This is a genomic window from Variovorax guangxiensis, assembly GCF_003952165.1.
Lineage (GTDB): Bacteria > Pseudomonadota > Gammaproteobacteria > Burkholderiales > Burkholderiaceae_C > Variovorax > Variovorax guangxiensis.
In genome coordinates, this window is sequence record NZ_RXFT01000017.1 from 56627 (window position 1) to 111729 (window position 55103).

The 55103-nt window shown below is 64.1% G+C and carries 60 protein-coding genes (2 of these 60 running past the window's edge); 30 read left to right on the forward strand and 30 right to left on the reverse strand.

The features are described from left to right. On the reverse strand, positions 1 to 447 hold the 5' portion of the coding sequence (locus EJP67_RS28620) for a hypothetical protein (RefSeq protein ID WP_126025114.1). It extends 306 nt beyond the left edge of the window; the window shows 447 of its 753 coding nt (coding positions 1-447); its start codon is at positions 445 to 447; its stop codon lies off the left edge, out of view. A 46-nt stretch (positions 448 to 493) separates the two neighbouring features. On the opposite strand from EJP67_RS28620, the gene EJP67_RS28625 reads away from it, so the two are divergent. The 3 genes from EJP67_RS28625 (at position 494) to EJP67_RS28635 (ending at position 2632) form a co-directional block, all read left to right on the forward strand. Continuing rightward, a complete protein-coding gene (locus EJP67_RS28625) occupies positions 494 to 1093 on the forward strand; it encodes a LemA family protein (protein ID WP_206169567.1) in 600 nt (199 codons plus the stop codon). Positions 1094 to 1235: 142 nt separating this feature from the next. Next, on the forward strand, positions 1236 to 2081 hold the full coding sequence (locus EJP67_RS28630) for a TPM domain-containing protein (protein ID WP_126025115.1): 846 nt from the start codon (positions 1236 to 1238) through the stop codon (positions 2079 to 2081). Positions 2082 to 2086: 5 nt separating this feature from the next. Continuing rightward, positions 2087 to 2632, forward strand: a complete 546-nt coding sequence (locus tag EJP67_RS28635; RefSeq protein ID WP_126025116.1) for a TPM domain-containing protein — start codon at positions 2087 to 2089, stop codon at positions 2630 to 2632. 113 nt (positions 2633 to 2745) lie between these two features. On the opposite strand, the gene pdeM is transcribed toward EJP67_RS28635, so the two are convergent. Then, positions 2746 to 3387 (reverse strand): ligase-associated DNA damage response endonuclease PdeM, encoded by a 642-nt coding sequence (gene pdeM, locus EJP67_RS28645; RefSeq protein WP_420824286.1) that lies wholly within the window; start codon positions 3385 to 3387, stop codon positions 2746 to 2748. Positions 3388 to 3488: 101 nt separating this feature from the next. On the opposite strand from pdeM, the gene trxC reads away from it, so the two are divergent. Next, the gene (gene trxC / locus EJP67_RS28650) at positions 3489 to 3938 is read left to right on the forward strand and encodes a thioredoxin TrxC (RefSeq protein ID WP_126025119.1); all 450 of its coding nucleotides are present in this window, start codon (positions 3489 to 3491) and stop codon (positions 3936 to 3938) included. 2 nt (positions 3939 to 3940) lie between these two features. Here the strand turns inward: trxC and EJP67_RS28655 are convergent, their stop codons facing one another. From EJP67_RS28655 to EJP67_RS28750, 20 genes are all read right to left on the reverse strand, one after another. Continuing rightward, the gene (locus EJP67_RS28655) at positions 3941 to 6715 is read right to left on the reverse strand and encodes a ligase-associated DNA damage response DEXH box helicase (protein ID WP_126025120.1); all 2775 of its coding nucleotides are present in this window, start codon (positions 6713 to 6715) and stop codon (positions 3941 to 3943) included. After that, on the reverse strand, positions 6712 to 8367 hold the full coding sequence (locus EJP67_RS28660; RefSeq protein ID WP_126025121.1) for an ATP-dependent DNA ligase: 1656 nt from the start codon (positions 8365 to 8367) through the stop codon (positions 6712 to 6714). The genes EJP67_RS28655 and EJP67_RS28660 overlap by 4 nt, the downstream gene beginning before the upstream one ends. Beyond that, entirely contained in the window at positions 8364 to 9494 is a 1131-nt protein-coding gene (locus EJP67_RS28665; protein ID WP_126025122.1) for a ligase-associated DNA damage response exonuclease, read from the reverse strand. The genes EJP67_RS28660 and EJP67_RS28665 overlap by 4 nt, the downstream gene beginning before the upstream one ends. A gap of 77 nt (positions 9495 to 9571) precedes the next feature. Beyond that, a complete protein-coding gene (locus EJP67_RS28670) occupies positions 9572 to 10102 on the reverse strand; it encodes a DUF3617 domain-containing protein (protein WP_126025123.1) in 531 nt (176 codons plus the stop codon). A 77-nt stretch (positions 10103 to 10179) separates the two neighbouring features. Next, a complete protein-coding gene (locus EJP67_RS28675) occupies positions 10180 to 10887 on the reverse strand; it encodes a phosphatase PAP2 family protein (RefSeq protein WP_240650813.1) in 708 nt (235 codons plus the stop codon). Between the two features lie 25 nt (positions 10888 to 10912). After that, on the reverse strand, positions 10913 to 12079 hold the full coding sequence (locus tag EJP67_RS28680) for a Gfo/Idh/MocA family protein (protein WP_126025124.1): 1167 nt from the start codon (positions 12077 to 12079) through the stop codon (positions 10913 to 10915). A gap of 166 nt (positions 12080 to 12245) precedes the next feature. Continuing rightward, positions 12246 to 13208: a substrate-binding domain-containing protein gene (locus EJP67_RS28685; RefSeq protein WP_126025125.1), complete on the reverse strand. Its 963-nt coding sequence runs from the start codon at positions 13206 to 13208 to the stop codon at positions 12246 to 12248. A gap of 43 nt (positions 13209 to 13251) precedes the next feature. Continuing rightward, positions 13252 to 14277 (reverse strand): ABC transporter permease, encoded by a 1026-nt coding sequence (locus EJP67_RS28690; RefSeq protein ID WP_126025126.1) that lies wholly within the window; start codon positions 14275 to 14277, stop codon positions 13252 to 13254. Continuing rightward, the gene (locus EJP67_RS28695; RefSeq protein WP_126025127.1) at positions 14240 to 15769 is read right to left on the reverse strand and encodes a sugar ABC transporter ATP-binding protein; all 1530 of its coding nucleotides are present in this window, start codon (positions 15767 to 15769) and stop codon (positions 14240 to 14242) included. The genes EJP67_RS28690 and EJP67_RS28695 overlap by 38 nt, the downstream gene beginning before the upstream one ends. An 11-nt stretch (positions 15770 to 15780) precedes the next feature. Next, a complete protein-coding gene (locus EJP67_RS28700; protein WP_126025128.1) occupies positions 15781 to 16950 on the reverse strand; it encodes an ROK family protein in 1170 nt (389 codons plus the stop codon). 230 nt (positions 16951 to 17180) lie between these two features. Continuing rightward, positions 17181 to 17600 (reverse strand): F0F1 ATP synthase subunit epsilon, encoded by a 420-nt coding sequence (locus EJP67_RS28705; RefSeq protein WP_019657634.1) that lies wholly within the window; start codon positions 17598 to 17600, stop codon positions 17181 to 17183. A 12-nt stretch (positions 17601 to 17612) separates the two neighbouring features. Further along, on the reverse strand, positions 17613 to 19013 hold the full coding sequence (gene atpD / locus EJP67_RS28710; protein ID WP_126025129.1) for a F0F1 ATP synthase subunit beta: 1401 nt from the start codon (positions 19011 to 19013) through the stop codon (positions 17613 to 17615). A 146-nt stretch (positions 19014 to 19159) separates the two neighbouring features. Next, positions 19160 to 19555: a hypothetical protein gene (locus EJP67_RS28715; protein ID WP_126025130.1), complete on the reverse strand. Its 396-nt coding sequence runs from the start codon at positions 19553 to 19555 to the stop codon at positions 19160 to 19162. 88 nt (positions 19556 to 19643) lie between these two features. Continuing rightward, positions 19644 to 20519, reverse strand: a complete 876-nt coding sequence (gene atpG, locus EJP67_RS28720; RefSeq protein ID WP_126025131.1) for a F0F1 ATP synthase subunit gamma — start codon at positions 20517 to 20519, stop codon at positions 19644 to 19646. Between the two features lie 33 nt (positions 20520 to 20552). Continuing rightward, a complete protein-coding gene (gene atpA / locus EJP67_RS28725) occupies positions 20553 to 22106 on the reverse strand; it encodes a F0F1 ATP synthase subunit alpha (protein WP_126025132.1) in 1554 nt (517 codons plus the stop codon). 38 nt (positions 22107 to 22144) lie between these two features. After that, a complete protein-coding gene (locus tag EJP67_RS28730; protein WP_126025133.1) occupies positions 22145 to 22675 on the reverse strand; it encodes a F0F1 ATP synthase subunit delta in 531 nt (176 codons plus the stop codon). 8 nt (positions 22676 to 22683) lie between these two features. After that, entirely contained in the window at positions 22684 to 23154 is a 471-nt protein-coding gene (locus tag EJP67_RS28735; RefSeq protein WP_019657640.1) for a F0F1 ATP synthase subunit B, read from the reverse strand. Between the two features lie 81 nt (positions 23155 to 23235). Beyond that, positions 23236 to 23499: a F0F1 ATP synthase subunit C gene (gene atpE / locus EJP67_RS28740; protein WP_019657641.1), complete on the reverse strand. Its 264-nt coding sequence runs from the start codon at positions 23497 to 23499 to the stop codon at positions 23236 to 23238. Between the two features lie 60 nt (positions 23500 to 23559). Then, complete coding sequence (atpB, locus tag EJP67_RS28745) at positions 23560 to 24429, reverse strand: F0F1 ATP synthase subunit A (protein ID WP_019657642.1); 870 nt, start codon at positions 24427 to 24429, stop codon at positions 23560 to 23562. Positions 24430 to 24433: 4 nt separating this feature from the next. Continuing rightward, positions 24434 to 24919 carry an ATP synthase subunit I gene (locus EJP67_RS28750; protein WP_126025134.1) on the reverse strand — a complete coding sequence of 162 codons (486 nt, stop codon included), beginning with the start codon at positions 24917 to 24919 and terminating at the stop codon, positions 24434 to 24436. A 157-nt stretch (positions 24920 to 25076) separates the two neighbouring features. Here EJP67_RS28750 and EJP67_RS28755 point away from each other — a divergent pair, with 157 nt between their 5' ends. The 5 genes from EJP67_RS28755 (at position 25077) to EJP67_RS28775 (ending at position 29883) form a co-directional block, all read left to right on the forward strand. After that, positions 25077 to 25985 (forward strand): D-amino acid aminotransferase, encoded by a 909-nt coding sequence (locus tag EJP67_RS28755; RefSeq protein WP_126025135.1) that lies wholly within the window; start codon positions 25077 to 25079, stop codon positions 25983 to 25985. Next, on the forward strand, positions 25982 to 26293 hold the full coding sequence (locus EJP67_RS28760) for a YbeD family protein (RefSeq protein ID WP_126025136.1): 312 nt from the start codon (positions 25982 to 25984) through the stop codon (positions 26291 to 26293). Before EJP67_RS28755 ends, EJP67_RS28760 begins: the two co-directional genes overlap by 4 nt. A 31-nt stretch (positions 26294 to 26324) precedes the next feature. Then, entirely contained in the window at positions 26325 to 27026 is a 702-nt protein-coding gene (gene lipB / locus EJP67_RS28765; protein WP_126025137.1) for a lipoyl(octanoyl) transferase LipB, read from the forward strand. A 7-nt stretch (positions 27027 to 27033) separates the two neighbouring features. Next, positions 27034 to 28032 (forward strand): lipoyl synthase, encoded by a 999-nt coding sequence (gene lipA / locus EJP67_RS28770; protein ID WP_126025138.1) that lies wholly within the window; start codon positions 27034 to 27036, stop codon positions 28030 to 28032. An 84-nt stretch (positions 28033 to 28116) separates the two neighbouring features. Then, a complete protein-coding gene (locus EJP67_RS28775; protein WP_126025139.1) occupies positions 28117 to 29883 on the forward strand; it encodes a hypothetical protein in 1767 nt (588 codons plus the stop codon). A 21-nt stretch (positions 29884 to 29904) separates the two neighbouring features. On the opposite strand, the gene EJP67_RS28780 is transcribed toward EJP67_RS28775, so the two are convergent. After that, entirely contained in the window at positions 29905 to 30669 is a 765-nt protein-coding gene (locus EJP67_RS28780; RefSeq protein WP_126025140.1) for a sce7726 family protein, read from the reverse strand. Between the two features lie 26 nt (positions 30670 to 30695). Between EJP67_RS28780 and EJP67_RS28785 the strand changes: the two genes are divergently transcribed. From EJP67_RS28785 to EJP67_RS28815, 7 genes are all read left to right on the forward strand, one after another. Beyond that, a complete protein-coding gene (locus EJP67_RS28785) occupies positions 30696 to 31031 on the forward strand; it encodes a helix-turn-helix domain-containing protein (protein ID WP_165909725.1) in 336 nt (111 codons plus the stop codon). Beyond that, on the forward strand, positions 31028 to 31900 hold the full coding sequence (locus EJP67_RS28790) for an 8-oxoguanine DNA glycosylase (RefSeq protein ID WP_126025142.1): 873 nt from the start codon (positions 31028 to 31030) through the stop codon (positions 31898 to 31900). The genes EJP67_RS28785 and EJP67_RS28790 overlap by 4 nt, the downstream gene beginning before the upstream one ends. 309 nt (positions 31901 to 32209) lie before the next feature. Next, complete coding sequence (locus EJP67_RS28795; RefSeq protein ID WP_338067726.1) at positions 32210 to 32308, forward strand: transposase domain-containing protein; 99 nt, start codon at positions 32210 to 32212, stop codon at positions 32306 to 32308. Between the two features lie 190 nt (positions 32309 to 32498). Further along, positions 32499 to 33641 (forward strand): endonuclease/exonuclease/phosphatase family protein, encoded by a 1143-nt coding sequence (locus EJP67_RS28800; protein WP_165909726.1) that lies wholly within the window; start codon positions 32499 to 32501, stop codon positions 33639 to 33641. Positions 33642 to 33707: 66 nt separating this feature from the next. Continuing rightward, on the forward strand, positions 33708 to 34889 hold the full coding sequence (locus EJP67_RS28805; protein ID WP_126025144.1) for an LOG family protein: 1182 nt from the start codon (positions 33708 to 33710) through the stop codon (positions 34887 to 34889). Positions 34890 to 35073: 184 nt separating this feature from the next. Further along, a complete protein-coding gene (locus EJP67_RS28810) occupies positions 35074 to 35355 on the forward strand; it encodes a hypothetical protein (RefSeq protein ID WP_126025145.1) in 282 nt (93 codons plus the stop codon). A gap of 82 nt (positions 35356 to 35437) precedes the next feature. After that, the gene (locus tag EJP67_RS28815) at positions 35438 to 36073 is read left to right on the forward strand and encodes a YkgJ family cysteine cluster protein (protein WP_126025146.1); all 636 of its coding nucleotides are present in this window, start codon (positions 35438 to 35440) and stop codon (positions 36071 to 36073) included. Between the two features lie 244 nt (positions 36074 to 36317). On the opposite strand, the gene EJP67_RS28820 is transcribed toward EJP67_RS28815, so the two are convergent. Genes EJP67_RS28820 through EJP67_RS28840 form a run of 5 tightly spaced genes read right to left on the reverse strand, consistent with a single transcriptional unit; the run spans position 36318 to position 40343 of the window. Beyond that, the gene (locus EJP67_RS28820) at positions 36318 to 37430 is read right to left on the reverse strand and encodes a chymotrypsin family serine protease (RefSeq protein WP_126025147.1); all 1113 of its coding nucleotides are present in this window, start codon (positions 37428 to 37430) and stop codon (positions 36318 to 36320) included. A gap of 52 nt (positions 37431 to 37482) precedes the next feature. Further along, positions 37483 to 38172 carry a nitroreductase family protein gene (locus EJP67_RS28825; protein WP_126025148.1) on the reverse strand — a complete coding sequence of 230 codons (690 nt, stop codon included), beginning with the start codon at positions 38170 to 38172 and terminating at the stop codon, positions 37483 to 37485. After that, positions 38159 to 38755 carry a 7-cyano-7-deazaguanine synthase gene (locus EJP67_RS28830; protein WP_126025149.1) on the reverse strand — a complete coding sequence of 199 codons (597 nt, stop codon included), beginning with the start codon at positions 38753 to 38755 and terminating at the stop codon, positions 38159 to 38161. Before EJP67_RS28830 ends, EJP67_RS28825 begins: the two co-directional genes overlap by 14 nt. Continuing rightward, a complete protein-coding gene (locus tag EJP67_RS28835; protein WP_126025150.1) occupies positions 38752 to 39996 on the reverse strand; it encodes a PfkB family carbohydrate kinase in 1245 nt (414 codons plus the stop codon). Before EJP67_RS28835 ends, EJP67_RS28830 begins: the two co-directional genes overlap by 4 nt. An 11-nt stretch (positions 39997 to 40007) precedes the next feature. Further along, entirely contained in the window at positions 40008 to 40343 is a 336-nt protein-coding gene (locus tag EJP67_RS28840; RefSeq protein WP_126025151.1) for a hypothetical protein, read from the reverse strand. 70 nt (positions 40344 to 40413) lie between these two features. Between EJP67_RS28840 and EJP67_RS28845 the strand changes: the two genes are divergently transcribed. From EJP67_RS28845 to EJP67_RS28860, 4 genes are read left to right on the forward strand one after another with little or no spacing between them, the layout of a single operon-like run. Beyond that, the gene (locus EJP67_RS28845; protein ID WP_126025152.1) at positions 40414 to 41628 is read left to right on the forward strand and encodes a hypothetical protein; all 1215 of its coding nucleotides are present in this window, start codon (positions 40414 to 40416) and stop codon (positions 41626 to 41628) included. A gap of 58 nt (positions 41629 to 41686) precedes the next feature. Beyond that, positions 41687 to 42346, forward strand: coding sequence for a vWA domain-containing protein (locus EJP67_RS28850; protein ID WP_126025153.1), 660 nt, complete (start codon positions 41687 to 41689; stop codon positions 42344 to 42346). Between the two features lie 22 nt (positions 42347 to 42368). After that, positions 42369 to 43193 carry a PP2C family serine/threonine-protein phosphatase gene (locus tag EJP67_RS28855; protein WP_126025154.1) on the forward strand — a complete coding sequence of 275 codons (825 nt, stop codon included), beginning with the start codon at positions 42369 to 42371 and terminating at the stop codon, positions 43191 to 43193. Positions 43194 to 43253: 60 nt separating this feature from the next. Next, a complete protein-coding gene (locus EJP67_RS28860) occupies positions 43254 to 45191 on the forward strand; it encodes a helix-hairpin-helix domain-containing protein (RefSeq protein WP_126025155.1) in 1938 nt (645 codons plus the stop codon). On the opposite strand, the gene EJP67_RS28865 is transcribed toward EJP67_RS28860, so the two are convergent. Beyond that, on the reverse strand, positions 45188 to 46273 hold the full coding sequence (locus tag EJP67_RS28865) for a GIY-YIG nuclease family protein (protein ID WP_126025156.1): 1086 nt from the start codon (positions 46271 to 46273) through the stop codon (positions 45188 to 45190). The genes EJP67_RS28860 and EJP67_RS28865 overlap by 4 nt on opposite strands. Positions 46274 to 46395: 122 nt before the next feature. Between EJP67_RS28865 and EJP67_RS28870 the strand changes: the two genes are divergently transcribed. The 5 genes from EJP67_RS28870 to EJP67_RS28885 all read left to right on the forward strand — a co-directional run bounded on the left by EJP67_RS28870 (position 46396) and on the right by EJP67_RS28885 (position 51673). Further along, a complete protein-coding gene (locus EJP67_RS28870; RefSeq protein ID WP_126025157.1) occupies positions 46396 to 47592 on the forward strand; it encodes a hypothetical protein in 1197 nt (398 codons plus the stop codon). 124 nt (positions 47593 to 47716) lie between these two features. Continuing rightward, a complete protein-coding gene (locus tag EJP67_RS28875) occupies positions 47717 to 48394 on the forward strand; it encodes a hypothetical protein (RefSeq protein ID WP_126025158.1) in 678 nt (225 codons plus the stop codon). Positions 48395 to 48500: 106 nt separating this feature from the next. Beyond that, complete coding sequence (locus EJP67_RS33725) at positions 48501 to 48656, forward strand: hypothetical protein (RefSeq protein WP_165909727.1); 156 nt, start codon at positions 48501 to 48503, stop codon at positions 48654 to 48656. Positions 48657 to 49263: 607 nt separating this feature from the next. After that, positions 49264 to 50220 carry a hypothetical protein gene (locus EJP67_RS28880; RefSeq protein WP_126025159.1) on the forward strand — a complete coding sequence of 319 codons (957 nt, stop codon included), beginning with the start codon at positions 49264 to 49266 and terminating at the stop codon, positions 50218 to 50220. A gap of 739 nt (positions 50221 to 50959) precedes the next feature. Continuing rightward, positions 50960 to 51673, forward strand: a complete 714-nt coding sequence (locus EJP67_RS28885) for an NYN domain-containing protein (RefSeq protein ID WP_240650814.1) — start codon at positions 50960 to 50962, stop codon at positions 51671 to 51673. Between the two features lie 109 nt (positions 51674 to 51782). Here EJP67_RS28885 and EJP67_RS28890 read toward each other — a convergent pair whose 3' ends face one another. Next, positions 51783 to 52040 (reverse strand): helix-turn-helix domain-containing protein, encoded by a 258-nt coding sequence (locus tag EJP67_RS28890; RefSeq protein WP_126025161.1) that lies wholly within the window; start codon positions 52038 to 52040, stop codon positions 51783 to 51785. A gap of 174 nt (positions 52041 to 52214) precedes the next feature. Here EJP67_RS28890 and EJP67_RS28895 point away from each other — a divergent pair, with 174 nt between their 5' ends. The 5 genes in view from EJP67_RS28895 to EJP67_RS28915 are tightly spaced (at most 28 nt apart) and all read left to right on the forward strand, a layout consistent with a single transcriptional unit that may run on beyond the window. Next, entirely contained in the window at positions 52215 to 52658 is a 444-nt protein-coding gene (locus EJP67_RS28895; RefSeq protein WP_240650815.1) for a hypothetical protein, read from the forward strand. A 28-nt stretch (positions 52659 to 52686) separates the two neighbouring features. Further along, a complete protein-coding gene (locus EJP67_RS28900) occupies positions 52687 to 53517 on the forward strand; it encodes a metallophosphoesterase (RefSeq protein WP_126025162.1) in 831 nt (276 codons plus the stop codon). Beyond that, positions 53514 to 53729, forward strand: coding sequence for an antitoxin Xre/MbcA/ParS toxin-binding domain-containing protein (locus tag EJP67_RS28905; RefSeq protein WP_126025163.1), 216 nt, complete (start codon positions 53514 to 53516; stop codon positions 53727 to 53729). Before EJP67_RS28900 ends, EJP67_RS28905 begins: the two co-directional genes overlap by 4 nt. Next, positions 53726 to 54235 (forward strand): HAD domain-containing protein, encoded by a 510-nt coding sequence (locus tag EJP67_RS28910; RefSeq protein ID WP_126025164.1) that lies wholly within the window; start codon positions 53726 to 53728, stop codon positions 54233 to 54235. The genes EJP67_RS28905 and EJP67_RS28910 overlap by 4 nt, the downstream gene beginning before the upstream one ends. Before the next feature lies 1 nt (position 54236). Then, on the forward strand, positions 54237 to 55103 hold the 5' portion of the coding sequence (locus tag EJP67_RS28915) for a metallophosphoesterase (protein WP_126025165.1). The gene runs 78 nt beyond the window's last position; 867 of the gene's 945 nt are visible here — the first part of the coding sequence; it begins with the start codon at positions 54237 to 54239; its stop codon lies beyond the right edge, outside the window.

Below are 55103 nucleotides of genomic sequence, written 5' to 3' on the forward strand. Positions count from 1 at the left end.
CGCGAGACCGCGCTTGAGCGCCTCGGGCAGCCGGCCCTGGTCGTGCGGCAGCACGATGGCCAGCGTCTGCACGCCGCACGAACGCAGCCAGCGGGCCAGCTCGGGCAGGCCGGAGGGCTCGGGCACCCACAGCGCGCGCTCGCGGTCGTGGTACAGGCGCGGCGGATCGAAGGCGATGATGGCCGTGTGGGCCGAGGTAGGCGGCCACTGCGCAATGGGCAGGCCGGGGCTCAGGTAGGTCTCGACGCCGCGCAGCCCGTCGCGCATAGGCTCCTTCGCCAGCACGCGGGTGTGCGCATGGCGGTGGCTGCCCGCCAGCCGGCGCAGCAGCTCCGCGCCCAGCGCGCCGGTCGCTCCCGCGATCAAAAGCGTGCCGAACGCGGAGGAGGCGACGGGCAATACCGCACGGTTGGCGGCCTGCAGCGCTTGCAGTGGATCAAGGACCATGGAGCCGCCTATGCTACCTTCCGCATCTTCTGCGGAGGTAATGCAAATGATGATGAAGCGCTGGTTCCTGATCCTTGCGGCGGTCGTTTCCCTGAGCGGGTGCGGCTACAACCAGTTCCAGTCCCTCGACGAGGCCAGCAAGTCGGCCTGGAGCGAGGTCCTCAACCAGTACCAGCGGCGCGCCGACCTCGTGCCGAACATCGTGGCCACCGTGAAAGGCGAGGCCAGCTTCGAGCAGGACACGCTCACCAAGGTGATCGAGGCGCGCGCCAAGGCCACCTCGATCCAGGTGACGCCCGAGACACTCAACAACCCCGAGGCCTTCAACAAGTTCCAGCAGGCGCAGGGTGAACTGTCCTCGGCGCTGTCGCGGCTGATGGTGGTGTCGGAACGCTACCCCGACCTGAAGGCCAACCAGGCCTTCCGCGACCTGCGCGTGACGCTGGAAGGCACCGAGAACCGCATCACCGTGGCGCGCAACCGGTACATCGAAAGCGTGCAGGAGTACAACGTGCTCGCGCGCAGCTTCCCGACCAACCTCACGGCGAAGATCTTCGGCTATGCGCCGAAGCCGAACTTCTCGGTGCAGAACGAGGCGCAGATTTCCACGCCGCCTACCGTCGACTTCAGCGCTCCGAAGAAGTAGTTCTCCCCCAGGCTTCGTGCACTTCGTGTCACTGCGCCACCTCCCTCGCCGGGGGCAACACCTGCGGCCCGGCCAAGCCGGTTCCGCGGTGTTCCCGGATTGGTGCGCGCCATTTCTGCTATGGGCATTCGCGGCCTTCTGGATGCTGCTGGCAACGGGCAGCGCCTTTGCCCAGGGCCTGCTGCCGATCCCCACGCTCACCGCGCGGGTGATCGACCAGACCGGCACGCTCGACAGCGCGCAGCGCAACGGCCTCGAAACCAAGCTCGCGGCCTTCGAGCAGCGCAAGGGTTCGCAGATCGTGGTGCTGATGGTGCCGACCACCGCGCCCGAGGACATCGCCAGCTACACGCAGCGCCTGGGCGATGCCTGGAAGATCGGCCGCAAGGGTGTCGGAGACGGCCTGCTGGTGGTGGTGGCCAAGGACGATCGCAAGATGCGCATCGCCACGGCCAAGGCGCTGGAAGGCGCGGTGCCCGACCTCGCGGCCAGCCGCATCATCGACGAGGAAATGAAGCCGCGCTTTCGCAACGGCGACTTCGCGGGCGGGCTGAACGCGGCGGTGGACCGGCTCATCGGGCTGGTCGACGGCGAGCCGCTGCCCGAGCCCTCGCGCAACTCCGGCGGCAGTGGCAACGAGGGCTTCGACTGGGAGAACCTCGCGATCTTCCTGTTCGTGGGCGTCTTCGTCGGCGCGCCGATCGCGCGCGCCGTCCTCGGCAAGAAGCTGGGCACGATGGTCGTGGGCGGCGGCGTCGGGGTGGTCGTGTTCTTCTTCACCACCAGCATCGTCATCGCGGTGATCGCGGGCTTCGTGGCGCTCATCGTGTCGCTGGTCGCGGGCACGGGAAGGCCTGGCGGCGGTGGAGGTGGCGGCTGGAGTTCCGGCGGGGGTGGCTGGAGCAGTGGCCGTGGCGGCGGAGGCGGTGGTTTCAGCTCCGGCGGCGGCGGCAATTTCGGCGGCGGCGGCGCGTCGGGGGACTGGTGAACACGATGCGGACCACGAACACCGAACCGAACGACGCGGGCCTCTTCGCGAAGCTGGGCCGCATCTGGCGCCACCGCTGGATCGACGAATCGGAAGTCAGGCGCGCGCTTCCTCCGGCTGCGCTGGAGCGCCTTGCGCACCGCGTGACGGCGAGCGAGCGGCGCCACAGCGGCGAGATCCGCATCTGCGTCGAAGCCGGCCTGCCGATGTCCTACCTGTGGCGCCATGCGCCGCCGCGCGAACGCGCCGTGACGCTGTTCGGCAAGCTGCGCGTATGGGACACAGCACACAACAACGGCGTGCTCATCTACCTGCTGCTGGCCGAGCACGCCATCGAGATCGTGGCAGACCGGGGCATCGACGCGCATGTCGACGATGCCGAATGGGCCGCCATGGCACAGCGCATGAGCGCGGCCTTCCGCGAAGGCCGCTTCGAGGACGGGCTCACGCAGGCGCTGGAAGAGATTTCCGCGCTGCTGGTCGAGCACTTTCCGCTGGCCGAGGGCGAGCTCGACGTGAACGAGCTGCCCGACGAGCCCGTGGTGCTCTGATTCTTTCTCCCTCCCCCTCTGGGGGAGGGCGGGGGTGGGGGCACGCGGCGTCCGCACTGGGCGCCCTGCCTGCCCCCATCCCAGCCTTCCCCCAGAGGGGGAAGGAGCAAAAGTCACTCTTGGACAGGCAGCGCCCAGACGGCATCGCCGCCCACCGCATGAAAGCGCCGCCCCGGCGCAGATTCCATCAGCCACCCGCCCGTGAACTCGCCGAAGGCCGGCAGCACGGCCTGCTGCCCGTCGCTCGCGAAGCACGGCAGCCGCACGCTGTCGCGCCCTCGCCCCTGAAGCCTGCAGACCGGATGCAGATGCCCCGCGAGCACGAAGTGCGTGGCATGCACCTGCGGATGGTGGCAGCAGGCGAAAGGGCCCAGCAGGAAAGGCTCGTCGACCACCTCGATGCCGAGTTCCGGCGGCGGATCGCCCGCGCGGCTGTCGTGGTTGCCGCGCACCAGGGTCATGGCAATGGCGGCGTGGAGCGAACGCCAGGCCTCGACGGCGGCCAGCACCGTGCGCGCCTGCGCCGCATGCAGGAAGTCGCCGAGGAAAACGATGCGCTGCGGCTCATGCTTCTGGATCAGCACATCGAGCCGCGCGAGGTTCTGCTGCGTGGTCCCGCCCGGCACCGGCTGGCCGAGCGCGCGATAGGTCGCGGCCTTGCCCAGGTGCAGGTCGGCCACGAACAGCACGCGCCGGCCGGGCCACCACAGGGCACGCTCGGGCAGCAGGTGCAGCAGCTCGCCCGCCCAGTGCACGGCGAGCGGCGAGTTGGATGTATCGGGGGATGTCACCCGGCCAGTGTCGCAAAACCTGCGCTTGCCTTGCAAAGGCCCTCCAGAGCCCCCATTTGCCTGCCATGACCGAATCGCCCCCGCTGCACATCGTCTGCCCGCACTGCCACACGACCAACCGCGTGCGCGCGGCGCAGCTGGGCAGCGCCCCCGACTGCGGCAGCTGCCACCGCCCGCTGTTCACCGGCCATTCGACGGCGCTGGCGGATGCCGCCACCTTCGACCGCCACATCGCCCGCAACGAGATTCCGGTGCTGGTCGATTTCTGGGCGCCCTGGTGCGGCCCCTGCCGCCAGATGGCGCCGGCCTACGAGCAGGCCGCAGCCCAGCTGGAGCCCTACGTGCGGCTCGCCAAGGTCGACACCGAGGCGGTGCCCGCGCTGGGCGCGCGCTTCAACATCCGCAGCATCCCGACGCTGGCGCTGTTCCGCGGCGGCCGCGAAGTGGCGCGGCAGGCCGGCGCGATGGGCACGGCCGACATCGTGCGTTGGGTGAAGGCGCACGGCGCGGGCTGAGACTAGAGCGGCGGCAGCGGCCTTGACGGCCGCGGCGGCCGCCGACGGTCGCGCCGCTGGCTCACCGGCTTCGGCGGCCTGCCCGGCCCTTCCTGCCCGAAGGCGAGCGTCCCTTTCACGCGCTCCACGCCGCCGGCCGTGACCGCGCCGCCTGCGGCCTTCTCGAGCTGCTCGACCATGCGCGCGATGCGGTCCGCCACGTTCTCGTTCGACAGCTTCTCGCGGAACAGCTCCACCATCAGCGGAAACGAGAACGGCGTGGGCCGTGCGAGCGGCTTCAGCACCAGCCGCTGCGTGGCGATGCGCTCGAGGCTCGCGCGCAGGCGGCCGATCTCGAGCTCCTGCGCGAGCAGCTCCTGCTCGGCCTGCAGCAGCAGCCTGTTGCCTGGGTCGTACTTGCGGAACACCTCCCAGAAGAGCGACGACGAGGCCTGCAGCTGCTTGCTGCTGCGCTTCTCGCCCGGATAGCCCTGGTAGATGAGGCCCGAGACGCGCGCGATCTCGCGAAAGCGCCGCTGCGCCAGCTCGCCCGCGTTGATCGATGCCAGCACCTCGTGCAGCAGCGCCGCGCGCTGGTCTTCGCCCTCGCCCTGGGGCAGCGTCAGCACCCGCGGCAGCAGCGCCGGCCAGTCGACCTCGGTCGCGCTCAGCAGCTCGAAGCCGTAGTCGTTGACCGCGATCGAGAAGGTGCGCGCCTCGTGCTGCGCGACGCGCCAGGCCAGGAGGCTCGCGAGCCCGAGGTGCACATGCCGGCCCGCGAAGGGGTAGAGGAACAGGTGCGAGCCCTCGCGCGTGCTCAGGGTTTCGGCCAAGAGCGTCTGCGGCGTGGGCAGCGCCGACCACTGCTGCTGTATCTCCAGCAGCGGGCGCACGCACTGCAGTTCGGGCGAGTCGTAGCGACCTTCGCCGGCCTGCGCGAGCTGCTGCACCACCGCGTCGGCCAGGGTGTTCGACAGCGGCATGCGTCCACCGCCCCAGCGCGGCACCGCGGCACGCTTGCCGCTGGCGCGCCGCACCCAGGCCGTCATGTCGTGGATGCGCACGAGTTCCAGCATGCGGCCGCCGAACAGGAAGCAGTCGCCGGCCTTCATGCGGGCGACGAAGCTCTCTTCCACGCTGCCGATCTTCGAGCCGCCGAGGTACTGCACCGAGATGCTCGCATCGCTCACGATGGTGCCGATGTTCATGCGGTGCCGCCGCGCGAGCCGCGCATCGGGCACGCGCCAGACGCCCTCGGCATCGGGCACCACGCGCTTGTAGTCCGGATAGGCCGCGAGAGACGGGCCGCCCTGCGCCACGAACTCCAGGCACCACTGCCAGTTCTCGCGCGCGAGGCTTTCGTAGGCCGCCGTGCCGCGCACTTCCTCGTAGAGGTCGTCGGGCACGAAGCCGCCGCCCAGCGCGACCGTCACCAGGTGCTGCACCAGCACGTCGAGCGGCTGCTCGGGCGAATGGCGCGCCTCGATGTGCCCGGCCGCGATGGCGACGCGCGCGGCCGAGCCTTCCACCATCTCCACGCTGTGCGTTGGCACGAGCGTGATGCGCGAAGGCCGCCCCGGCGCATGGCCCGAGCGGCCCGCGCGCTGCAGCAGCCGCGCCACGCCCTTGGGCGAGCCGATCTGCAGCACGCGCTCCACCGGCAGGAAGTCCACGCCGAGGTCGAGGCTGGAGGTGCAGACCACCGCCTTGAGCTCGCCGCTCTTCAGGCCCAGCTCGACCCATTCGCGAACCTCGCGGTCGAGCGAGCCGTGATGCAGCGCGATGAGGCCCGCCCATTCCGGCTTTGCTTCGAGCATCGCCTGGTACCAGATCTCAGCCTGCGAGCGCGTGTTGGTGAAGACCAGCGTGGTGCTGCTCGCGGCGATCTCCTCGATCACCTGCGGCAGCATCGTGAGGCCCAGGTGGCCGCCCCACGGAAAGCGCTCGGCGACGCCGGGCAGCAGCGAATCGATGACCAGCTTCTTCGGCACCTGCCCCTGCACCAGCACGCCCTCTTCATGGCCCAGCAGCGCATGCATCGCCTCGTGCAGGTTGCCCAGCGTGGCCGACATGCCCCAGATCGCGAGGCCCGGGTTCCAGCGCTTCAGCCGCGCGAGCGCGAGCTGCACCTGCACGCCGCGCTTGTTGCCCAGCAGCTCGTGCCATTCGTCGACCACCGCCATGCGAACGTGGCCGAGTACCTCGTGCGCATCGGCCCGCGCGAGCAGCAGCGAAAGGCTTTCGGGCGTGGTGACGAGCACCGTGGGCAGGCGCTGGTTCTGCGCGCTGCGCTCGGCGGAGGTGGTGTCGCCGCTGCGCGCGCCGGCGCTCCATGGATGCACCTCGGCGCCGAGGGCTTCCAGCGGCTGCTGCAGTGCGCGCAACGTGTCGGCCGCCAGCGCGCGCATCGGCGTGAGCCACAGCACGGTGAGCGGCTCGGCAACAGGCCGTGCGTTCGTCGATGCGGCCGCCTTGCGCGCCCGCACGAAGGCCTGCAGCGCACCCAGCCACACGGCGTAGGTCTTGCCAGCGCCGGTGGTGGCATGCAGCATGCCCGAGCGGCCATCGGCGATCGCCTTCCAGACCTCGCGCTGGAACTTGAAAGGCTTCCATCCGCGCTCGGCGAACCATGCATCGAGCTCGGCTTTGACTGCCTTGCTCCTTCCCCCGCTGGGGGAAGGCTGGGATGGGGGCACGCGGCCTTCAACAGACCGCTCCCCCGAGATACGCCGCGTGCCCCCACCCCTGCCCTCCCCCAGAGGGGGAGGGAGCGAAGCGGGATCCTTCGGGCTGGTCATGCGGGCAACAACGCAGCGAGCGTCTGCAAGGTATCGGCCTCCTCGACCGGCTTGTCCTCGCGCCATCGCAGCATGCGCGGAAAGCGCACCGCGATGCCGCTCTTGTGCCGCGTGCTGCGCGCGATGCCCTCGAAGCCGAGCTCGAACACCAGCGTGGGCTTCACGCTCTTCACCGGTCCGAAGCTCTCCACGGTGGTCTTGCGGATGATCGCGTCCACGCGCGCCATCTCGGCATCGGTGAGGCCCGAGTAGGCCTTGGCGAAGGGCATGAGCCTGCGGTCCTCCTGTCCGGGCGGGCCGTCCCACACGGCGAAGGTGTAGTCGCTGAAGAGGCTGGCGCGCCGGCCGTGGCCGCGCTGCGCGTAGATCAGCACCGCATCGACGCTCAGCGGATCGATCTTCCACTTCCACCACACGCCCACGTCCTTGGTGCGGCCAACGCCGTACTGCGCGTCGCGGCGCTTGAGCATCATCCCTTCCACGCCCATGGCGCGCGCCGCTTCGCGCTGGCGCGCGAGATCGGGCCAGTCGGCCCCGGCGAGCACCGGGCTCGGCAGCAGCGAGGGATGGTCCATGCGCGCCACCAGCTCGTCGAGCAGCACTCGGCGCTGCGACTGCGGCAGCGCGCGCAGGTCGCGCCCCTCCCATTCGAGGATGTCGTAGGCCAGCAGCACCACCGGGATGTCGCGCAGCAGCTTCGCGCCCAGCGTCTTGCGGCCGATGCGCTTCTGCAGCTCGGCGAAGGGCTGCACGCGGCCCTCGCGCCAGACGACGATCTCGCCGTCGAGCACCGTGCCGTCGGGCAGCGCCTCGCCGAGCGTGGCGAGTTCGGGGAAGCGCTCGGTCACCAGCTCCTCGCCGCGCGACCACACCCACGCCGCGCCCGCGCGCTTGACCAGCTGCGCGCGGATGCCGTCCCATTTCCATTCGACGATCCAGTCCGAGGGCGGCCCCAGCACCGCGTCGAACTGCTCCAGCGGCAGGTTGAAGGGATGCGCAAGGAAGAAGGGGTACGGCTGGCCGCTGGTCTTCTGCTCCTGCTCGGAGCCCGACTCGGGAGCGATGAGCGCCTGGTAGTCGTCGGCCCGCGGCCTTCCTCCGATGTGCGTGTAGCCCATGAGCCGCTGCGCCACGCGCTTGGCGTCGATGCCGCCCACGGCCGCGAGCGCCTGCGTGACCTGAAGCTTCGACACGCCGACGCGGAACGCGCCGGTGATGAGCTTGAAGTACACCAGCCGCTCCTCGGGCGCGAGCTGCCGCCACTGCGCGCGCAGGCGGTCGGGCAGCTCGTCGGGCGTGTTCTTCGCGGCGTCGCGCAGCGGCAGCAGGTGCTGCTCGACCCATGCGGCAAGGCCCAGGTCGTGCGCGTCGGTGGGCGGCGGCAGCAGCAGCGCGATGGTCTCGGCCAGGTCGCCCACCGCGTCGTAACTCTCGTCGAACAGCCACTCGGGCAGGCCCGCCGCCTCCTGCGCGAGCAGCCGCAGCAGCTTGACCGGCACCAGCTGGCGCGGCTTGCCGCCCGCGAGGAAGTAGACGGCCCAGGCCGCATCCGCCGCATCGGCCTCGCGCAGGTAGCGCTGCAGGGCGGCCTGCTTGGCGAGGTTCGACGTGCTGGCGTCGAGCTCGTGATAGAGCGCGGCGAAGGCCTTCATGGTGCCTCTCCTTCCCCCGCCGGGGGAAGGTCGGGATGGGGGCTCTCGGCCTCCCCATCGAGCGCAGTCTGCCCTCTCCCCTGCCCTCCCCCGGAGGGGGAGGGAGTCTCTTGATCATCTTCATCGCCGTACTCGGTCTTGAAGCCTCGCGCATCGAGCCCGTTCTCGGTGAGCCACCGCACCATCACCTGCACGCTGCCATGCGTGACGAACACGCGCTCGGCCCCGGTGCCGGCGATGGCCTGCTGCAGGCCGGGCCAGTCGGCATGGTCGGACATCACGAAGCCTCGGTCCACGCCGCGCCGCCTGCGCGTGCCGCGCAGCTGCATCCAGCCGCTCGCGAAGGCGTCGGCGTAGTTGCCGAAGCGCTTCATCCACGGCGAACCCTGTGCCGAGGGCGGCGCGAGCACCAGCGAACGCTTCAGCAGCGCGGCATCGACGCCCTCGCCGTCGGCACGCAGGGTGGGCGGCGGCGCGACGCCGGCCGCGCGGTACACGGCATTGAGCGGCTCCACCGCGCCGTGCACGACGATGGGACCGATGCTCGCGTCCACGCCGTGCAGGATGCGCTGCGCCTTGCCGAAGGCATAGCAGAACAGCACCGATGCGCGGCCGGCTTCGGCGTTGGCGCGCCACCATGCGTCGATCTGCGCGAACAGCACCGGCTGCGTCGGCCAGCGGTAGACCGGCAGGCCGAAGGTCGACTCGGTGATGAAGGTGTCGCAGGGCACCGGCTCGAACGGCGGGCAGGTGCCGTCGGGCTCCGTCTTGTAGTCGCCCGAGGCCACCCACACGCGCCCGCCGTGCGCGAGCCGCACCTGCGCCGAGCCCAGCACATGGCCCGCAGGGTGCAGCGAGACGCGCACGCCGTGGTGCTCGATGGCTTCGCCGTAAGGCAGCGTCCGCAGCGCGATGTCGCGTCCCAGGCGCGCGCGCAGCGTGCCGGCGCTGTCGGTGTGGGCGAGGTAGTGCCCGTGCCCGGCGCGCGCGTGGTCGGAATGCGCATGGGTGATGACGGCGCGCGCCACCGGCCGCCACGGGTCGATGTAGAAATCGCCGGGCGGGCAGTACAGGCCCTCGGGCCGGGCGACGACGAGGAGGTCTTCTTCCTGCTTTGCGGGACGCATGGCATGCCATCGTAGGCGCTGCCGGGGTTTGGCGCCGCCGAACGACGGGCGCAAAGCGTTGTGGGCGGGCTCCTACCCTAGGGTCGCTTCGGACGGTTCTTCGCCATGTCGAGCACATTCATCTTCATGCCGTTGGGCATGACCATGTCGCCCGGCTTCTGGTCGGCCTTGCAGGGGCCGATCCATTTGGCCTCCATCACGCTGTGGCCCTCGGCGCGGCCCATCAGCGGCGGGCTGTAGCTCGACTTGCTCTCCATGCGATAGGCGGTGCCGAAATCGCCGCTCATCACCGCGTGCGATGTGGCGACGGTGTTGCCGATCTTGCAGACCGAGTCCATGACCAGCTTGCCGCCGTCCGAGCTCAGCTCCTGCTTGGAGCACAGGTCCTTGCCCATGCCCTGGCCCATGTCGCGCAGCGCCTTGTCGCTGGCCGCGTCGATGCATTGCTGCATGGTGTGGCCTGCTGCGGCGTCCTTGCCGCCGCTGCCGTCCCCCGTCCGGATCTCCCAGAGGCCTGGCTTGCGCGCGGGAAAGTCGAGCGCGAGCGCCGGCACCGCGAGGGCACCGGCCGCCAGGCAGGCCACGGCGGCGGAAAGACGGAAGTTCATGGCGGGCTCCCCCGGCGGTGTACGGCGATGCCCGGTTTTTACCGCGCGCGCCGCCGCGGCGGTATATCGCGATCGGCCTACGCCGGAACAGCCGCCGTGCCGCGCCGCCTCGTGGCGGCGCCGAACGCCACGCCCAGGGCGAAGCCGCCGAGCACGTCGATCAGCACGTGCTGTCGCACCGCCATCGTCGAATAGACGATGCCCGCGGCCCAGGCCACGTTGACGGCGCGCAGCCAGAGCGGCGCCCCCACCGCCCGCAGTTGCCGCGCCAGCACCACGCAGCTGAACACCGAGAACGACACATGCAGCGAGGGAAAGGCGTTGCCGGCCGAGTCGACCATCTTGAGGAACTGCAGCGAGGTGCCCGGCGTGGTCTCGACCACGAAGTTGGGAATCGCCGTGGGCATGAACCAGAACACGAGCAGCGCCAGCAGCGTCATGGCCGCGCAGCCCAGCGAGAAGCCGGTCAGTTCGCGCATGTCCCCGGCCAGCAGCACCGGCAGCGCGATGTAGCCCCACAGCGATAGATACACCGGCAGCAGCCACGGCCAGAAGGCGATGAGCCGGTCGACGGGCGTGAGGGGCAACACCCAGGCCTGGCCCGCGTTCTTCATGATCCAGAAGTACAGCGGGAAGAAACCGAGCGTGGCGACGGTGTTGCCGACCAGCTTCAGGGGGAACAGCGTGATGCTGCGCTTCCACAATGCCGCGAGCCATGGCGGCACCATCGAGGAAGACGATGCGGAAGAAGACGAGGATGTTGCGTCGGACGCGGGAGGTGTCATGGAGGCCTGGGCAGCGCGCCGCGCGCTACCAGGGCGTCCACTTTAATTCGCTTTTCGCCGAAGCCACCGTGCGTTCGATGAAGCGCACGCCGCGCGCGCCGTCCTCCACGCGCGGATAGTCGGCCGCCAGCGGGTCGGCAGTACGCCCTTCGAGCCTTGCGCGGATGTCCGCCGCCACGCCCGCGTACACGTTCGCGAAGGCCTCGATGAAGCCTTCCGGGTGTCCGGCCGGCAGCCGGCTCGCGCGTTTCGCGGACTCGCACAGCCACGGCGCGCCGCGCGTGAGTACCTGCAGCGGCCCGTCGTGCGGCAGGTGCACCAGCCGGCTCGGTTGCTCCTGGTGCCATTCGAGCGTGCCAAGCGTGCCCGACACGCGCAGGCGCAGGTCGTTCTCCAGGCCGGTGTTGATCTGCGAAGCGATGAGCACGCCGCGCGCGCCGCCCTCGAAGCGCAGCAGCAGGCTGCCGTCGTCGTCGAGCATGCGGCCCGGCACCAGCGCGCCGAGGTCGGCGCACAGGCTCTCGATGCGCAGGCCGGTGACGGTGGCCACGAGGTTCTCGGCATGCGAGCCGATGTCGCCGATGGCGCCGGCCGCGCCGCTGCGCGCGGGGTCGGTGCGCCAGTCGGCCTGCTTGTTGGCGCCGCTGCCCTCGACGTGGCTCGCAAGCCAGCCCTGGTTGTATTCGACGACGACCTTGCGCACCTCGCCGATGAGGCCCGAGCGCACCATCTCGCGCGCCTGCCGGACCATCGGGTAGCCGGTGTAGTTGTAGGTGACGCCGAACACCGTGCCCTTCTTCGCGACCGTAGCGACTAGCGCGTCGGCCTGCTCGCGCGTGTGCACCAGCGGCTTGTCGCACACCACGTGGAAGCCCGCCTCGGCGAAGGCCTGCGCCACCGGGAAGTGCACATGGTTGGGCGTGACGATCGACACGAAGTCGATGCGCTCGCCCTCGGGGCGCTTGAGCTCGTCGGCCAGGAGCGCCTGCCAGTCGCCGTGGTTGCGATCGGCGGCCAGGCCGAGGTCGCGGCCCGAGGCGCGCGCCTTCCCGGGGCTGGACGAGAGCGCGCCCGCGACGAGCTCGATCTGCCCGTCGAGCGCCATGGCCTTGCGGTGCACGGCGCCGATGAAGGCATCGCGGCCGCCGCCGACCATGGCGTAGCGCAGTTTGCGAGGAGGTGTGTCGCTCATCAATCGTCTCGGTGTTCGTGGTAACTGTCCCCTCTCCCTCTGGGAGAGGGCTGGGGTGAGGGCATCGGCGGTTGCACGCGCACAGCCTTTGCCATCGCCGTCGACCCTCACCCCAACCCTCTCCCCGAGGGGAGAGGGAGCAAGACGGGCCCGCCGCTTCAGGACATCAGAAAGGCGAATTGGGGTGGTAGAAGTCCTTGGCGTTTTCCTTGGTGATGAGCACCGAAGGAATGATCGTGGTCGCCGGCAGCTTCTCGCCCTTCAGGCGCGCCTCGGCCGTGAGCTTGATCGCGTCGTAGATGAACTTCGGCGAGTAGCTCACGTCGGCGGTGATGCGCTTGTCCTTGCCGTCCATGATGGTCTTGACCATGCCCTTGGCGCCCGCGCCGCCGAAGATGATCTTGATATCGTCGCGCTTGGCCTGCTCGATGGCCTTGAGCACGCCCACGGCCATGTCGTCGTCGGCGGCCCAGATGGCGTCGATGCTCTTGAAGCGCGTGAGGTAGTCCTGCGTGACCTTGAAGGCGTCGTCGCGGTTCCAGTTGGCGTACTTGGCGTCGAGCAGCTTGATGTCGGGGCTGTTCTTGAGCACCGCGTTGAAGGCATCCATGCGCTCGTTGTCCAGCGTGGTCGCGATGCCGCGCAGCGCCACCACGTTGCCCTTGCCGTTCAGCTGCTTCACGATGTATTCGGCCGGAATCTTGCCGAAGGCCGTGTTGTCGCCGGCCACGTACGCATCCTGCGCGCTGGTGTCGGTGAGGCCGCGATCCACCACGGTCACGTAGGCGCCCTTGGCCTTGACCTGTGCCACGGGCTTGGTCAGCGCTGCGGATTCGAAGGGGAACACGACCAGCGCGTTGATCTTGGTGACCGTCGAAAGGTCCTGCAGCTGGTTGGCCTGCTCGGGCGCGTTGGCGGCCGTCTTGATGGTGATCTTCAGGTCCTTGTGTTCCTTCTCCAGGTCCTTCTTCGCCTGGTTGGCCCAGTAGTTGATGCCGCCCATGAAGCTGTGCGTGGCCGCGGGAATCGAAACGCCGAGGTTGACCTTCTCCGCGGCGAGCGCGGGCAGGCTGGCGAACGCGGCGGCGGCAACCGCCGTGAGTGCGAGGCGTCGGGTGAAAGTCGTCATGCTGGATGTCTCCTCTTGGTTGATGGAACGGAACGGGAAAGAACTAGCGCCGGCCGCGCTGCAGGAACGCGACGATGATGATCACGAAGCCCTGCACCGCTGCGTTGAGGTACACGCTGATGATGCTGGTGAGGTTCAGGATGTTGCTGATGACCGAGAGCAGCACCGCGCCCACCACCGTGCCGGTGATGCTGCCCGCGCCGCCCTTGAGCGCCGTGCCGCCCACGATCACCGCGGCGATGGCTTCGAGCTCCCACAGCAGGCCGGTGGTCGGCGAGGCCGAGCCCAGTCGCGGCACGTACAGCAGCGTCGCGATGCCCACGCACACGCCGAGCAGCACATAGGTGAGGATCTTCACGCGGTCGACGTCCACCGCCGCGTAGCGCGCCACCTGCTCGTTCGAGCCGATGGCCTGCACGTAGCGTCCGTAGGCCGTGCGGTTGAGGATGATGCCGCCCACGATGGCGACGATCACGAACACCCACACCGGCACCGGGATGCCCGCGAGGCTCGCGTAGTACACGGGCGCGTAGAGGTCCGACAGCTCGTTGTCGAGCGTGAGCGCGCCGCCATCGGCGAAGTACGTGAGGTAGGCGCGGAAGATGCCCAGGGTGCCCAGCGTCACGATGAAAGGCTCGATGCGCCCCTTGGTGATAAGCAGGCCGTGCGCGAGGCCGAACACCGCGCCGAGCACCACGGCCAGCACCGCGCCCATCACCACCGCCAGCAGCGGCGAGCCCGAGGCCGGGCCGGCCCAGTTGATGAACATGATCACGCTGCCCGCGATGAGCGCGGCCATCGAGCCCACCGACAGGTCGATGCCGCCCGAGATGATCACGAAGCACATCCCCACCGCGATGATGCCGATGAAGGCCGTGCGCGTGAGCACGTTCATCGCGTTGTCGACGGTCGCGAAGTCGCCGTTCAGCAGCGTGCCCGCGATGCACAGCAGCACCAGGCCGATGACGGGGCCCAGGCCATGCAGGCGCTCGGTCCAGCGCGGCGCGGTCTCGCTGCGGTGCGCGGCGACTTCAGGCTGCGGCTGTGGTGTCTGCTGTTCCGGTGGCATGAGCGATGAGCTCCTCTTCTGTCAAATGCTCCGCGTCAAGCGTGGCGACCAGCTTGCCTGCCCGCATCACCGCGACGCGGTGGCACAGGCCGATCAGCTCCATCAGCTCCGACGAGACGACGATCACCGCGAGCCCTTCGCGGGCGAGTCGCTGGATCAGGAAATAGATGTCGCGCTTGGCGCCCACGTCGACGCCGCGCGTGGGCTCGTCGAGCACCACCACCTTCGGCCTGGGCTGCAGCACCTTCGCGAGCGCGAGCTTCTGCTGGTTGCCGCCCGACAGCGACGAGGCCTTCACGTCGAGCGAGCCGGTGCGGATGCCGTAGTCCTTCACCGCCTCGGCCAGCGCGCCGCGCTCGGCCTCGGGCTTGAGCCAGGGTTGCGCGTAGCGCTCGAGCGCCATGAGCGTGAGGTTCTGGCGCAGGCCGAAGTTGACATGCAGGCCCTTGCCCTTGCGGTCTTCGCTCAGGTAGGTGAGGCCGTGCCGCGCCGCGTCGCGCGGATTGCGCCAGCCCTTGCCGTGGGGCACGGGCTTGCCGAGCATCTCGACGCTGCCGCCGCTCGCGGGCCGCAGGCCGAGCAGGCCTTCGAAGAGTTCGGTACGGCCGGCGCCGACGAGGCCCGCGAAGCCGAGGATCTCGCCGGGGCGCACCTCGAAACTCGTGTCCTGCGCCCAGCCGGGCACGCTGAAGCCTTGCACGCGCATGGCGGGCTCGCCGGACGTCGTCACCGCATCGCGCGGCGGGTACAGGTCGGCCAGTTCGCGGCCCACCATCAGGTTGGCCATCTGCTGGCGCGTGACATCGGCCGTGGGCGCGCGCGCCACGAAGCGGCCGTCGCGCATGACGATGACTTCGTCGGTCACCTGCTCCACCTCGTCGAGCTTGTGCGAGATGTAGACGATGGTCACGCCGTCGGCGCGCAACTGGGCGATCAGCTTGAAGAGGCGCTCGGTCTCGCCGGGCGTGAGCGTGGCGGTGGGCTCGTCCATGACGAGCAGGCGCGCGCGGCGGGCGATGGCCTTCGCGATTTCCACGAGTTGCTTCTCGGCGACGATGAGCTTGCGCACCTTGGTGCGCGGGTCGATGTTCAGGCCTACGGCCGCGAGCGCGGAGGCGGCGTCGCGCTCCATGGCGGCATCGTCGAGCAGCCAGCCTTTCTTCTTTTCATGGCCGAGAAAGATGTTCTGCGCCACGTTCAGGTCTTCGGCGAGGTTGAACTCCTGGTGGATCAGCACGATGCCCAGCGCCTCGGCGTCGCGCGAGCTCGCGAACTGCCGCGGCTGTCCGTTGATCTTCAGGGCGCCGCCGGTGGCCGACTCGTAGCCCGACAGGATCTTCATCAGCGTGGACTTGCCCGCGCCGTTCTCGCCGAGCAGGCCGTACACGTGCCCGGGCGCGAGCGCGAAGCTCACGCCGTGCAGCACCTGCACCGGGCCGAAAGCCTTCACGATGCCGTCGAACTCGACGGCGACGCTGCCTTTGCCGCTCATGCCCGCATCGGTCACGGCGCCACCCCGCGTGCCTTCAGCGTTTCCTGCATCGCGAGCACGCCCGCGCCGATCAGGCCGCCCTGCATGCCCAGCGGCGTGTACTGGATCTCCAGGTGCCGCGTGGAAAGCGCCAGCGAGCGCTGGTACACGCTCTGCCGCACGGCAGCGAGGAACAGCGGCCCGATGCGCGTGATGCCGCCGCCGATGAACACGTGCGACGGATTGAAGAAGTTGACGACCGAAGCGAGCATCTGCCCGATCAGGCTGCCCGCGCGCTGGATGATGGCGTTGGCGGCCGTGTCGCCGCCGCGGCTGGCCTGGCCCACGTCGATCGCGTCGATGCGGCCGTGCTGGCGCAGGACTTCGGCCAGCGCGGCGCTCTCGCCGGCCTCGGCGGCCTGCACCGCCATGCGAGTGATCGCCGGGCCGGCGGCCATCGCCTCGACACAGCCGAGGTTGCCGCAATGGCAGCGCGGCCCCTCCTGGTCGACGCAGATGTGGCCCACGTCGCCGGCCGAACCGGCGGCGCCGCGGTACACCTCGCCATGGCAGACGATGCCGCAGCCGATGCCGGTGCCGATCTTGATGACGAGGAAGTTCTGCAGCGAGCGCCTCAGACGCCACAGCTCGCCCAGCGCCATGAGGTTCACGTCGTTGTCGACGAAGACGGGGGCGGCATAGTCCTCGCGCAGGTAGTCGCGGATCGAGAAGCTGTCCCATGCCGGCATCAGCGGCGGGTTCACGAGCTGGCCGATCTCGAAGTTGACCGGGCCGGGCACGCCGATACCGATGCCGAGCACGTCCTTGGGGCCGTGGCCACAGCGGGCCAGCAGCTCGCGCATCAGCACGCGCACACGGGCCAGCACGACCGCAGGGCCCTCTCGCACGTCGGCGGGTTCGTCGTGCTGGGCGAGCACGCTCAGGTCGGGCCGCAGCACGGCCACGTCGAGGCTGGTGGCGCCGATGTCGACGCCGACGAGCACGCCGAGTGCGGCATGCAGCTGGAGGTTTTCGGGGCGGCGTCCGCCCGACGAGCGCTGCAGGCCGGCTTCCGCCAGAAGGCCCTGGTCGACGAGGCCGGCGATCAGCCCGTTGGCCTTGCTCTTGGAAAAGCCCAGCTGCTCCGCCATGGCATGGCGCGAACCGCCGGCCGACCAGAAGGTCGTTTCCAGCAAACGCATTTCGTCCGCAGTGATGCCACTCCAAGGTGCCACGCGCCTTGTCTCCGGTGTTCTTTGTCTTGCGCCAGCGGTCATTGCCGCTGGACGAAGGCGAATACTAGGTGGCGGGCTTCAGCCGGACAAGGCCGAACTTCGACCTAATTCAGGCCAAATTACAACGATGCCAGGCGCACGGTGGACGAAAAAAAGCCGCCTCTAAGGGCGGCTTCTTGGGCTCCCGCGAAGGAAGCTTATTTCTTCTGACGGTACTTGCGCAGCGCCGCGATCTGGGCGGCCATCACGGCCAGCTCGGATTGGGCCATCGCGATGTCGATGTCGCTCTTCGCGTTCTTCAGCGCTTCTTCTGCTGCGGCCTTGGCCTGATTGGCCTTCTCGTCGTCGAGGTCCTTGCCGCGGATCGCGGTGTCGGACAGCACGGTGACTGCGTTGGGCTGCACTTCGAGAATGCCGCCGGCCACGAAGACGAACTCTTCCTTGCCGTCGGCGGTTTCGATGCGCACGGCGCCGGGGCGGATGCGCGTGATCAGCGGGGTGTGGCGCGGGAAGATGCCGAGCTCACCGGCTTCACCGGGCAGCGCGACGAACTTGGCTTCGCCCGAGAAGATCGACTCTTCCGCGCTGACCACGTCCACATGGATGGTGCCTGCCATGGTGATTCCTTCTTAAGCGACCTTCTTGGCCTTCTCGAACGCTTCGTCGATGGTGCCGACCATGTAGAACGCCTGCTCGGGCAGGTGGTCGGCTTCGCCGTTCACGATCATCTTGAAGCCGCGGATGGTTTCGGCCAGCGGCACGTACTTGCCGGGCGAGCCCGTGAACACTTCGGCCACGTGGAACGGCTGCGACAGGAAACGCTGGATCTTGCGGGCGCGGGCCACGGCCAGCTTGTCTTCCGGAGCCAGTTCGTCCATGCCCAGAATCGCGATGATGTCGCGCAGTTCCTTGTAGCGCTGCAGCGTGCCCTGCACGGCACGGGCCACGTTGTAGTGCTCTTCGCCGACCACGTTCGGGTCGAGCTGGCGCGAGGTCGAGTCCAGCGGGTCCACGGCGGGGTAGATGCCCAGCGAGGCGATGTCACGCGACAGCACCACGGTGGAGTCCAGGTGGGCGAAGGTGGTGGCGGGCGACGGGTCGGTCAAGTCGTCGGCGGGAACGTACACGGCCTGGATCGAGGTGATCGAGCCGACCTTGGTCGACGTGATCCGCTCCTGCAGGCGGCCCATTTCCTCGGCCAGCGTCGGCTGGTAGCCCACGGCGGAAGGCATGCGGCCCAGCAGCGCCGACACTTCGGTACCGGCCAGCGTGTAGCGGTAGATGTTGTCCACGAAGAACAGAACGTCACGGCCTTCGTCGCGGAACGACTCGGCGATGGTCAGGCCGGTCAGCGCCACGCGCAGGCGGTTGCCCGGGGGTTCGTTCATCTGGCCGTAGACCATCGACACCTTCGAGTCCTCGAGCTTCTCGAGGTTCACGACGCCGGAGTCGGCCATCTCGTGATAGAAGTCGTTGCCTTCGCGGGTGCGTTCGCCCACGCCTGCGAACACCGACAGACCCGAGTGAGCCTTGGCGATGTTGTTGATGAGTTCCATCATGTTCACGGTCTTGCCCACGCCGGCGCCACCGAACAGGCCCACCTTGCCGCCCTTGGCGAACGGGCAGACAAGGTCAATCACCTTGATGCCGGTTTCCAGCAGGTCCTGCGAAGGCGACAGTTCGTCGTACGCGGGAGCCTTGCGGTGGATGGAAGCGGTGAGCTCCTGGCCCACGTCGCCGCGCTCGTCGATCGGGCGGCCCAGCACGTCCATGATGCGGCCGAGGGTGGCCTTGCCGACCGGCACGGTGATGGGAGCGCCGGTGTTGGTCACGACCAGGCCGCGACGCAGGCCGTCGGACGAGCCCAGTGCAATGGTGCGCACCACGCCGTCGCCGAGCTGCTGCTGAACTTCGAGGGTCAGCCCGCCGCCTTCGAACTTCAAGGCGTCGTAGACCTTGGGCATCTGGTCACGCGGGAACTCCACGTCGACCACGGCGCCGATACATTGGACAATTTTTCCTTCAGCCATGGCGTTTCCTTCTGGATGGATCTCAATAAATTTGCGACAGGTTCTTGCAGAAGCGTCCTGCTGCCAAAACGGGCCGCTTTTGCAAGAAAGCCGGACAGGCCGGCATCCTTGAATTTCTCTTTGCAGTCTTCGCTGTCAGTACTTCATCAGCACTTCATGGCCGTCGCCTGTGCGGCGAAAGCGTCCGAAGCAGCCTTGCAGGCCTGACCCAGCGCAGCCTTGTCGGCGCCCATCGAAGCCCAGGTGGCCTTCGTCTGGTCGAGGCTTGCCTTCATGGCGTCGGCAGCAGCACCGCTTTGCGAAGCGACGCAGGTCTGGACCTTGGCCAGGTAGTCGTTGCATTCCTGCGGCAGATCGGCGGCGGATGCCGTCGGAGCTGCGGCGGGAGCAGCCGCCGGCGCTGCTGCAGGAGCGGGCGCGGGTGCCGGAGCGGGCGCTGCAGGTGCAGCGGCGGGAGCCGGTGCAGGCGCGGGCGCCTCTTCCTTCTTGGAGCAGGCGGTCAGAGCGGCAGCAACAGCCACCAGAGCAAGCATCTTCTTCATTTTGCGCAGAGTCCCCTAAAAAAGGCCTTGGGTTATCAGGAGCGCGGAACGCCCCTGATCAGCAACGCGGCCTGTTGCATTGCCTCGATCAAACGCCCGCGGCGGCGGCCGCGCCGGACACGATTTCCGACAGTTCCTTCGTGATGCCGGCCTGGCGGGTCTTGTTGTAGACCAGCTTCAGCTCGTTGATCACGTTGCCTGCGTTGTCGGTCGCGGCCTTCATGGCCACCATGCGCGCCGAATGCTCGGACGCCATGTTCTCTGCCACGGCCTGGTACACCAGCGATTCCACGTAGCGCACCAGCAGCTCGTCGATCACGCTCTGCGCATCGGGCTCGTAGATGTAGTCCCACGAGTGATGCGCCGGATCGGCCTGCAGCGTCTCGGCCTTCAGCGGCAGGAGCTGTTCCACCATCGGCTCTTGCTTGATGGTGTTGATGAACTTCGTGTAGCACAGGTACACCGCCGACAGCTTGCCTTCGGCGTAGGCGTCCAGCAGCGTCTTGACCGGCCCGATGAGCTTGTCCAGATGCGGCGTGTCGCCCAGCTGCGTCACATGGGCCACCACGCGGGCGCCGATGCGGTTCAGGAAACCCAGACCCTTGTTGCCGATGGCGACCGACTCCACCACGTTGCCTGCGGACTGCGCTTCGCGCAGCTTGCTGGTGACAGCACGCAGCAGGTTGGTGTTCAGGCCGCCGCACAGGCCCTTGTCGCTGGTCACGATGATGAAGCCGACGCCCTTGGCGTCGTTCGTCTTCATGAAAGCGTGGGTGTACTCCGGGTTCGCCTTGCCGAGGTTGGCTGCGATGTTGCGGATCTTTTCGCTGTAGGGGCGAGCGGCGCGCATGCGATCCTGCGCCTTGCGCATCTTGGAAACCGAGACCATTTCCATGGCCTTGGTGATCTTCTTGGTGTTCTCCACCGATTTGATCTTGCCGCGGATTTCCTTACCAGCTGCCATGAGAGCTCCTTCTTGCGTCGGTCAAGGCGTCGATCAGGCGAACGACTTCTTGAACGAGGTGACGGCGGCCAGCAGTTCGGCTTCCGATTCCTTGTCCAGAGCCTTGGCCTTCTCGATCTTGTCGAGCAGCGCGGCGTGGCTGGACTTCAGGAACTGGTGCAGGCCGTGCTCGAAAGGCAGCACCTGCTTGATTTCGAGGTCGTCCATGAAGCCCTTGTTCACGGCGAACAGCGACGCGCCCATCAGCGAGATCGACAGCGGGCTGTATTGCGGCTGCTTCAGCAGTTCGGTCACGCGGGCACCGCGGTCGAGCTGCTTGCGGGTGGCTTCGTCGAGGTCGGAAGCGAACTGCGCGAACGCAGCCAGCTCACGGTACTGCGCCAGGTCGGTACGGATACCGCCGGACAGGCCCTTGATGATCTTCGTCTGGGCCGACGAACCCACGCGCGACACCGAGATACCGGCGTTGATGGCGGGGCGGATACCTGCGTTGAACAGGTTGGTTTCCAGGAAGATCTGGCCGTCGGTGATCGAGATCACGTTGGTCGGAACGAAGGCGGACACGTCGCCGGCTTGCGTTTCGATGATCGGCAGCGCGGTCAGCGAACCGGTCTTGCCCTTGACTTCACCCTTGGTGAAGGCTTCGACGTAGTCGGCGTTCACGCGGGCTGCGCGCTCGAGCAGACGGCTGTGGAGGTAGAACACGTCGCCGGGGTAGGCTTCGCGGCCCGGGGGACGACGCAGCAGCAGCGACACCTGACGATAGGCGACGGCCTGCTTCGACAGGTCGTCATAGACGATCAGCGCGTCTTCGCCGCGGTCGCGGAAGTACTCGCCCATCGTGCAGCCCGAGTAGGCCGCAACGTACTGCATTGCAGCCGATTCCGAAGCCGAAGCCGCGACCACGATCGTGTAGTCCATGGCACCGGCTTGTTCCAGGGCGCGCACCACGTTCTTGATCGACGAAGCCTTCTGGCCGATCGCGACGTAGACGCAGGTCATGTTCTGACCCTTCTGGTTGATGATCGCGTCGATCGCCACGGCGGTCTTGCCGGTCTGGCGGTCGCCGATGATCAGCTCGCGCTGGCCGCGACCCACGGGCACCATCGAGTCGATGGACTTCAGGCCGGTCTGCATCGGCTGGTCGACCGACTTGCGGGCGATCACGCCCGGTGCGACCTTCTCGATCACGTCCGTCATCTTGGCGTTCACCGGACCCTTGCCGTCGATCGGCTGGCCCAGGGCGTTCACCACGCGGCCGATGAGCTCGGGGCCCACCGGCACCTCCAGGATGCGGCCCGTGCACTTGACGGTGTCGCCTTCGGAGATGTGCTCGTACTCGCCCAGAATCACAGCGCCGACCGAGTCGCGCTCGAGGTTCAGGGCCAGGCCGAACGACGGAACGCCGTCGGCAGTGGCCGGGAACTCCAGCATTTCGCCCTGCATCGCGTCGGACAGGCCGTGGATGCGCACGATGCCGTCGGTCACCGACACCACGGTGCCTTCGTTGCGGATGTTGGCACTGACCCCAAGGCCCTCGATGCGGCTCTTGATCAGCTCGGAAATTTCTGCGGGATTGAGTTGCATGACTCTTTCCTTCTTTCTTTGTAAGGGGCCGGGAGCCGTCAGGCCACCAGCGCAACTTTCATTTGTTCAAGGCGCGCTTTGACGGAGGTGTCGAGCACCTCGTCGCCGACCACCACACGGATGCCGCCGATCAGTTCAGGCTCTTGGCGAACCGTGACCTGGAGCTTGCGACCGAAGCGCTTCTCGAGCGCGGCCGACACGTTGGCCAGTGCCGCGGCGTCGATCGGGAAGGCGCTGTAGACCACGGCGTCGGACGAACCGCTCTTCGCGTTGGCGAGTGCCCGGAACTGCTTCGCAATTTCCGGCAGCACCGAAAAGCGCCCGTTCTCGAGGAGCGCGGACAGGAAGTTCTGGGCAGGAGCGGCCAGCGGTGCACCGAATGCACCGGCGACCACGCCGATCACCTGTTCGGCCGTGGCCTTCGGGTTCTCGGCGAACTGCTGGAGCTCCGGATTGGCCGCGATGGCGGCAATCTTTTCGAGCCAGGCGCTGGTTCCGGCAACGTCGGACGACGAAGCCTTGAAGAGCGCCTCGGCGTAGGGGCGTGCAATGGTGGCGAGTTCTGCCATGGCTTCTATCAGAGTTCGGTCTGCAGACGGGCGAGCAAATCGGCGTGAACGCCCGCATTCACTTCCTTGCGCAGAATCTGCTCCGCGCCCTTGACTGCCAGTGCCGCGACCTGCTCGCGCAGGGCTTCACGGGCCTTCAGTGCCTGCTGTTCGGCTTCGGCGCGTGCGGCTGCAACGATCTTGTTGCCTTCCTCGGTCGCGCGGGCCTTGGCCTCTTCAACGATGGCCTGGGCGCGACGTTCGGCGTCGGCAAGACGTTGTGCGGACTCGTTGCGGGCCTGGCCCAGTTCGGCTTCCACGCGCTTGTTGGCGGCGGAAAGCTCGGACTTGGCCTTGTCGGCTGCAGCGAGGCCTTCGGCGATCTTGGCAGCGCGTTCGTCCAGCGCCTTCGCGATCGGCGGCCACACGTACTTCATCGTGAACCCGACCAGGATCAGGAACACGATCATCTGAACGATCAGGGTACCGGTAATGCTCACTTTTCACCCTCTCTATGGGATTGAATCGAAGCCATTCGCTAGCAGGCTAGAGAACGACGACGCAGGTCCGACGAGAAAGACTTACTTCGGCAGGTTGGCGATTTGCGACAGGAACGGGTTGGCCGTTGCGAACCACAGGGCGATACCGGTGCCGATAATGAACGCGGCGTCGATCAGACCGGCCAGCAGGAACATCTTGGTCTGGAGTTCACCCATGAGTTCGGGCTGACGTGCGGCCGACTCGAGGTACTTGCTGCCCATGATGCCGATGCCGATACATGCGCCCACAGCGCCCAGACCGATGATCAGGCCGGCGGCCAGTGCAACAAAGCTAATAACTTCCATGATGACTCCTAGAGGACTTTGGTTGAAGAGAAAAACAAAAACAAGAACGAAAGCGGCTGATCAGTGGTGATCGTGGGCCTGGCCGATGTAGACCAGCGCCAGCATCATGAACACGAAGGCCTGCAACGTGATGATCAGGATGTGGAAGATGGCCCAGGCCGTGCCCGCGATGATGTGGCCGATGGCCAGGCCGATGCCGGTGGCCGAGAGCGACCAGGCACCGCCCATCAGGGCGATCAGCAGGAAGATCAGTTCGCCGGCGTACATGTTGCCGAACAGACGCATGCCGTGCGAGACCGTCTTGGCAACGAACTCGATCAGCTGCATGGCGAAGTTGAAGGGGTACAGCGCCCAGTGGTTGCCGAAGGGTGCGGTGAACAGCTCGTGCACCCAGCCGCCCAGACCCTTGATCTTGACGTTGTAGTAGAGGCAGACCAGCAGCACGGCGACCGACATGCCCATCGTCACCGAGAGGTCGGCGGTGGGCACGACGCGCAGGTAGGCGTGATGCGGATCTTCACCGGCGAGGTGGAAGATCTTGGCCCAGATCGCCGGGAACAAATCGACCGGGAACAGGTCCATTGCGTTCAGCAGGAAGATCCACACGAAGATCGTGAGCGCCAGCGGGGCCACGAACTTGCGGCTGGTGGCGTTGTGAACGATGCCCTTGGCCTGCTGGTCGACCATTTCGACGAGCAGTTCGACAGCCGCTTGAAAACGGCCGGGAACACCCGAAGTGGCCTTGCGGGCAGCCAGCCAGAGCAGCCAGCAACCCAGGATACCGAGCGTGATCGAGAAGAAGAGAGAGTCGAAGTTGAAAACCGAGAAGTCGGCCACACCTCCGGGCTTGGAGCTTTGCAGGTGCGTCAAGTGGTGAATGATGTATTCACCAGCGGTCTGACCATGTTCCGCAGCGTTTTCAGCAGCCATTCGGTTACTCGTCTCTCAGTTTCCGGCGCCGGGGCGAGAACATCACCGCCAACCAGGCCGCCTTCATTGTCACCACCAGGCCGACCAGCATTGCTGGCCAGCTCAGCGCCGTAATCAGCCTTGGCGCAGCAATCAGCATTGCCACGGACAAGGCCATCTTGACCATTTCCCACAGGAAGAACCCGAACACCGCAGTGCCCGGATTCAGGGAGGAAAACCGGCCGGTCAGCCCGCGCGCGAAGACCGCCGATGGAACAACCACCGCGATCGCGCCATATGCGGCGGACCAGCCCAGATTTTGCCTCCCCGTCAGCCCCCAGGCGGCCAGAGCCACCACCAGACCGACAACCAACTGACCCGCGATCACCCGCCACGGGGAAATCGATGGGTTCTTTGCACGCAGTTCACGCGCCTCATCGGCGGTCAACGGCTTGAATTCTGTATCAAGGCCTTCAGTGGCCTCCGAGTCACGACGGGCGATTGTTTTCATTTCGAATGAAGCCCGGATGACGACCCAGAATTTCTACAAAGCCATTGATTATAAGTAAAAACCCAGCCTGTCCCGCCACCCGCGCTGTCGCGCACGCAAAACGGCGCCGCATTCCCTGACGGGAGCCCGACGTGGCGCGCGCAACCATAATTCCGGCATGCACCCTATCACCGACGCCCTGCCCGCCACGCTTTGTTACCTCGATGGCGAATACACCGCGCTGCGCGACGCGAAGATCAGCGTCCTCGATCGCGGCTTCATTTTCGGCGACGGTGTGTACGAATACGTCCCCGTCTACTTCGGCCAGCCCTTTTGCTTCGAGGAGCACATGGCCCGCCTCGACCGCTCGCTTGCCGAGCTGCAGATCGAGAACCCGCTCTCCCTCGCGCAGTGGCGCGAGATCGTGATGCACCTCGTAGCGCCCGCAGGCGACGCACCGCAGTCGGTGTACTTCCAGGTGACACGTGGCGTAGCCCCGCGCGACCACGCAATGGTGCGCGGCCTGCGCCCTACCGTGTTCGTGATGGTGAACCCGCTGCCACCCATTTCCGACGCGATCCGCGCCAAGGGCGTGGCCTGCGTCACCGCGGCCGACTTCCGCTGGCAGAAGGCGCACATCAAGAGCACCAGCCTGCTGGGTGCCGTGCTCGCTCGGCAGATCAGCGTGGAGGCCGGCGCGGCCGAGACCATCATGTTCCGCGACGGCTGGCTCAGCGAGGCCTCCTCGAGCAACGTGTGGATCGTGAAGGACGGCCAGCTGATGGGCCCGCCCAAGAACAACCTCGTGCTCACCGGCATCCGCTACGGCCTCTTCGAGCGCATGAGCAAGACGCTCGGCATCCCCTTCGAACTGCGCCCCATCTCGCGCGAAGAAGTGTTCGCCGCCGACGAAGTGATCATCTCCTCGGCCAGCAAGGAACTGCTGCCGGTCGTCACGCTCGATGGCAAGCCTATTGGCAATGGCCGCCCCGGCCCCATCTACGAAAGCTTGTACAAGGCCTACCAGGAGGCCAAGGTACACAACGCTCGGAAGCAGCAAGAGCAGAAACACGGAGCCCCGGCATGACCGACAGCAACACCCCCACCACCGAAACCACCTCGATCCCCGATCCACGCAAGGAATCGCTGATCGAGTACCCCTCGCAGTTTCCGATCAAGGTGATGGGCGCCAAGGTCGATGGCTTCGTGCACGCCGTCACGCAGATCGCCGAGCGCTTCGACCCGACCTTCGACGCCACCACCGTCGAGTTGCGCGACAGCAAGGCCGGCAATTACCTTGGCGTGACCATCACCGTCACGGCCACCAGCCGCGAGCAGCTCGACGACCTGTATCGCGCGCTGTCCTCGCACCCGATGGTCAAGGTCGTGCTCTGATGCCCGGACTCTGGGCGCGGCAGGCCCTGCGATGACCGACACCGCCGCCGCAATCGCCGCCGCCATCGAGCTGCGCCCGCTGGGCCGCGTCGACTACGCCGACACCTTCGCGGCAATGAAGCAGTTCACGCTCGAGCGCACGCCCGAGACGCCCGATGCGCTATGGATTTGCGAGCACACGCCGGTCTTCACGCAGGGCATCGCGGGCAGGCAGGACCACATCCTCAACCCCGGCGCCATCCCTGTCGTGCAGACCGACCGCGGCGGCCAGGTCACCTTCCACGGCCCCGGCCAGGTGGTGGCCTATCCGCTGATCGACCTGCGCCGCGCGGGCTACTTCGTCAAGGAGTACGTCTACCGCATCGAGGAATCGGTGCTGCGCACGCTGGCGCACTTCGGCGTCACGGGCCACCGCGTGGCGGGCGCTCCGGGCATCTACGTGCGCCTGGACGACCCGTTCTCCCACGCCGCGCTGACCGGCCCCATGCCCGCGGCCGACCCGTTCCGAGGGCTCGGAAAGATCGCCGCGCTGGGCATCAAGGTGAGCCGCCACGCCACCTATCACGGCGTGGCGCTCAACGTGCGGATGGACCTCGAACCCTTCTCGTGCATCAACCCTTGCGGCTACGCGGGGCTGCAGACGGTCGATCTTTCTACAATCGGCATCCAAACCACATGGGAAGAAGCCGCCACGGTGCTGGGCCAGAAGCTCTGCACCTTCCTGGCGCCTTGACACACCAATGAGCACCACAGAAGTCGTCCCCGCACCCGTAGTGAGAGAGGCCCAGAGCGCCGAAACTTACAACCCCCTGGCCAAGCAGAAGGCGGCAGCCAAGCTGTCGCGCATTCCCGTCAAGGTGGTGCAAAGCGGCGAAGTGCTCAAGAAGCCCGACTGGATCCGCGTCAAAGCCGGCAGCCCCACCACGCGCTTCTACGAGATCAAGCAGATCCTGCGCGAGAGCAACCTGCACACCGTCTGCGAAGAGGCCTCCTGCCCCAACATCGGCGAATGCTTCGGCAAGGGCACGGCCACCTTCATGATCATGGGCGACAAGTGCACGCGCCGCTGCCCCTTCTGCGACGTGGGCCACGGCCGCCCCGATCCGCTCGACAAGGACGAGCCGATCAACCTCGCGAAGACCATCGCCAAGCTGCGCCTGAAGTACGTGGTCATCACCAGCGTGGACCGCGACGACCTGCGCGACGGCGGCAGCCAGCACTTCGTCGACTGCATCAGGAACATCCGCGAACTCTCGCCCACCACGCAGATCGAGATCCTCGTGCCCGACTTCCGCGGCCGCGACGACCGCGCCCTCGAGATCCTCAAGGCCGCGCCGCCGGACGTGATGAACCACAACCTGGAAACCGCGCCGCGCCTCTATAAGGAAGCGCGCCCCGGCAGCGACTACCAGTTCAGCCTGAACCTGCTGAAGAAGTTCAAGGCGCTGCATCCCAACGTGCCGACCAAGAGCGGCATCATGGTCGGCCTCGGCGAGACCGACGAAGAGATCCTGCAGGTCATGCGCGACATGCGCGCCCACGACATCGACATGCTGACCATCGGCCAGTACCTGTCCCCGTCGGGCTCGCACCTGCCGGTGCGCCGCTACGTGCATCCCGACACTTTCAGGATGTTCGAGGAAGAGGCCTACAGGATGGGCTTCAGCCACGCGGCGGTGGGTGCGATGGTGCGGTCGAGCTATCACGCCGACCAGCAGGCGCACGCCGCGGGCGTCTGATGACAGCGACCAGAAGTGAGTGAGAAAAACCAGAAGTCGGTGAGAATTTTCAGAAGTATTTGAGAATCTCCAGAGGGAAACGCGTTGGGAACAGGCCTCTCTTTTCCCAAGCCACTGAAGCTGGAGCCCATCGACTCCGCCCTCACCGTTCGAGCCTTTCCCAAAGATTCCAACCTCTGGCGCATCGACTGGTTCGGCCCGATCGCCTTCCCGAACCGCTACGAACGCAATAGTCAGCCTTCGGTCCTGATCTTCATTTCGCAGGTTGAGCCGCAGACGCAGACATACGAAGGCCTCGGGCACTACAACCAACAACGCAAGCTCTGGGTGTCCGTCGGCACCGCGATGTTGCTGAGGATCGGCGACATATGGAAGAACCAGCGGCCGTACTTTGAGCCGCCGCATACGAACCATACTTTCTCCGGCCTCGTCGTCGACCGATCCACGCTTTCCATCGTCAAGGCAGGCTCAGGCAGAGCGGATGGCAGCTTCCTGCTGCCGCTACCCGATCACCCATGGCACATGAACAACACGCACTCCTACTGCGCTCAGGTGGAGCTGCCCTCGGGCAATCTGCTGTTGATCCCGTGCATGGAGCTCGTTCGCTTCTACTTCGGCTCTTCCAGCACGCTCCTGTCCAGGATCTTCACCCCGCCACTCACCGCCGACATGCTGTACACCGACTACGGCTACGACGAGCGCGGCAAGCTCGTGGTGATGCTGGCGGACTTTCTTCCAGCCGACAGCGCTGAGGACATTGCCCGGATAGCGACAAGCAAAGTGGCTCTCCATGCCGCGCAGTTGATCGGCAACTCGTGTCAGCAGGCGAGCGCCCTTGGCCAGGAGGCCTACCCGATGGCGAGATTCCCCTTCGAGGGCAAGACCGATCTGAAAGTCGCCGGCAGGTGGATAGGCAAACCAGGCTCAGGTACCTTTTTGGTCTACCGGATCGAATCCTGCAGCCATCCCTTTCCATTCAAGGCACTCAAGTACCAGCTCAGCTCGCTACAAAAACCCAGGTACAAGCCAGGCCCCGAACATCGGGCTGCACAAGCAGCCACGGGCGCGGATGGCAAAAGCGGCGGGGGAACAAGGCCCCCCAAAGATCCGGGCTTGGTCGAAACGGATGCGTCGAAGTCAATCACGCCGCAAGTATTTCGGCGGCGCGCCACTCGCAAATTCACCGACCTGGAGAACAAGCGCGTCTGGGGAACTTCGATCACCAAACAACTGGCCGCCCAGCAGGCCGCGGGAAAGCCTCATCCCTCGATAGAGGATCATGCAGTCGGAGAGCCGAGCTCCGAGGAGCGAGTGCGCGCCGTGACGCTGAGCGAGGCAGCGGAAAGCCACGTGCGACAGGTGGCACCGCAACCCTTTGTCCGGGTGACATTGGAGGCCTTGGCCCTGCAGAACGCCGTCAACGTGGAATTGCTGACGACCACACGCGACGGCTCGAACGCTGTGCCACTCGAGCTGCTGGCCGACGAGGACGGCGTCATCGACGATGCGCTGCTGGTCCGGTCCGGGTTCAGGCATCGCGCCCGGCTCGCCCTGGCCTTCGCCCTCAGAGCGCCCGAAAGCGATCGCGGAGCGCTGTGCATCGTCATCGAGGCGTCGACCATCTTCCCGCTGGTGTATCCACTGGCCGATGAAGCGGCGGATGTTGCCGACTCCGATGTTGCGCTCGAAGTGGCGCTGCGCCGCTGCGCGGCGGACTTCCTTGAAGTGGAAAACTCGGCAGCTCAGCCAGGCGACATGAAGGCCCACGGCTTTCGGGTGAAAGCCGATGATCCTGAGGCGGCCCAGATCATCAGCGCCTGGGCTGCAAATCTTTTTGCCGCCCCCGACTGAAGTCGCCCATCCCGATCCGGGTCACATCGTCGCTAGCCGGGCAGCAGTCCGCGAAAGAGCTTTGACAACTGGCACGTCGTTGATGAATGGTGGCCGCAAGCCCTGCGGCTCCAACCAGCTGCGAGGACGCATTTCGTACTTCGGCACCACGATAACCCGAGGCTTGACCCCCACGAGGGGCTGCCTCTGTGGGCGTTGCCGCAGGCAGGTCTGCACATGGATGTCGATCTCGTCAATGCTCAAGGCCTGCGCCAGCTTCTGCGCCAAGGCTGCACGGCTCTTGCTGGCCGTCCCTTTGCCCAGCCCAAGCTCGGCCAGCTTGGCGATTGCTTCGTCCCGCCAAAGCATCTCCGCAAGCCGCACAGGATCACGTGAGGGGTTCGGGCGAGCCGCCCGCACGCAACGCATGGCCAGCTCACCACCCAACCCACAAGCGATCCATACACCCCACCACTCAGGCACCGTGGCCGTGACGTCGTTCACGTGCATGGGCACCGTGGCCACGTTCGCGAAGCCGCAGACAGCACCGTAGGCCTCAGCCTGGACGGGCAGGCGCGTCACCCGGTCCTTGCCGGCCTTGATCTCAAAGCCGGTCAGCGAGGCGCCTGTCACGACGATATCGGCTCGCACCGTCTGGCTTTTCGCCGGAAGGCAGAGCTCTTCGAGAACGAGTTCCTCTGCCCGCCAAGCACCCGCACTCTTGAGCAGCGTGCGCAGCTGCACGTCATGCGCCACGGCGCCCTCATCCAGTGGAAGCCTGAAAAAGGGGTGTCGGATGTACGTCATATATGCAACTATGCAATAATAAATGCATGAACGTCAATGTTGTACTGCAGAGAATCCGCCAAGCCATGGCGGAGAAAAACCTCAAGCAGATCGATATTTCCAGAGGTACTGGCATCCCTCAGCCGACCCTTAGTCGATCGTTCTCCCAGGCGGCCAAGGTCACTCCGACCCACCGCAAAATATGCAAATATCTTGGAATATCGTTAACCGAGGACATGGGTGGTGCGGGGGCACAGGCACTACACCAGGCAGTGCTGGACGCGTGGGACGGCACCGAGCGCCATGCCCAGGCACTTGCGAATCTCGTGCGGGCCGCTGCCCGCGCTTCCGCGGCCTCTTCCACATGGGGTAAGTCGTCATGACCCAGCACGCAGCGATATTTCTCGGGCACACGGCAGTCCACCTGGAACTGCCGTCCGCGGCGAACGAGGTGGTCCCAGGCGTTCCCTGGGGCGCGATCGACGCCTTTCCAACTCCTGCCTACTGGGCGTTCCAGGTCATGGCCCGACGAGTCAACGGCACCAGCGTGCGCTACAGGATCGGCGACACCCTCGCCGAGGAGGTCGCGGCCTGCCTGCTCGGTGGCCACGGAATTCCGGCGAGCATTGGCCTCGCCGCATTCCGGCATCTCAAGCAGCACGGGCTTCTTTCGCTGGAGCGTGGCGCGCCCACGGAGGCCGATTTGCTGGCACAGCTGTCGACCCCCATGGAGTTGGAAGGCAGGTCTGTGCTTTACCGATTCGCGAAGCAGAAGGCGCGCTACCTGAACGCCGCGTTCAGCAGATTGGCCGAGGCCCCCGCGCCGACCGCCTCCGGCCGGCAGTTGCGGGACTGGCTGCTTCCGATACAGGGGATCGGCCCCAAGACGGCGTCATGGATCGCACGCAACTGGCTGGGTGCGGACGACGTGGCGATCCTGGACATTCACATCCTTCGCGCCGGGATGCTGGGCGGCTTCTTCGAACAGGGGCTCACCGTGGAGCGCGACTACCTCAAGCTCGAACAGCAGTTCCTGGCGTTCGCGCGCGGGCTCGGCGTGCGCGCCTCCGAGCTCGATGCACTGATGTGGCTTGAAATGGCCTCGTCCCAAACGACTGTCCACGAACTCCTGCGGGAGCACCTGCCAGCGAACACGGCGAAGCAACAGACGCAGAGCCAGCGGCAGACCGGATCACGTGCGCGCGTCCACCAGCGCCGCGCCGACACTCGCCAGGCCCGGCTCATCGATTGAGCATCCGGCTCTCTGGTCAATGGAGAGGAGCTCAAGTCAAACGTCCGGACACTACCGAAGTCCCGGAGTAACCGCCCGGCCAAGTAACCTTGAACCCGGCTGCTGCGCCAAGGATGCTCGTGTCCGCACCAGAGTTCAGGTCCGAGGTCGCGCAGGCATGCCGACAGCCGGGCGTGTCGATTGCGGCCGCGGCACTAGCCAATGGCCTGAACGCGAACATGGTTCGCAAATGGCTCATCGACGCCGAGACGCGACGCGGCACAGCGGCGTCGCCAATCTCGGCCGTGTCAGCCACGAATCTCAGCGCGCATTAACAGGCATGAGCCCTATGCGTACATCAGTGACGTGCCAGAGCAACTGCCGACGCACCCGGCCAGTCGCATCGACAAGTTGCTTTCGCCTCGGTGATCAGCCGCTTCCTGACCGGCTGTTCGCAGGCCTTGCCGGCGATCATGTGACTTGGGCCGAACACATACCTCTTATCATGTTCGGCCACTGACCAATGAATCAGCATACCTTAGGAGGGCATATGCGGAGATGGCAAGTTGTGCTGGGGGCGGTACTCACTGGCTGGAGTCTGGGCGCTCACGCAGCGGAGTTGGGCATCGCGGCGTTCAACATCGCTTGGGCCGGTTCTGAGGCCGACTTCAACGAGCACATCCGGGTCTGTACCAGCCCCCAGGTGAACTGGTGCGACACACGTGCCAAGATCGTCAAGGGTGAAACGGCGCCCACACCTGAAGAAGATGCACGCGCGAAGCAGTGCCAAGCGGACTTTGACACTGCCGCTGGCGGCGCCGGCAAGGGCCTGCTCGTCGCACCGTGCAACGCGTACAAGCTCACCGCGTCGAAGTGGAAGAAGGCGACGCCTGGGATCTATGCCGAGAAGCTTGAGGGGCTACGCCAGACCGTCGATGGCCTCATCCGTGGGCGGCGCGTTGACGTAATCGCCTTCCAGGAGGTCCGCTCCGCCGACGTTATCAAGGAGATCCTCGGCAGCCACTCGGCCGATTTCGATGCATGCGTCGCGGACCATACGTCGTTCCAGACGGTCGGATTCGCGTGGCGGCGCTCGGTGACGTCCAAGCCTGGGCAATGCACTCCTGAGACCGGCCTCGCGATCAAGGAGAACCTCCAGGATCCGGCGTCTCTGCGATACCTGCGGCCCGGGGTGGCCTTATTGCTCACCATCGGCAATGACCCCTTCACGCTGATGAACGTGCACCTCAAGTCCAACTGCGCCAATCTCATCACCAGCCCGGCCTTCAAGGGTCATGAACTGACCGACCCGGACGCGGCCTGCCAGGTGCTGAACCGCCAGGTCGCGCCGCTGGAAGCCTGGATCGATGGTGTGGCCAAGACTTCACCCTTGTTGGTCGTGCTCGGGGACTTCAACCGCAGGCTGGACGAGGAGGCTGCCAAGCTGGTGGCCTCAAAGGACGTGCGCACGGACCACACGGATCCTGCGACACCGAACAAGACGGGGCCCAATGGCGAGGTCAGCTCCAGATTCCTCTGGCAGGAGCTATCCGACGGAGACCCCGCCCTGATTCAGGTTCCGCCGCCCGTGACGACAGATTGCAAAGGGTTTGAAGGCCTGGACCACATCCTGATCAGCGCGGCGCTGAGCGCGCGACAGACCGGCCAGCCCTCGTCGGAGAAGGTCAAGGTCAAACAAAAGGACAAGCAGGTCATCATGACCAGCGATCACTGTCCGCGGATCACCAGGCTCACCCTCTGACCTCGCGCTATCCGGCGAGCCCCCCTTAACGGCCGGCCAGGCACCGGCCTCACGCCCCTTCAATCTATGAAAATCGAAGTTCGCAATGCCGCCGAACTGGCTGCTTGGTTGGCGCTCCCCGGACCGGCCGTCATCCAAGATCTCGACCTTACTGCAGCGTCAGCGGAGATCGCCAAGCGCGACCTCGCCGGCTGTGCATTCCTGGGCTGTGTCATGACCCCTGGTCTGGCCAAGGCGGCGGGGGAAGCGCACTGTCTAGTACTCCCGCCCATTAAAGCGTCGGATGAAGCCCCCTTCAATCCGTACTCAGTGAGCATGTACACGCCGGGCGAGCTCTACGATGGCTATGACCCGGACGATGCTGACACCTACGACAAGTATTTCGACCGCAAGGTATACCTCTCGTACATGTCCCTCGGCCCGCCGGCTGAGCTCAAGCCGGTGGCAGCCGATGTCCTGCTGCTGCGCCGGATGCATGACGCTACGATCGCCACCGCGCTGGACAGCTTCGTCAAGGGTACGCAGGGACGCATCGTCGCCATCATGGGTGGCCACGATCGGGCTCGCAACGACGCGCTCTACCTTGACGTGGCACTGTTGGCGCTGGAGTTGACGCGCAAGAACTACATCATCGCCACAGGCGGTGGTCCTGGCCTCATGGAGGCCGCCAACCTAGGCGCCTACGCGGCCGGATTTGCTGACCCAGAAGCCGTGGTGAAGGCGTCCGTCGAGCTGTTGAAGACGGCCCCGACGTACAAGGACGCGAACTGGCTGAAGGTCGGCTACCAAGTGTGGAAGGAGCTGGGTAAACCGGTCGACTTAGAGAAGAGCCGCAACCTCGGCATCCCTACTTGGTTCTACGGGCACGAGCCGCCAAACTTGTTCGCCACTGACATCGCCAAGTACTTCGAGAACAGCGTTCGGGAGGAAGGCTTGCTGGCCATCGCTCATTCGGGCGTGCTCTTCGCCGAAGGCAATGGTGGCACCGTGCAGGAGATCTTCCAGGACGCCTGCCAGAACTACTACCGCACCTACGCACAGCTGAAGAGCCCGATGGTGCTGCTGGGAACCGCGTACTGGAACTCGGCCTATTCCGACTACAGCAATCCCGCCGATCGCCGACGGCCGGTGTATCCAGTACTGAAGAAGCTGGCTTTCGAAAAGGGTTTCGCCGACTACGTCCACATCACTGATAGCACGGCCGACGCGATCGATTTCATCGTCAAACACCCGGCTGTCAAAGCCTAGTCGTCCGCCAGGGTGCTGGGCGCCCGTGACGATCAGAGAAGGGGAGAACGAGCATGAAGCTCGTCCGAGATAGTCATTAAGAACTTCAGGCTGCCGCAGGATGTGCGCATGCAGCTAGGCACAACGGTATCACAACGATCCTGGTGGGCCCTAATAACAGCGGCAAGACTCAACCATCGAGACAATGCTGGCGCTCCTGCAAAGGCCGATCAAGCAGTTGTCAATCACCATCCTGACCGTGGGTGACTGGCTGTCGAAGGTGAGTTGGCCGTACGCCTACGTCTCGGACACTTGGCACGAAATCGTGAAGATCTGGGTGTCTGACCAAGCCTCGCCCTGCGGCCGCCATCTGCAGGGCATCCTCCGGATAACGGGACAAGAGCACGCCCATGGCAATATTGACCCCCAATGTGCATGGTCACTTGCGCGGGCGATAGAGGCACCTCCATCGGACTTGATCGCCTGACCCGGCCGCGCCTTGGAGCAAGTTGCCGAAGAGAAGCGACCATGGTTGACAACGATCTCCACCGACGAAACCGCGGGAAAGAATGAACTCCGCAGTAAACCTACCAGCACCACAACGCGAGCGACTGCCGATCGCGCAGCGCCGGGCCGAAGAAAAGCTGAGCCAAATAGTTCCAGATCCGGCAGCCTTGCGGCTGCTGAACACCGCCAGGCACGCCAGTAGTGCAAGGCAACGGGTGATCTGGCTGCAGCGTGCGGCTTCTGCCTGGTCGAAGCCGCTGCAAACAGTTGCTGCATGCAGAAAGGGTTGCGACCACTGCTGCCACATTCCGCTGACCGTCACACAGGTCGAAGCGGAATTGATCGGAAAGGCCATTGGTCGACGACCGACGCCTCCGGCGACTTCGGTACACCTCCTCGAGCTTGGCGACCATGCTCAAGATTGGAAGACCGCGCAAACGCAGCTGCAAGCCTCAGCGCCAGCAGGCCCATGTCCGTTCCTGGTCGACCACCAGTGCGGAATCTACGAGGTTCGTCCGCTCGCCTGCCGGGTCTTGCTGAACCTAGACGACGATGAGCTGCTGTGCCAAAAGGTCGAAGGCGTCGAGGTGCCGGTGCCTTATGCCAACGCCATGCAACTCAAGGCCCACTACTTGGCGCTTCAACCTGCTGGCGTGTTGGCAGACATACGGGCCTTCTTCCCTCCGCAGCACTCGTAGTTCTACGGGAACGAAAACAGTTCAATAGGACTTAATCGGCCCCACGACCTCAAATACGAGCGGGACGCCCTCTACCTCAGTCGGAAGGTTCCGCCCAATGACCGGCTTCTCAAGATTGACTTTTACGGCATAGCCCTTCCCACGCCGTGTCAATCCGATTCCCCGCAAGCCGGGGACTCGGGAAAGCACGACCTTCGCCCGAATCTTCGCTGCCCGAGCGTCGTCGATGGTTGCCGTAGCCATGTCAGCATATTAGCTCAACCTTCAAGGCCTTGAGCACATCATGGATGGGGTTGGCATAAGTCAAGCCGGCGTTATTCCGTCCCCCAGATTCGGATCCGGCAAAAAGCAGCGCTACGGCCTCATTCCGCGAATTTACGATCAAGGATCCGCTGTCGCCTCCATCCGAGAAAGGCCGCGCGCCGATGCCTTCAATCTCGATCGTTTGATCAAAGCTGAGGTTTCCTTGTTCGTAGGCCACGACGACGTCGTCCAATTCGAATGCCGTCACCCGGCCCTTGGTCAAACCCGTCGTTCGCCCTAGCTTGGCAACTCTCGCGCCCTCATTTATGCCGGCAGACGCCAGACCCGCTAGCTTGCCAAGGCCTCTGATCGAGGAGGAATCGTACTGAGCACCTTCGAGGCCAAGTTTGGCGATCGCGCAGTCCACAAGGTTGTGTCTTTTTTTCAGCGGGATGAAATTACTGAGTTCCGCAACCTTGTCCTTCGAAGGGGTCCCATTGTCCAACCGCCCCGGCTGGAGGACGGCATCGCCGATAACGCCCAAGTTCTCCTTGGCCAGCACATGATTGTTGGAAAGAATGAAGGTGACCCACTCTCCATCGATAGCGCGTTGCACAAAGCAGCCCAAGGTGCCTGCAGTAATGTCTCGATGTCCGACAGAGATTCCAATCTTTAGCGGGCGATGACGACGCTGCTCCCAAGACAAAGCAGCACGCTTTTGGATACGCCCGACAAACTTGATGTCGATCTCCCCTCTGGCCATCTCCGTCAGACGAGTCAATTCTGGGCGATCCAGTAAGCTTCGACGTTGCAGTCTGATCGCCAAGCGGTATTCCTTGCTCGTGGGATGCTGAGAGACACCGAGCGCCATGAAACGCTCAGGTTGCGCATTTCGCACCGTTTTCAGATCCGAGGCGGCACGGGCAAATCTTGCCGTGACAACGCTCTCAATCATCGGCTCGACAATACGCTGCACGGCGAGCGCCTTCAATTCACGAACTGAATCGAGTTCCACCTTACTGCCTCCGATGCTGCATTGGTCGTTTTTCGGCCACGACCTTTGGGTTTGACTGGATTTGACCAGAGCATTGCCCGCCGAGTCATAGCTGAACATCCCATATTCGAGTGGCGCTGGTCGACGAAACAGTCGCCATCGGCAAGTCAAATCACACGCGAGCGCCCACAAGCGCCGCGCCGACCCCCGCCAGCCCCGGCTCATCGACGAGCTTTCCGGCCCAGGGTTCTCCTGTGATCCCCAGCGGCACAAAAGCAAGACCCAGCGCTTCGGCCGCCAAGCTCAGATACCCCAACAAGATGCCGGCATCGCGCCATACGAGACTATCGGAGTTGAGGTATTTCGCAGCGGTCTTTCCCGGCTCTGCGACGAGAAGCAAGAGCGTGGCTGCGGGTGCCGTGACCAGTTCATCCATCGCCTTTCGTACGACATGCACATCGGGGCCACCAGGCACCGACACGAGTTCATGCCCCATCGGGTCATATCTATTCCAGCCACCAAGCTCAAGGTTCTGGGCGATCAGGTGCACGGGATGGATCGCGCCGGCAGAAGGTGATGGCCGCTGCGTCAGAGGAAACCCAAGATGCTGCGGACCACACGCCAACTGCTGATTGGCCAGCGCAAGCAGCCACCCCAGTCGATCCAGCGGCAGCGGCGCGAACTCGCGCGCCGAGCGTCGACGGATTGCGAGGTCCATGAAGGATCGTTTGAAGAGGGAGTCATCCGACGACAGCTTCGCCAGCGGCTGCAAAGGGATTCGCTTGCCTTGCGGCCAATGCACAGGCGTGTAGCGCTGCGCTTCGGAGCGTGGCCGGGGATTCCCCAGATCAAGCCATGTCACGCTGCAGCTCTTCGAGCACTTCGAAGTACTTGTTGCACCCGCGGCACTGAGCACATGCCACGTTGGCCTTGTGGCAGCTGTGCGCCCAAGCCAGCTGGTCCAGAGGAACCCGCGCCAGCCGCACCAGTTCGGCCGTGGAGAGTTCGATGGCCGGCGCTTCGACTCGCATGCCACCTTCCTGCAGATTCAACAAGCGATCCAGCGCATCGACAAATTCCTGCGTCCCATCCCGATGACTGCCGTCGGACTTCACGGTCCCCAGCCACAGATGGGAGACGCCGAGTGAAATCGCCTTCATTGCGGCGAGCGTCGCCAGGAGCTGATTGCGATAGGGCCACCAATCGCTCGCGGGTGCATTGGGATCGGCCTTGCCTCCGGCCATGTCGCCCGAACCCAGCGCGCGGCAATCGACGCGCAGGATGTGATGGTCGATATCGAGGACTGCACAGATGGCCTTCGAAGCCCGCAGCTCCGCTTCAGCCGCCAGTTGCCCATAGTCGATGGTGATCGCGATGTCAGGACGCTTCCACCAGGCAATGCTGAGGGAATCCATCCCGCCCGACAAGAGCAGCGCCGTCTTCATAGGCTCGCAGCCAGCCAGATCGCCCGATAGACAGCACCAACATAGTCCTTGGCGAGGATGCAGCCCGAGCCCTCGATCATTTTCTTGTTCTCTTCGCTTTCGTTCTCGCAGTAGACGATGACGGGTTTGTTCAAGGCCCGCGCATATCCGATCTCGTAGATCGTCCCCGAATCGAGGCCGTCACCGATTGCGAACACGAAATCGGCATCCTTGATCCCGTCCAGGTCCTTCGACACCACGTCGTCAGCCGACCCCAGGCCAACGTCGTGATACGGCGAAAACACTGTGAGCCCCATGCTGCGCAAGTTGTCCCGCGCCTGCTCGATCAACCACAGTTGCGCCAGCGTGAAAAACGGTCCCGCAAGATACACGGTCGGTCGCCAGCCCGCCGCATAGCGCTCAGACACGGCGATCGCAGGAGGATCGAACGCAGCCAATGATTCAGGCGTCGCGAAGGAGCGCGTCTCACAGTAGAACGCCGTCGCCTTCGATGCCAAGTCGGCGCTCTCGGCGGGAGTGCAACCACGCTGCATCCACTGGTGTGCGAAGTGGGCGACGAAGTTGTCGCCCGAGCCAATCTTCCACACCTCCTGCGAACGGTAGGCCGGCACGGCATGGACGTTCGTGCCGTCAAAGACAAGCGCCCCTCGCGGCCCACGCTTGATGACCACGACACTGGCTCCGTGCGTTTGCAGCAACTCTCTGGCCATCTCTTCGACGGGCACGTCCGTCTTTCCCGTCATCAGCGAGGCCTCGTGCTGGTTCAGAACGAGTGCGAGCTCCTTGGCGGTGGATCCGTTTTCATGGAACGGCCGCGGATTCAGCGCATTCTGCGGGTCGTAGACGACCCGATCACCGTGAACCCGTGCATCACTCTCCAGCATCCCGAAGCGAACGATGCGCCGCGAGCTGACCTCGATTTCAGGAAGTGGTTCGGCGACGCCATGGATGCGCGGCGTTTCCAGTCCATGGTGATAGTCGAAAGCCACCGACGTCGACGCCATTCGCGTCCGGATGAACATGGAGGTTTTAGAAAACGCGGCCCACTGGGCGATGACATCGGCACTACGGGGATCGACATATCCGTGCAGTTCCACAGCGCCGCGCATTGCCGCAATCGCAGAAGCAGCCCTGCCAGCCGAACCAAAGATCTCGCGCCACCGAGGGCGCATGCATCGCTCGTGATAGATGCCACCCACGACCGCGATCGGATCCTCGGATATCGCCCCTGATGCATCCATAGGGCGTGATGTCAGAGCGACACGGGCCGCACGCTCACGCGAACCTGTCCGTTGGATTTGGAAAGAACCTTCGCTTCGTAATCGGTGCCGGCATTCATGCACTCGCGCAGGCGCTGCAACTGAGGGGCTGCAAGTCCGCCCGCGACTTGGCCGTTGTGCACGACCACCACGACGGTCATCCCGTTCATCTGCCGACTCTCCACCGGAAGCACATCGTTCACCTGAATGCCCGCGATGACGGCCGCATTCGGCGAGGTCAGCTGCGTCTCGATGACCAACGTGTCGCAGCTGATGTCCCAATCGGCAGCGCCACCGCCGCCTCCACCACCTCCGCCAGATCCCGACATGGTCCACCTCCTGTTGTAGTGAAACGCAGGCTATCGACAGATACAGGGGACGCAATACCGAATTCTGGGGATGAGAGAAATGCGCCAAGTGAGACTACTTTCAACACTTCGCTATCGCGAGGACGGGAGGGGTGTGTGGAATCCGCTTCTTGCAACTTATTCGTTACTTTTTTTCAAAATAGCCGGAGGGCTTAGGGTGAGGGAAGTCGTAGGTGTCCTTGCGCTGCTCGCGGGCGCGGGTGTCCTGCTCCATGTCAACTTGGGGCAGCGGGATCGACGTTTCAAAACGGGCTACAAGAACAACCAGGTCCCGACACAGATGGCTGCCGGCCCGCGCCTCAAATGGACGGCGATTCTCTGGACCATTGGAGGTCTGTGCCTGGCGAATGCAGCCGTTCTCGCAGGACTTGCAATCGTGGCGGCCTGCATTGGCGCGGCATGGATTGCCTGGAAGCAATACCCCAAGCTTTGGGCTCGATTCCAGGGCAATACGCCCGAAAACTCGGCATTCACCACGGCGCGCTGGTCCCTCTGTGCCGCCGCCGGAGGCACCGCAGCATACGCAACGGCACTTGCGATCGGGCTGGGAGCCCCTGGCGCCGCAACTCCGCCCGTCGCGAGCGCGCCCGCGGTCTCTCGCCCTGCGAAAGTTTCGGCGAACACTCCCGAGAAGCGTCCTGCTGTTGCAAACACCAATCGTGTCGCGGCTCCGCCGCGCTCCGAGCCCGTCGAGGAAATCCTGGAGAGCAACCGTCGAGCAACACCTGCCGTGGTGATGCCCGTCGAGGTCGCGCGTTCCGTTCCCACGATCGGACCTGTGGATCCCGTGCCCGCCAGATCGCTGGAGGCCGCGGCAGTGCCTGCTCCCGCCATGCCGAGATCATTTGCTCAGCAAGAGAAGAATGAAAGGCAAACCAGAAGCGTCGATGACGATGATCTCGATCCAGACGATCATGCACCGCGCGACCTTCGGGCTCTCGGCCCGATGAGAGGCATCTCCGGTGCCCGCGGACTCAACGTCGCGCCGGGAGCCTCATTCAACCAGCGATTCCCGTACACCCCTCCTGCCCAGCAACGTTCATCCGACGTTGCGAACGCTGAAACAGACGGTCGAGGCAACGCCTACACGCCAGCGGAGCGCACACAGACCAGCCGCATGCCAGCGGAGCGCGTCCCGGTCGAGCGCGGTGTGGTCGTCCCCCAGCGCCAGCCGCTGCAGAGATACGCCCCTGCGCGCTCGGATGCCTCCACAGAACGCTTCGGTCCCCAAGGGGACGGCCCCTGACACCCCCAGCATCGAGCGCCTGCGTGCTTCATCTCCATCAACCCCACAGGAATTCTCCATGACAGAACAGATCGGCTTCGGTACTTCCAACTTCGCTGACAACGCCGAACCACGCTGCCCCTGCGTGCTGCTACTCGACGTGTCCGGGTCGATGTCCGGCGCGCCCATCCAGCATCTCAACGACGGACTTGTCACGCTCAAGGACGAGCTCGCAGCAGATGCCCTGGCGATGAAGCGTGTGGAGATCGCCATCGTGACGTTCGGCCCTACCCAGATCCACACGCCCTTCACTGGTGCTGAATCCTTCTATCCGCCGACCCTGTCCCCGCAGGGAGCGACGCCTATGGGCGAAGCCATCAGACAAGGTCTGCAGCTCGTGCGCGAGCGCAAGGAAGAGTACCGTGCCAACGGCATTCCGTACTATCGCCCGTGGGTCTTCCTGATCACCGACGGGGGGCCCACCGACGAATGGCAAAGCGCAGCAGCGGCCGTCAAGGAAGGCGAAGCATCCAAGGCCTTTGCGTTCTTCGCCATCGGCGTCAAAGGAGCGAACCTCGAGGTGCTCAGCCAGATCAGCGTGCGCTCGCCACTGACCTTGGACGGACTGAAGTTCCGGGAACTCTTCAGCTGGTTGTCTTCTTCGCTCAAGTCCGTTTCGCAGTCCACGCCTGGTACCGAAGTGAAGCTCGATGCGCCAAGCGGCTGGGCATCGGTGTGATCGCCCGGGGAAGGCTCTGGGCATGAACTGGCGCGTGGTATCTGCGATTGCCATCGGCACCTCGCACCGTACGAATGGTTCGGACTGTCAGGACGATTGCTGGGCCATGGTCGAACAGTTGGGCGCAGAGCGGGTCCTCGCCGTCTTTGTTGCTGACGGTGCAGGCTCAGCGCGCTATGGCCGCGACGGTGCGACCACCGCGGTGCAATCTGCCGCACGCTTCATGACTGAAGCATTCGCGTCGGAGGCACCGAGACTGACGATCGAACAAGCGCCCACGCTGGCTCGCGACTGCATTCAGGCGGTGCGCTCAGCGATATTCGAACTGGCCAGCGCCAAGGATGACGCAGGCGCTGCAGGTGGCATCGATCCCATCGACATAGCGGGCAAGAAGGAGCTCGAGCCACGCGATTTCGCATGCACTTTCCTCGGGGCCATCTCGACCTCCCAGGCAACGCTTGTTTTCCAGATCGGTGATGGGGCCATCGTATTGGACACGGGCAACGGACTGGAACTGTTTGCTGCGCCGATGACAGGCGAGTACGCCAACATGACGCACTTCGTCACGCAGGACGACTGCCTCGACGTCATGGTGCACAAGCTGTATCCCAACGGGGCTCTGAAGCTTGCCGCCTTCAGCGACGGCCTGCAGCGTCTGGCGCTGAACATGGCCCAAGGGACACCTCACGAACCCTTCTTCGAGCCCTTCTTTTCGGTCCTGGCGAAAGCCACGGCCGAGCAGGAAGACATGCTGCAGGGTCAACTGGCCGCATTTCTGGACAGCGCTCCGGTCAACGAGCGCACGGACGACGACAAGAGCCTCGCGCTGGCTGTGCGCTGCGAATAGGGCCATTGCTGAACCGCACGCTCTCCCAGAAGCCCTTTTCCTGGCAAGAACCATCCTGTGATGAACAACCTGTGGACTGGCGGCGGAGCATCGGTCGCCCTCGGCAAGCAACTTGGCAAGGGAGGCGAAGGCAGCGTGTTCGACGTTCCCGCGCAACCCAAGCTGGTTGCCAAGCTGTATCACTCTGCCCCTAATCCCCAGAAGCAGGACAAGCTGCGTTTCATGGTCGCGAATGGCCACAAGGACCTGCTCGCATACTCCGCCTGGCCAGTTGAAACCCTGCACCAATCGCGTGGCGGGCCGGTCGTTGGCTTCCTAATGGAGCGCGTGTCACAGAAGCAGCCGGTTCACATGCTCTACAGTCCCGCGCACCGCAAGCAGGACTATCCCAAGGCCGCCTGGGACTTCCTGCTCTACGCCGCGCGCAACACAGCGACGGCGTTTGAAGCCGTCCATCGCCACGGCCACGTGCTCGGCGACGTCAATCAGGGCAACGTCATGGTGGGCAGCGACAGCAAGGTCCTGCTCATCGACAGCGATTCGATGCAGATTGCCGCCGGCGGCAAGGTTCATCTGTGCGAGGTGGGCGTCTCGCACTTCACCCCGCCCGAGCTGCAAGGGACCTCATCGTTCAGCACACTGGCGCGCAACGCCAACCACGATGCGTTCGGTCTGGCGCTTCTTGTTTTTCATCTGCTGTTTGGTGGCAGACACCCCTTCGCGGGGCGCCCGCTGCGCGATGACGTTGGCAATGGCCTGGAGCCGGACATCAAGGCTTTTCGGTTTGCCTATGGCTCTGATGCCCGCCAGCGGGGGTTCGCACCGCCGCCTCGCTCGATCCCCCTGACTCTGGTTCCTCCTTCGGTGCAGTCGATGTTCCATCGTGCTTTCACCGAAGCCGGTGCTGCTCCCGCGGGACGGCCCACAGCAAGTCAATGGGTCGCGGCGCTCGACCAGATGCGCAACACGCTCAAGACGTGCGGCAAGTCGAAGATGCACATCTACCCGAATCACTCCTCAGCATGCCCGTGGTGTGCATTGGAAGATCAGGGCACACACTTCTTCATCGATCTCGGGACCTTCATTGCGCATACCGGCTCCGGATTCGTACTTGCAAAGGTCTGGGCTGCCATTGAAAGCATCCATCCGCCCAAGGCACCGGCGCTGACACAGCCGTCTCAGATCAAGGCTGAGCCCACTCCGCTTCCCACGGGACTAAAGAAGGGAAAGAGCCGCACGACATCCTTCGTTGCCATGGCCGTCGTGGCGGCGCTCTTCACCTACATTGCACCTGCGCTCGGGATACTTGGGGGTCTGCTTTGCCTCGGAATCTGGCTCACGATCTCCAGCGGCGAGAGCGAGGACTACAAGAAGGAAATGGCACAACGCCGATCGCGGCAAGACACTGCCCAGAAAGCCTACGACCAGTTGGTATCGAACGTCACGCAGATCACCGCTGGGGCCAGATTCACACAAGAAAAGCAAGGACTCGCCACTCTGCGCCAAGCGTATGAGAACCTGGCCTCCGCGGAGAAGAACATGATCGAATCGGCCAAAGCGAAGGCTCAGGCACGCCAACTGCACGATCATCTTGATCGCTTCTTCATTGAGGACGCCAACATCTCCGGCCTCGGACCTGCCAAAAAGGCGGCCCTCCGGTCCTGGGGCATCGAAACGGCGGCGGATGTCAATCAATCCAGTGTTGAAGCGGTCAAGGGCTTTGGCCCGAAGCTGACGATGGCCATGCTGGGATGGCGCAGTCTGTGCGAGGCACGTTTCAGATTTGATCCCTCGCCACAAGCGCTGCAGGCAGATATTGCGCGTGCGAAAAACGAGATCGCCGCGCAGCGCCAGAAGCTCGAGTCCGGTCTGCAAGGCGGCCTGGAACGCCTTGCCCGAATGCGTGTGGAGGCCGAGGCAAATCTTGCACGCGCGACCCCCATCTTGACTCAAGCCGCGTCGACGCTCGCCCAAGCCACAGCGGACTTGGCACTCTAGGGTGCTCGACTCCTGAGCAGATGCCGGAGTTCGGGAAGTAGAACCGAAACGAACTCGTCGTACTGGTGATCGAAAGTAATCTGCTGCGTGAGGTACTGCATGAACCGCTCGGTCGTCACAGCCTGAGAGGGCGTCACGGGTGGCAGATAGCCTTTCCAGGCGAGCAGGAACAGGCGTTGCAGCTTGGGCTTGTTCCGTCGACCACGGTTGAGGGCCGATGCAAGTACGTCGTGCGGCGATGCCGAGCGGCTGCCAATGACGCGCCCGTACTTGAAGGTCAACAGGACCGGCAGAACGCCCTTCCTGCTCCAGAAGTCCCAGCTCAGTGCAGGTGCGAACTCTTCGCGCCAGTAGCGGTACCTGGTGAGCCGATAGCACGCCGCAAACACAGCATCGCATTGATCCACCGGCGCACCCGCATCGTAGTACGTGAGCGCAACCTTCAGAAAGCTATCCAGTGCCTCAGCCCAGCTACCTTCGGATTCGAATGCCTGTCGATCGAGCTCCCTTCTTTTGAACTTGTCCCAATGCCCATGGGACTTGAGCGCGAAGTCGACAAATTCCTGGGAAACGTTGGCATACTGGCCGCCTCGCACCTTGTCAGCGCCATGCTGGAGCATGAGAGCCAAGGTGACTTCATCCTCCATCTTGGCGGCCTGGCTCCTGTTGCTTGTCCCCGTGGGAACACAACGCAAAGCTTGCAGGGGTGGATGCAGGGTCGTCCATTCGGCGGCGATACCGGAGCAATGCTGCCGAAATCGTCGGGCAAAGTTGTCCGTCATCCCGACGTAGAAGTGGCCACCAGCCAGCGCGAGTACATAGATATAGAGAACGGCTGACTTCGCAACCCGTCGCTCCTTGTCCTGATCGTTCGGAGCAGGCCCATGCGCATCACCTTCTGAATCCCGCTTGGCCAGTCGCACGAACTCGGCGAAATCCTCTTCTGACACCTCTCGGCTCAATAACGCCTTCTTCCATCCGCTAACCAGAGGCCAGTCGACACCAAGGATTGCCAGTTGCTCACGTGAGTGTCCTCCTGTACAGCCGATTCCTTTGTCCAGCAATTCTTCCGTCAAACGCATACTTGCCCATTAATGGAAAGAGTGTCAGCGCGGGAGCGCGCGTCGACAGGGTGCCACGATTGGCTGCGTGGCACCAGCCGATGAGAAAATCGCATTCGATTCGAAATCCGAGGGGATGAGCCGTGTTTGAAAGCATCGTGCTGAGGAACAGCCAGGACACTGGCAATGTCACCTTGGGTGCCATTGCAGAGGCACTCCTCTTTTATCAGAACACTCGTGTCGTCATCGGGAATGGGACGCTGCAGTCACTTGCGAGGGCCGGCGGCCTCAGCGATGTTGTCGCACTTATCAAAGAGGGGCGACTGCAGGCAGTCCATTGTGAGGAAACTCTGGGCACACTCGCAAATCCCCACGGCGCCTCTACCGCGTATGACTTCACCGCCTTCAAGCTCATAGGCCATGAGAATGACCGAGGAAAAACGCGGGCCGACCGTCTCGAGATCAGCTTTCGGAACAAGGGACTCAGCGCTCGCGACGCCAAATCCCAAGCGAAAGCCTTTGTCGATGTGGTCCCGTCGAAGAGCTTGACGAAAAACGACTACGTCGAAGGCGGCATTCCAGATGCCGCCAGGGCGGACGCGCAGGACGACGAGATGCTGAAAGGGCTCCTGCGAGCAGGACTCGCCGCCGTGCCAGGGGGATACGATGCTGGCGACAGTCTTCAAGTCGACCGTGTTCGAGGTGACCTGGGTTTCTTCGTGTTCACCAACATAGACTTCGACGACGTGAACAAGCGCAGAGCGAGCATGACGCCAGCTCTTGAGCCGCTGACGCTAGCCTACCTGCTCAATCTGATCCTGGAGTCGCGTGCTGACATGCACCTGGCAGCGTTCTACGGGGGCGACTTTGCTACGACGACCGCGCATTCGGCACTGATCCGATGGCGCCAGGCCCACTTGCTCGAGCGCTCTGGCCTCAATCGCCAGGCACGTGAGGAGTTTTCGGAACTCGTCCTCAAGGGCTATCCGAGCATCCGGGATGTCATCGACAGCGGGGAGCGTTCATTCTCTGAGTTTCGCAAGCTCCTGGACAAGGCACAGAAATTCAAAACATGGCTCGCCAAGGCAACCCCAGACCAGCAGCTTGTCAGTCAGTACATCGATGCGCTGAAAGCAGACACCTGGGCTGACAAGGCACCGGCAAAGGTACTTCGCTACCTGGTTTCGCTGGGTGCAGGCGTGTTTGACCCGACACAAGGCGTCGCGTCGGGAGCAGCCGATGCTTTCATCCTGGATAAGTTCATGAAGGGATGGCGCCCCAACCACTTCGTGGACGACAGACTAAAACCATTCCTGGATGAAGATCATGGAAGACGCTGATGCCAGCTGATTGAATCCAGCGATGCCCCGAAGCCCCCTGCCGGGGGTGACATGACGGCGGGATCCGTGCTCGCATGGCAACAGGCGCCCCCTGAAACTTGAAGTTCAAGCACACAATTTCCACGTGCCCATGATGCCTACGCAGTACTTGCTCCTCTGCCTTGCAGATCACCAATTGACATCACAGGAGTCCGAACGGCACGGCGGTTCTCGAGACCGCTATGTACGCTGCCTCAACATTGGCGGTCGATGGGCAGTGCACGGCACACGCCAGTCGCCGCTTCTCGTTTGGCACACGGTACAGGCGGGTGAAGCACAGGCGGCCGCCGAGCGATCCGCCAAGGCTCGCGGGCGCCCGGTCGTGGTGCTGTCGCGAAGCGATTCCGGGTGGGTGGAGGGTCGCGAGATCCAGGTGTTCACCCCCGCATTCGAGCCGGCCCTGCTTGGCCACACAGCTCAAAGCGAAGCTAGGGCGCGTCGCCTGCGTACCGAAGTTGACAAGCTCGAAGCGTTCTGCCTGGTAGTTCGCCAAGCGTCGGCCGCTAGGAACCATGCGGAATTCGCGGAAATCAGCCGTGCAGCAGGCAAGGCTCTTCACGCCAAGTTCGGAGGTGGATCGATCGTGTCTGCCTCAGCCTGGCTGACCGGGCGCAAGGGTCAAGAGGCACTGCAAAGCGTCCTGACAGGCGAAGTGGAACTGGGCGGTCCGCTGTCAATGCAGGAGATCGCCGAGACCATTGCGCTGGCGCAGGAAGCGCAGCGCCTGCAGCAGCAAGCAGAGAACTCGACCAGCCGTCAATAGGCACCGATCCGTGAACTCTTGTGAATGAGCGTCAACGCGACGCCAGTCAATGTTCGGGAGTAACTGAGGGCTTGGCCCCTGATTCAGGCGCGCCGACGACTTTCGCGTGAGCCAAGATGAATTCGCCGATACCGGCACCCCAGGATGCCTCGAAGTCTATCGGCTCCTTGAACCCCAGACGCTCGTGATCCATGTTCCGCTATTTGAGAAAACCTTTGGCGAGAATTTCGAGCTGTTTGAGAAAAATCGCGCAGGGAAGTGAGCAAACGCTGCCATGCAGCTTTCTGAAGCTATTGGTTTCCCTGACTTTGACAAAGCTTCGCCGAAACACGAATGGGAGGAGACCTTCGGCTCCTTCGCAGCCTAGCGATTGCCGTCGCGAGAAGGTGGCAGTGCCGATCGCGACCCGGTGCCCGAGTCCGGGCCCGATGACGCACTCGGGCGGGACAGATAGGAGCGGCCGCCACGCGATCGCAAAACCCGCAGCTGTCGCTGCCACGGATGCGGTCGGCGTACGCGAGGGACACGTCTCCGCGGAATTCAAGAATTCAGCAACCGGGAGATCGCGATGCATGCCCATGCATGCGGTGGCGACAGTGCATCGCGGACATCGCCGCGGGATTGCGTCGCAAGACTCGCCGAGTTCCGCGGGTCAATTTCCCTCGAATCAGGGGCGCCCATGATGATGCGCAACGCCCTCGGTGCGAGGCACGGCCCTCATGTTTCCCGTCGACGGCAAATTGGCCGTGCCAATGGAGCCCGAGGCAAACGAAACGCTTCGTTTCATTCAAAAGCTGTAATTGCATGTCATAACCGCCCTTCCTAGGATGGCATCGCCACTCTTGGCCGCCAATCAGGAAGGTAAACAAATGAGCCAATCTGTTGAGGATTTGAAAGCGCGTCGCAAGGCGATGAACGATATCTTTGAGAAGCTGCTGGATAAATGGGCAGGTCTTACGGAAACCACCAAGAGTCAGCTGACAACAGGCATCAATAAATCATACGGACAGGCCATCAGCTTCCATCACGAATACAAGCTGGCCCGGGCGGCGGAAAAAAAGGGGCGTGAAATCATCACGCAACAGCATGCCGACGTGACCGTTGGCGCTGCGGACAACTTGTTTGCCAAGTCGATCGAGGCAAAAAGCGTCACCGCACCGACCAAAGGAGACGCCAACAACTTGATCAAGAAAGCTTTTGAGCAGTTGGGGGGCGGAACGGGGTTCCTTCCCCGGCCGGGCGATGTCAGAGTTCTGGATCTGAAGATCGAGGGCGACAACCCCTGGCCCAATGTCGGTGGTGGATACGGCGTCCCACGAAATGCCATCTCCATGGAGGACATAGCAAGCCTCGCCCAAGCAGAAATCTGGGACTTGCTGACGAATGTCACAGCCGGTGCAGGCACCAAGGCCTTGGTCACCTGGCTGGACGGGCGTGACAACATTGGACACAGGCTCAAGCAGATTCGCCTGGCTTCCTCTGCATTGGAAACAGACAACAGCCTGGATCGACTCCTGGATCCGCAGCTTGCACCGTCGACCGCTCCGAACCCTCATAGCTCAAGAAAAGTGATCGTCGCGCTCGGTGTTCCGCATGCGCTGCGTTGTCTCACCATCAAGATCAGGTATGCCAAATCCTATGTAACCTACAAAGCTCTGGACAAGGATTCGCCGATCCATCTGGATGAATTGGTTTTCCAGGTCTACCGGCATCTCCAACAAGACAAAGCCTCCATCGAGCTCGCGAAAATGAAATACAAAGTTTTCGACCGCGATGAGGATCTGCCAAGACCCATTCGGGAATTCGTCCCTGCGCGGCATTTTTGATGGGCGTTCAAAAGCCCTTCGCAGCGCGCTGGAGTTTCAGCGCGTCTGGATGAAGCGGATCCTTTCGGAGACGTCGATTCCGGCTCATGCGTTGCACCGAGGTTGAGGCGCACGCAATGTGCTGCCACCAGGGTGAATGCCCGGCCTCTGGTCGGGAGCGGTGTTGGTCATCATGGCGAGTCTTCCGAGAAGTTCTGATACCTCAAGATGGTCATCTTGCTACCAGCCCCGCCCCACGCGAGATTCAGCGTCGTGCGCAGGACTCAATCGCCAGGAGCCGCATGACGGCGATCCTCAGTTGACGTTGGTGCTGCGGTCCGCCGTAGTAGGGCTTGTCAAAGGAAGAGACTCACTCACGCTCCTGGACCTTTTGCCGGCGCTTGGCTTCTGCGTTGAGCACGCACCTGAACGCGCCATGAGGGCTCGATAGATCTCGACATGCGACTACCTTGCCGATGATCTTCAATGCCGCGGCCACTTGATGGGAAGTGGGGGCCGTCGCCCCGCCTTGCCGACAGCTTTCCTGACCCAATAGCCTGGTGGTGGTCCAGGAATGTGAGACCGAGTACAGAGCTTGCCGATTGCACGTCAGATATGCCCAGCTCTTTGGAGAATGATGAGCGTGGACGAGTCCAGACAAGGTCATAGAGCTCGTTGCGGCTCAAAGTCTTCGTCATGGCCATGCTTCAATATCTAGGCGGGTCGGTCTGCGACACGATGTTCCAACAGGAGAATGGTCTTGGCAAATACTGATTCCACACGCCTTGCAGTTCTGATCGATGCGGACAACGCATCGTCATCGGTTGTCCAAGAGCTGCTAGAGGAAGTCGCGAAGTACGGCACAGCGACGGTTAAACGTGCCTACGGCGACTGGACGACCACCAACCTGACTGGCTGGAAAGCGCACCTGCATCGCCACGCGATCCAACCCATCCAGCAATTCGCCTACACGCAGGGCAAGAACTCCACGGACTCCGCCTTCATCATTGATGCGATGGATCTCTTGTACGCCGGAAATGTGGATGGTTTCTGCATCGTCTCGAGCGACAGCGATTTCACACGACTGGCGACGCGGATGCGCGAAGCAGGCAAGGTCGTCTACGGCCTCGGCGAACGCAAGACGCCGGAACCATTCATCGCTGCTTGCGACAAGTTTGTTTTCTTCGAAGTCCTGAAGAAGCCGGTCGAGGCGACGGTCACACAACCAGTTCTCGCCGACGTCCCAGACCTGAAGGAACTGCTGTTGCACGCGATTCGCGAGACTGCGCGCGACAGCGGCTGGACTCGTTTGGCGACGGTGGGCTCCTATATCGGCAAGAACCACACCTCATTCGACTCGCGCAATTACGGCTTCAAGAAGCTCAGTGAGCTCGTCAGGAAGCAGGCATACCTAGAGGTGGCCGACGTAAAAGACGCGACGGGGTTTGTGCATGTCGAAGTTCGGTCGAGATAACGGCCGAGATCTCATGAGTTTCGATTCATTTGCCACACGCAACTCTTGCGCTGAAGCTTCAGTGACCGCCTCGGCTGCGTCTTTTTGACTGCAACACGGAACCTGCGCATTACTTGGCGCGTGCCGATCCGTCCAGATACTTGAAGAACTCGGACGGTTTCATTTCCAACCCCATCACGATCCGCATGATGTTCGTTAGCGAGAGGTTGCGCTCACCGCGTTCGACCCCGCCCATGTAGCTGCGATCGATGCCGATGTGATCGGCAAACGCCTCCTGCGAATAGCCCCGGGCCTTGCGCTCGGCGCGCACCCCGGCACCAAAGACCTCCAGGGGATTCTGTGCGACCACTCGCGTCTTCGTACTCATCCCTCGATGTTCAGAGTACGCGGTCTAAAGCACTACGGCCAATAAGTACGCGGACTTTACGTTCGCGGACTATAAGTATCTTTTTGATATGATTTTTGCGCCGGTTTCCGCATCGACGCGCGGCAGGGCCCATCGCGACGGATGTGGGACCGCTCTCAACAGGAATATCCGACCATGACACTCCCTCTCTTGGCGATGCTCGCAGTCGCATTGGTTCTCTTCTACTGGGCCTGGATCGCGTCGCCCCGTTCGATCCAGACTGGGCGCGAGCAGCTTCTCCGGGAACAAGGCCAGGCAGCCGGCGCGACCTTCTTCCCCGTCGATCCCCGGCGGATGCTAGGCGGCTGGGATGGAACCAGCATCCTGTTCGACCCGGACGTGCGCAAGGCCTGCATCGTCTTTCGTGGAAAGTCAGCGTTGACGGTCGATTTCGACTACTTCCGGACCTGGCAGCTCTTGTGGACCGAGGACTTCAGGCAGCCGGCAATCTGGCGCTTTCAGCACGTGCACTTCCTCTTCGAGACCAATGACTTCGATCGTCCGACGATCCGCGTGGCCGTGCCCTCCATGTCCTATGGCGAGACGTGGAACTCCAAGCTCTCGATCCTGATGTCCTGAGCTTCATGGGATGTAAGGAGCTACCGACGTGAAGCTGCTCATCCTTTCGGACCTGCACCTCGAGTTCGGCACCTTTCTCGTTCCGAAGGCTGACTACGACGTCGTGATCCTTGCCGGAGACATCTCGGTGCCCGGCTCCAAGGCCATGCGATGGACCCGGCGGGCGGAGAACTTCGGAGAGTCTGTGCCCATCCTGTTCGTACCGGGCAACCACGAGTTCTATTCCGGCGTCTTGCAGACCTCGCTCAAGGAAATGGCGCTGACTGCGAAGGCGTGCAACGTGCACCTCCTGGCGCCGGGCGCAGCCGAGATCGGCGGCGTCCGGTTCCTGGGCTGCACCCTGTGGACCGACTTCGAGCTGCCGGTCCAGACCAAGGCAGGGCCTCTGGTCGATGCCGAGCGGGCCATGAAGGCGGCGAAGGTCCATCTCAACGACTACTCATCGATCCGGTGGGCCGAGACACCAGAGCATGCCGATGCGTCGACGGCACCCAAGCCAAGGAAGCGGCGCCTGACACCGGAAGACACGCGCGCACTGCACCAGGGTGATCGTGCCTGGCTAGCCCGGAAGCTGGCAGAACCGTTCGACGGTCCGACGGTGGTCGTGACCCACCATGCCCCGCACCGAAACTCGCTCGCGCCGCACTACCAGTCCGACTGGCTATCCCCAGCCTTCGTGAGCGAGCTTCCGGACTCCTTCTTCGAGGTGCCGTCACTCTGGGTGCATGGCCACCTCCACGAGAGCCGTAGCTACAGCGTCGGCAATTGCCGGGTGGTGTGCAACCCGCGAGGGTACGTGCGGCATGGCCGTGACCAGGAGAACAAGCAATTCAACCCCGGACTCGTGGTCGAGCTATGAGTGACATCCCGTCGTCTACCCACACGATCCAGAAAGTGCTGGCTACCGCGACCGAGGTCGCGGGCGGGGACCTCGAGGCGGCCATCCTCTGGTACAGGAACGAGCCACTCGCACCGTTCAACTACAAGACGGCTGAAGCGCTGGCAGCTGAAGGGCGGGCCACCGATGTGCTCAATCTCCTGGAGTCCATCCAGGCCGGGTTTGCTGGATGACATCCCACCGCACCACCCGCGCTGGCGACTCCAGCGATCTGCTATTCCTGGACATCGATGGTGTTCTTCATCCGGTCGGCGCGGACTACTCGTTCGGCAGCAGGTTCTTCAGCCATTTGCCACTGCTGGAAGAACTTCTTCGAGAGTTCAGGTCCGTCGACGTTGTCATCTCCTCGGATTGGCGGCTGGCCGAGAGCATCGAGCAGCTGCAGCGGTATTTCAGCGAGGACATCCGGCGCCGGATCGTCGGGGCTACGCCGCTGATCAACCCCGATACGGTCGTCCAGCACCGGCGCCAACTGGAGATCCAAGCCTGGCTCGACGGGAACGGCCATAGTGACGCGAAGTGGGTCGCGCTTGATGATTGGCCCGAGAGCTTTGAAGCGGGCTTCGCTCGGCTTGTACTAACCGATCCTGCGCGGGCGTTCGATCAAGACAGCTTTCAGGAGCTGCGCTCGCATTTCCTTCGGTTCGCGGTCAGTCGATACTCACCTCTCGACAGATGAAATGAAACCCCACATCTCATCGAACCTTCACGCGCAATCCGAGCGCAAGCAGTTGGCGCCCAAGCTGATGTTCTTCGGCGATCCCCACGGCGAACTCGAGTCCGTGATCACCGCGATCGAGCGCTGCCGGCCTGAGGCCATCGTGCTGCTGGGCGACATTCAGGCGCGCCAACTCCTGCACGTCGAGTTGGAGTCGATCCTGAATCTGACCGAGGTCTGGTTCATTCACGGAAACCACGACACCGATTCAGACGCCGACTACGACAATCTGTGGGGCTCCAAGCTCGCGGACCGCAACCTGCATGGACGCATCGTCGAGATCGCCGGATTCAAGGTCGCGGGCCTGGGCGGCATTTTCCGCAGCAAGATCTGGGATCCACGACGGCCAGTCGAAGAGGCAGCATTCCCGTCGAGCGATGCCATGCGCCGCACCATGAAGCGTGAAGACCAGTGGCGCGACGGCATTTCCCGCAAGCACCGTTCCTCCATCTTTCCAGACGACTACCAGCATCTGCTGCGCAGCGGCCCCGCGGACATCCTGGTGACGCACGAAGCACCAGCAGCGCATCCGCATGGCTGGCAGGCGCTCGACGAGCTCGCCGAGACGCTCGGCGTCCAGTTGGTCGTCCACGGACATCATCACCAGAACATCGACTATCTCGCAGAGGGCTTGATGACCGCCGCGGCGCCATTTCGTGCCTTCGGGGTCGACATGGGATCCCATCTGGCGTGGCCACTCGTTCTTCCAGAAGGGGCAGGGTCGGAGAGCCTTTCACAGGACTTGCTCGACCTCGCGGCCCAGGCGTTCGGCGAAGCCGCTCAAGCCTGGCTGAACAGACCGCACGAATTGCTGGACGGCCAGACGCCT

What these genes read in the sequence shown, in the direction of transcription:
- EJP67_RS28850 (WP_126025153.1), top strand. Translation starts at nt 41,687, where the DNA reads ATGACAGAACAGATCGGCTTCGGTACTTCCAACTTCGCTGACAACGCC.
- EJP67_RS28635 (WP_126025116.1), top strand. Translation starts at nt 2,087, where the DNA reads ATGCGGACCACGAACACCGAACCGAACGACGCGGGCCTCTTCGCGAAG.
- EJP67_RS28655 (WP_126025120.1), bottom strand. Translation starts at nt 6,715, where the DNA reads ATGACCAGCCCGAAGGATCCCGCTTCGCTCCCTCCCCCTCTGGGGGAG.
- EJP67_RS28660 (WP_126025121.1), bottom strand. Translation starts at nt 8,367, where the DNA reads ATGAAGGCCTTCGCCGCGCTCTATCACGAGCTCGACGCCAGCACGTCG.
- EJP67_RS28785 (WP_165909725.1), top strand. Translation starts at nt 30,696, where the DNA reads ATGAACGTCAATGTTGTACTGCAGAGAATCCGCCAAGCCATGGCGGAG.
- EJP67_RS28675 (WP_240650813.1), bottom strand. Translation starts at nt 10,887, where the DNA reads ATGACACCTCCCGCGTCCGACGCAACATCCTCGTCTTCTTCCGCATCG.
- EJP67_RS28895 (WP_240650815.1), top strand. Translation starts at nt 52,215, where the DNA reads ATGACACTCCCTCTCTTGGCGATGCTCGCAGTCGCATTGGTTCTCTTC.
- EJP67_RS28835 (WP_126025150.1), bottom strand. Translation starts at nt 39,996, where the DNA reads ATGGATGCATCAGGGGCGATATCCGAGGATCCGATCGCGGTCGTGGGT.
- EJP67_RS28865 (WP_126025156.1), bottom strand. Translation starts at nt 46,273, where the DNA reads ATGCGTTTGACGGAAGAATTGCTGGACAAAGGAATCGGCTGTACAGGA.
- EJP67_RS28855 (WP_126025154.1), top strand. Translation starts at nt 42,369, where the DNA reads ATGAACTGGCGCGTGGTATCTGCGATTGCCATCGGCACCTCGCACCGT.
- lipA (WP_126025138.1), top strand. Translation starts at nt 27,034, where the DNA reads ATGAGCACCACAGAAGTCGTCCCCGCACCCGTAGTGAGAGAGGCCCAG.
- EJP67_RS28790 (WP_126025142.1), top strand. Translation starts at nt 31,028, where the DNA reads ATGACCCAGCACGCAGCGATATTTCTCGGGCACACGGCAGTCCACCTG.
- EJP67_RS28905 (WP_126025163.1), top strand. Translation starts at nt 53,514, where the DNA reads ATGAGTGACATCCCGTCGTCTACCCACACGATCCAGAAAGTGCTGGCT.
- EJP67_RS28830 (WP_126025149.1), bottom strand. Translation starts at nt 38,755, where the DNA reads ATGAAGACGGCGCTGCTCTTGTCGGGCGGGATGGATTCCCTCAGCATT.
- EJP67_RS28700 (WP_126025128.1), bottom strand. Translation starts at nt 16,950, where the DNA reads ATGCGTTTGCTGGAAACGACCTTCTGGTCGGCCGGCGGTTCGCGCCAT.
- EJP67_RS28780 (WP_126025140.1), bottom strand. Translation starts at nt 30,669, where the DNA reads ATGACGTACATCCGACACCCCTTTTTCAGGCTTCCACTGGATGAGGGC.
- EJP67_RS28715 (WP_126025130.1), bottom strand. Translation starts at nt 19,555, where the DNA reads ATGAAGAAGATGCTTGCTCTGGTGGCTGTTGCTGCCGCTCTGACCGCC.
- atpD (WP_126025129.1), bottom strand. Translation starts at nt 19,013, where the DNA reads ATGGCTGAAGGAAAAATTGTCCAATGTATCGGCGCCGTGGTCGACGTG.
- EJP67_RS28705 (WP_019657634.1), bottom strand. Translation starts at nt 17,600, where the DNA reads ATGGCAGGCACCATCCATGTGGACGTGGTCAGCGCGGAAGAGTCGATC.
- EJP67_RS28880 (WP_126025159.1), top strand. Translation starts at nt 49,264, where the DNA reads ATGAGCCAATCTGTTGAGGATTTGAAAGCGCGTCGCAAGGCGATGAAC.
- EJP67_RS28670 (WP_126025123.1), bottom strand. Translation starts at nt 10,102, where the DNA reads ATGAACTTCCGTCTTTCCGCCGCCGTGGCCTGCCTGGCGGCCGGTGCC.
- EJP67_RS28810 (WP_126025145.1), top strand. Translation starts at nt 35,074, where the DNA reads ATGCTGGCGCTCCTGCAAAGGCCGATCAAGCAGTTGTCAATCACCATC.
- EJP67_RS28820 (WP_126025147.1), bottom strand. Translation starts at nt 37,430, where the DNA reads ATGTTCAGCTATGACTCGGCGGGCAATGCTCTGGTCAAATCCAGTCAA.
- EJP67_RS28910 (WP_126025164.1), top strand. Translation starts at nt 53,726, where the DNA reads ATGACATCCCACCGCACCACCCGCGCTGGCGACTCCAGCGATCTGCTA.
- EJP67_RS28685 (WP_126025125.1), bottom strand. Translation starts at nt 13,208, where the DNA reads ATGACGACTTTCACCCGACGCCTCGCACTCACGGCGGTTGCCGCCGCC.
- EJP67_RS28760 (WP_126025136.1), top strand. Translation starts at nt 25,982, where the DNA reads ATGACCGACAGCAACACCCCCACCACCGAAACCACCTCGATCCCCGAT.
- EJP67_RS28815 (WP_126025146.1), top strand. Translation starts at nt 35,438, where the DNA reads ATGAACTCCGCAGTAAACCTACCAGCACCACAACGCGAGCGACTGCCG.
- EJP67_RS28680 (WP_126025124.1), bottom strand. Translation starts at nt 12,079, where the DNA reads ATGAGCGACACACCTCCTCGCAAACTGCGCTACGCCATGGTCGGCGGC.
- EJP67_RS28890 (WP_126025161.1), bottom strand. Translation starts at nt 52,040, where the DNA reads ATGAGTACGAAGACGCGAGTGGTCGCACAGAATCCCCTGGAGGTCTTT.
- EJP67_RS28840 (WP_126025151.1), bottom strand. Translation starts at nt 40,343, where the DNA reads ATGTCGGGATCTGGCGGAGGTGGTGGAGGCGGCGGTGGCGCTGCCGAT.
- EJP67_RS28755 (WP_126025135.1), top strand. Translation starts at nt 25,077, where the DNA reads ATGCACCCTATCACCGACGCCCTGCCCGCCACGCTTTGTTACCTCGAT.
- EJP67_RS28730 (WP_126025133.1), bottom strand. Translation starts at nt 22,675, where the DNA reads ATGGCAGAACTCGCCACCATTGCACGCCCCTACGCCGAGGCGCTCTTC.
- EJP67_RS28625 (WP_206169567.1), top strand. Translation starts at nt 494, where the DNA reads ATGATGATGAAGCGCTGGTTCCTGATCCTTGCGGCGGTCGTTTCCCTG.
- EJP67_RS28690 (WP_126025126.1), bottom strand. Translation starts at nt 14,277, where the DNA reads ATGCCACCGGAACAGCAGACACCACAGCCGCAGCCTGAAGTCGCCGCG.
- EJP67_RS28805 (WP_126025144.1), top strand. Translation starts at nt 33,708, where the DNA reads ATGAAAATCGAAGTTCGCAATGCCGCCGAACTGGCTGCTTGGTTGGCG.
- atpA (WP_126025132.1), bottom strand. Translation starts at nt 22,106, where the DNA reads ATGCAACTCAATCCCGCAGAAATTTCCGAGCTGATCAAGAGCCGCATC.
- EJP67_RS28845 (WP_126025152.1), top strand. Translation starts at nt 40,414, where the DNA reads ATGAGAGAAATGCGCCAAGTGAGACTACTTTCAACACTTCGCTATCGC.
- lipB (WP_126025137.1), top strand. Translation starts at nt 26,325, where the DNA reads ATGACCGACACCGCCGCCGCAATCGCCGCCGCCATCGAGCTGCGCCCG.
- EJP67_RS28750 (WP_126025134.1), bottom strand. Translation starts at nt 24,919, where the DNA reads ATGAAAACAATCGCCCGTCGTGACTCGGAGGCCACTGAAGGCCTTGAT.
- atpG (WP_126025131.1), bottom strand. Translation starts at nt 20,519, where the DNA reads ATGGCAGCTGGTAAGGAAATCCGCGGCAAGATCAAATCGGTGGAGAAC.
- EJP67_RS28695 (WP_126025127.1), bottom strand. Translation starts at nt 15,769, where the DNA reads ATGAGCGGCAAAGGCAGCGTCGCCGTCGAGTTCGACGGCATCGTGAAG.
- atpE (WP_019657641.1), bottom strand. Translation starts at nt 23,499, where the DNA reads ATGGAAGTTATTAGCTTTGTTGCACTGGCCGCCGGCCTGATCATCGGT.
- atpB (WP_019657642.1), bottom strand. Translation starts at nt 24,429, where the DNA reads ATGGCTGCTGAAAACGCTGCGGAACATGGTCAGACCGCTGGTGAATAC.
- EJP67_RS28860 (WP_126025155.1), top strand. Translation starts at nt 43,254, where the DNA reads ATGAACAACCTGTGGACTGGCGGCGGAGCATCGGTCGCCCTCGGCAAG.
- EJP67_RS28630 (WP_126025115.1), top strand. Translation starts at nt 1,236, where the DNA reads ATGCTGCTGGCAACGGGCAGCGCCTTTGCCCAGGGCCTGCTGCCGATC.
- trxC (WP_126025119.1), top strand. Translation starts at nt 3,489, where the DNA reads ATGACCGAATCGCCCCCGCTGCACATCGTCTGCCCGCACTGCCACACG.
- EJP67_RS28665 (WP_126025122.1), bottom strand. Translation starts at nt 9,494, where the DNA reads ATGCGTCCCGCAAAGCAGGAAGAAGACCTCCTCGTCGTCGCCCGGCCC.